Source organism: Thermofilaceae archaeon (genome assembly GCA_038731975.1).
Classification (GTDB): Archaea; Thermoproteota; Thermoprotei; order Thermofilales; family Thermofilaceae; genus JANXEW01.
This window is the reverse complement of sequence record JAVYQJ010000005.1, coordinates 1-57671: the sequence shown is the minus strand read 5'-3', so window position 1 is coordinate 57671 and position 57671 is coordinate 1. Positions and strand designations below refer to the sequence as shown.

The 57671-nt window shown below is 60.8% G+C and carries 52 protein-coding genes and 1 CRISPR repeat array (1 of these 53 running past the window's edge); of the genes, 28 read left to right on the top strand and 24 right to left on the bottom strand.

The features are described 5' to 3' along the window. On the bottom strand, nucleotides 1-670 hold the 5' portion of the coding sequence (gene fen, locus QXF46_04190; GenBank protein ID MEM0226052.1) for a flap endonuclease-1. It extends 356 nt beyond the left edge of the window; only the first 670 of its 1026 coding nucleotides appear in the window; its start codon is at nucleotides 668-670; its stop codon lies beyond the left edge, outside the window. A gap of 3 nt (nucleotides 671-673) precedes the next feature. Then, entirely contained in the window at nucleotides 674-1846 is a 1173-nt protein-coding gene (locus QXF46_04185) for a DUF72 domain-containing protein (GenBank protein ID MEM0226051.1), read from the bottom strand. 84 nt (nucleotides 1847-1930) lie between these two features. Here QXF46_04185 and QXF46_04180 point away from each other — a divergent pair, with 84 nt between their 5' ends. The 3 genes from QXF46_04180 (at nucleotide 1931) to QXF46_04170 (ending at nucleotide 3635) form a co-directional block, all read left to right on the top strand. Further along, complete coding sequence (locus tag QXF46_04180) at nucleotides 1931-2146, top strand: AbrB/MazE/SpoVT family DNA-binding domain-containing protein (GenBank protein MEM0226050.1); 216 nt, start codon at nucleotides 1931-1933, stop codon at nucleotides 2144-2146. A 3-nt stretch (nucleotides 2147-2149) separates the two neighbouring features. Further along, complete coding sequence (locus QXF46_04175; GenBank protein ID MEM0226049.1) at nucleotides 2150-2539, top strand: PIN domain-containing protein; 390 nt, start codon at nucleotides 2150-2152, stop codon at nucleotides 2537-2539. 91 nt (nucleotides 2540-2630) lie between these two features. After that, entirely contained in the window at nucleotides 2631-3635 is a 1005-nt protein-coding gene (locus QXF46_04170; protein ID MEM0226048.1) for a Gfo/Idh/MocA family oxidoreductase, read from the top strand. Between the two features lie 171 nt (nucleotides 3636-3806). Here QXF46_04170 and QXF46_04165 read toward each other — a convergent pair whose 3' ends face one another. Together QXF46_04165 and QXF46_04160 are read right to left on the bottom strand one after the other, a co-directional pair. Beyond that, nucleotides 3807-4769, bottom strand: coding sequence for a biotin--[acetyl-CoA-carboxylase] ligase (locus tag QXF46_04165; GenBank protein ID MEM0226047.1), 963 nt, complete (start codon nucleotides 4767-4769; stop codon nucleotides 3807-3809). 11 nt (nucleotides 4770-4780) lie between these two features. Continuing rightward, nucleotides 4781-5443: a biotin transporter BioY gene (locus QXF46_04160; protein ID MEM0226046.1), complete on the bottom strand. Its 663-nt coding sequence runs from the start codon at nucleotides 5441-5443 to the stop codon at nucleotides 4781-4783. A gap of 105 nt (nucleotides 5444-5548) precedes the next feature. Between QXF46_04160 and QXF46_04155 the strand changes: the two genes are divergently transcribed. Further along, nucleotides 5549-6529 (top strand): hypothetical protein, encoded by a 981-nt coding sequence (locus tag QXF46_04155; GenBank protein ID MEM0226045.1) that lies wholly within the window; start codon nucleotides 5549-5551, stop codon nucleotides 6527-6529. Nucleotides 6530-6550: 21 nt separating this feature from the next. Further along, a complete protein-coding gene (guaA, locus tag QXF46_04150) occupies nucleotides 6551-7486 on the top strand; it encodes a glutamine-hydrolyzing GMP synthase (GenBank protein MEM0226044.1) in 936 nt (311 codons plus the stop codon). Between the two features lie 68 nt (nucleotides 7487-7554). On the opposite strand, the gene QXF46_04145 is transcribed toward guaA, so the two are convergent. Beyond that, nucleotides 7555-9678 (bottom strand): hypothetical protein, encoded by a 2124-nt coding sequence (locus QXF46_04145; GenBank protein MEM0226043.1) that lies wholly within the window; start codon nucleotides 9676-9678, stop codon nucleotides 7555-7557. Here QXF46_04145 and QXF46_04140 point away from each other — a divergent pair. The 3 genes from QXF46_04140 to QXF46_04130 all read left to right on the top strand — a co-directional run bounded on the left by QXF46_04140 (nucleotide 9644) and on the right by QXF46_04130 (nucleotide 14002). Beyond that, the gene (locus tag QXF46_04140) at nucleotides 9644-10174 is read left to right on the top strand and encodes a TOBE domain-containing protein (GenBank protein ID MEM0226042.1); all 531 of its coding nucleotides are present in this window, start codon (nucleotides 9644-9646) and stop codon (nucleotides 10172-10174) included. The two genes, QXF46_04145 and QXF46_04140, sit on opposite strands and share 35 nt — an antisense overlap. A 269-nt stretch (nucleotides 10175-10443) precedes the next feature. Next, on the top strand, nucleotides 10444-12423 hold the full coding sequence (locus QXF46_04135) for a hydantoinase/oxoprolinase family protein (GenBank protein MEM0226041.1): 1980 nt from the start codon (nucleotides 10444-10446) through the stop codon (nucleotides 12421-12423). Between the two features lies 1 nt (nucleotide 12424). Beyond that, nucleotides 12425-14002, top strand: coding sequence for a hydantoinase B/oxoprolinase family protein (locus QXF46_04130; protein ID MEM0226040.1), 1578 nt, complete (start codon nucleotides 12425-12427; stop codon nucleotides 14000-14002). A 166-nt stretch (nucleotides 14003-14168) separates the two neighbouring features. On the opposite strand, the gene QXF46_04125 is transcribed toward QXF46_04130, so the two are convergent. Both QXF46_04125 and QXF46_04120 read right to left on the bottom strand, forming a co-directional pair. Continuing rightward, nucleotides 14169-15107: a prenyltransferase/squalene oxidase repeat-containing protein gene (locus tag QXF46_04125; protein MEM0226039.1), complete on the bottom strand. Its 939-nt coding sequence runs from the start codon at nucleotides 15105-15107 to the stop codon at nucleotides 14169-14171. A gap of 1 nt (nucleotide 15108) precedes the next feature. Continuing rightward, nucleotides 15109-15822: a hypothetical protein gene (locus tag QXF46_04120; protein ID MEM0226038.1), complete on the bottom strand. Its 714-nt coding sequence runs from the start codon at nucleotides 15820-15822 to the stop codon at nucleotides 15109-15111. Nucleotides 15823-15907: 85 nt separating this feature from the next. Between QXF46_04120 and QXF46_04115 the strand changes: the two genes are divergently transcribed. Beyond that, nucleotides 15908-16441, top strand: a complete 534-nt coding sequence (locus tag QXF46_04115; protein MEM0226037.1) for a hypothetical protein — start codon at nucleotides 15908-15910, stop codon at nucleotides 16439-16441. Nucleotides 16442-16510: 69 nt separating this feature from the next. Here the strand turns inward: QXF46_04115 and QXF46_04110 are convergent, their stop codons facing one another. The 3 genes from QXF46_04110 to QXF46_04100 form a co-directional block, all read right to left on the bottom strand. Continuing rightward, nucleotides 16511-16723 (bottom strand): hypothetical protein, encoded by a 213-nt coding sequence (locus QXF46_04110; GenBank protein MEM0226036.1) that lies wholly within the window; start codon nucleotides 16721-16723, stop codon nucleotides 16511-16513. 1422 nt (nucleotides 16724-18145) lie between these two features. After that, nucleotides 18146-19573 (bottom strand): alpha/beta hydrolase, encoded by a 1428-nt coding sequence (locus QXF46_04105; protein ID MEM0226035.1) that lies wholly within the window; start codon nucleotides 19571-19573, stop codon nucleotides 18146-18148. Between the two features lie 85 nt (nucleotides 19574-19658). Further along, complete coding sequence (locus QXF46_04100) at nucleotides 19659-20930, bottom strand: DUF4010 domain-containing protein (GenBank protein ID MEM0226034.1); 1272 nt, start codon at nucleotides 20928-20930, stop codon at nucleotides 19659-19661. A 236-nt stretch (nucleotides 20931-21166) separates the two neighbouring features. Here QXF46_04100 and QXF46_04095 point away from each other — a divergent pair, with 236 nt between their 5' ends. From QXF46_04095 to QXF46_04075, 5 genes are all read left to right on the top strand, one after another. Next, the gene (locus QXF46_04095; GenBank protein MEM0226033.1) at nucleotides 21167-21817 is read left to right on the top strand and encodes a hypothetical protein; all 651 of its coding nucleotides are present in this window, start codon (nucleotides 21167-21169) and stop codon (nucleotides 21815-21817) included. A gap of 20 nt (nucleotides 21818-21837) precedes the next feature. Further along, nucleotides 21838-23289, top strand: a complete 1452-nt coding sequence (gene bgaS / locus QXF46_04090) for a beta-galactosidase BgaS (protein MEM0226032.1) — start codon at nucleotides 21838-21840, stop codon at nucleotides 23287-23289. A 123-nt stretch (nucleotides 23290-23412) separates the two neighbouring features. Beyond that, on the top strand, nucleotides 23413-23877 hold the full coding sequence (locus QXF46_04085; protein MEM0226031.1) for a hypothetical protein: 465 nt from the start codon (nucleotides 23413-23415) through the stop codon (nucleotides 23875-23877). 11 nt (nucleotides 23878-23888) lie between these two features. After that, on the top strand, nucleotides 23889-24026 hold the full coding sequence (locus tag QXF46_04080; protein MEM0226030.1) for a hypothetical protein: 138 nt from the start codon (nucleotides 23889-23891) through the stop codon (nucleotides 24024-24026). Nucleotides 24027-24170: 144 nt separating this feature from the next. Beyond that, nucleotides 24171-25534: a CRISPR direct-repeat array (repeat unit 25 nt; unit sequence CTTTCAATTCTTTCCTAGCTGCTTC). Nucleotides 25535-26166: 632 nt separating this feature from the next. After that, complete coding sequence (locus QXF46_04075) at nucleotides 26167-27075, top strand: CPBP family intramembrane glutamic endopeptidase (protein ID MEM0226029.1); 909 nt, start codon at nucleotides 26167-26169, stop codon at nucleotides 27073-27075. A gap of 97 nt (nucleotides 27076-27172) precedes the next feature. Here QXF46_04075 and QXF46_04070 read toward each other — a convergent pair whose 3' ends face one another. The 4 genes from QXF46_04070 to QXF46_04055 form a co-directional block, all read right to left on the bottom strand. After that, a complete protein-coding gene (locus QXF46_04070) occupies nucleotides 27173-28549 on the bottom strand; it encodes a hypothetical protein (GenBank protein ID MEM0226028.1) in 1377 nt (458 codons plus the stop codon). 91 nt (nucleotides 28550-28640) lie between these two features. Then, nucleotides 28641-29378: an ABC transporter ATP-binding protein gene (locus QXF46_04065; GenBank protein MEM0226027.1), complete on the bottom strand. Its 738-nt coding sequence runs from the start codon at nucleotides 29376-29378 to the stop codon at nucleotides 28641-28643. A 32-nt stretch (nucleotides 29379-29410) separates the two neighbouring features. Then, nucleotides 29411-30592 carry a CDP-alcohol phosphatidyltransferase family protein gene (locus QXF46_04060; protein MEM0226026.1) on the bottom strand — a complete coding sequence of 394 codons (1182 nt, stop codon included), beginning with the start codon at nucleotides 30590-30592 and terminating at the stop codon, nucleotides 29411-29413. After that, nucleotides 30582-32441, bottom strand: coding sequence for an NTP transferase domain-containing protein (locus tag QXF46_04055; GenBank protein ID MEM0226025.1), 1860 nt, complete (start codon nucleotides 32439-32441; stop codon nucleotides 30582-30584). The genes QXF46_04060 and QXF46_04055 overlap by 11 nt, the downstream gene beginning before the upstream one ends. Before the next feature lie 163 nt (nucleotides 32442-32604). Here QXF46_04055 and QXF46_04050 point away from each other — a divergent pair, with 163 nt between their 5' ends. The 3 genes from QXF46_04050 to QXF46_04040 are packed head-to-tail and all read left to right on the top strand — an operon-like array spanning nucleotide 32605 to nucleotide 36341. Continuing rightward, entirely contained in the window at nucleotides 32605-34044 is a 1440-nt protein-coding gene (locus tag QXF46_04050) for a DUF2192 domain-containing protein (protein MEM0226024.1), read from the top strand. Between the two features lie 49 nt (nucleotides 34045-34093). Continuing rightward, the gene (locus QXF46_04045; GenBank protein MEM0226023.1) at nucleotides 34094-35383 is read left to right on the top strand and encodes an MATE family efflux transporter; all 1290 of its coding nucleotides are present in this window, start codon (nucleotides 34094-34096) and stop codon (nucleotides 35381-35383) included. A 37-nt stretch (nucleotides 35384-35420) separates the two neighbouring features. Beyond that, nucleotides 35421-36341: an acetamidase/formamidase family protein gene (locus tag QXF46_04040; protein ID MEM0226022.1), complete on the top strand. Its 921-nt coding sequence runs from the start codon at nucleotides 35421-35423 to the stop codon at nucleotides 36339-36341. On the opposite strand, the gene QXF46_04035 is transcribed toward QXF46_04040, so the two are convergent. After that, nucleotides 36338-36766 (bottom strand): type II toxin-antitoxin system VapC family toxin, encoded by a 429-nt coding sequence (locus tag QXF46_04035; protein ID MEM0226021.1) that lies wholly within the window; start codon nucleotides 36764-36766, stop codon nucleotides 36338-36340. The genes QXF46_04040 and QXF46_04035 overlap by 4 nt on opposite strands. Further along, nucleotides 36763-36990, bottom strand: coding sequence for a hypothetical protein (locus QXF46_04030; protein MEM0226020.1), 228 nt, complete (start codon nucleotides 36988-36990; stop codon nucleotides 36763-36765). The genes QXF46_04035 and QXF46_04030 overlap by 4 nt, the downstream gene beginning before the upstream one ends. 119 nt (nucleotides 36991-37109) lie before the next feature. Between QXF46_04030 and QXF46_04025 the strand changes: the two genes are divergently transcribed. Further along, a complete protein-coding gene (locus QXF46_04025; protein ID MEM0226019.1) occupies nucleotides 37110-38465 on the top strand; it encodes a serine hydrolase in 1356 nt (451 codons plus the stop codon). A gap of 6 nt (nucleotides 38466-38471) precedes the next feature. On the opposite strand, the gene QXF46_04020 is transcribed toward QXF46_04025, so the two are convergent. Next, nucleotides 38472-39383, bottom strand: a complete 912-nt coding sequence (locus tag QXF46_04020) for a zinc ABC transporter substrate-binding protein (GenBank protein ID MEM0226018.1) — start codon at nucleotides 39381-39383, stop codon at nucleotides 38472-38474. Between the two features lie 144 nt (nucleotides 39384-39527). On the opposite strand from QXF46_04020, the gene QXF46_04015 reads away from it, so the two are divergent. The 3 genes from QXF46_04015 to QXF46_04005 are packed head-to-tail and all read left to right on the top strand — an operon-like array spanning nucleotide 39528 to nucleotide 41453. Beyond that, nucleotides 39528-40259: a metal ABC transporter ATP-binding protein gene (locus tag QXF46_04015; GenBank protein ID MEM0226017.1), complete on the top strand. Its 732-nt coding sequence runs from the start codon at nucleotides 39528-39530 to the stop codon at nucleotides 40257-40259. A gap of 10 nt (nucleotides 40260-40269) precedes the next feature. After that, a complete protein-coding gene (locus QXF46_04010) occupies nucleotides 40270-41070 on the top strand; it encodes a metal ABC transporter permease (GenBank protein MEM0226016.1) in 801 nt (266 codons plus the stop codon). Next, nucleotides 41067-41453, top strand: a complete 387-nt coding sequence (locus tag QXF46_04005; GenBank protein ID MEM0226015.1) for a CopG family ribbon-helix-helix protein — start codon at nucleotides 41067-41069, stop codon at nucleotides 41451-41453. The genes QXF46_04010 and QXF46_04005 overlap by 4 nt, the downstream gene beginning before the upstream one ends. On the opposite strand, the gene QXF46_04000 is transcribed toward QXF46_04005, so the two are convergent. The 3 genes from QXF46_04000 to QXF46_03990 form a co-directional block, all read right to left on the bottom strand. After that, a complete protein-coding gene (locus tag QXF46_04000; GenBank protein MEM0226014.1) occupies nucleotides 41450-42475 on the bottom strand; it encodes a hypothetical protein in 1026 nt (341 codons plus the stop codon). The two genes, QXF46_04005 and QXF46_04000, sit on opposite strands and share 4 nt — an antisense overlap. A gap of 91 nt (nucleotides 42476-42566) precedes the next feature. Continuing rightward, nucleotides 42567-43595, bottom strand: coding sequence for a hypothetical protein (locus QXF46_03995; GenBank protein MEM0226013.1), 1029 nt, complete (start codon nucleotides 43593-43595; stop codon nucleotides 42567-42569). Between the two features lie 42 nt (nucleotides 43596-43637). Then, nucleotides 43638-44783 carry a radical SAM protein gene (locus QXF46_03990; GenBank protein MEM0226012.1) on the bottom strand — a complete coding sequence of 382 codons (1146 nt, stop codon included), beginning with the start codon at nucleotides 44781-44783 and terminating at the stop codon, nucleotides 43638-43640. A gap of 55 nt (nucleotides 44784-44838) precedes the next feature. Between QXF46_03990 and QXF46_03985 the strand changes: the two genes are divergently transcribed. After that, nucleotides 44839-45447, top strand: coding sequence for a MarC family protein (locus QXF46_03985; GenBank protein ID MEM0226011.1), 609 nt, complete (start codon nucleotides 44839-44841; stop codon nucleotides 45445-45447). On the opposite strand, the gene QXF46_03980 is transcribed toward QXF46_03985, so the two are convergent. Beyond that, nucleotides 45430-45753 (bottom strand): hypothetical protein, encoded by a 324-nt coding sequence (locus tag QXF46_03980; GenBank protein MEM0226010.1) that lies wholly within the window; start codon nucleotides 45751-45753, stop codon nucleotides 45430-45432. The genes QXF46_03985 and QXF46_03980 overlap by 18 nt on opposite strands. A gap of 38 nt (nucleotides 45754-45791) precedes the next feature. Beyond that, a complete protein-coding gene (locus QXF46_03975) occupies nucleotides 45792-47696 on the bottom strand; it encodes a phosphoenolpyruvate carboxykinase (GTP) (GenBank protein ID MEM0226009.1) in 1905 nt (634 codons plus the stop codon). A gap of 72 nt (nucleotides 47697-47768) precedes the next feature. On the opposite strand from QXF46_03975, the gene QXF46_03970 reads away from it, so the two are divergent. Beyond that, entirely contained in the window at nucleotides 47769-48788 is a 1020-nt protein-coding gene (locus tag QXF46_03970; GenBank protein MEM0226008.1) for an HD domain-containing protein, read from the top strand. A gap of 34 nt (nucleotides 48789-48822) precedes the next feature. Next, nucleotides 48823-49380, top strand: coding sequence for a class I SAM-dependent methyltransferase (locus QXF46_03965; protein MEM0226007.1), 558 nt, complete (start codon nucleotides 48823-48825; stop codon nucleotides 49378-49380). Nucleotides 49381-49394: 14 nt separating this feature from the next. Here the strand turns inward: QXF46_03965 and QXF46_03960 are convergent, their stop codons facing one another. Continuing rightward, nucleotides 49395-51134, bottom strand: coding sequence for a hypothetical protein (locus tag QXF46_03960; GenBank protein MEM0226006.1), 1740 nt, complete (start codon nucleotides 51132-51134; stop codon nucleotides 49395-49397). 207 nt (nucleotides 51135-51341) lie between these two features. Here QXF46_03960 and QXF46_03955 point away from each other — a divergent pair, with 207 nt between their 5' ends. Both QXF46_03955 and QXF46_03950 read left to right on the top strand, forming a co-directional pair. Further along, a complete protein-coding gene (locus QXF46_03955) occupies nucleotides 51342-52241 on the top strand; it encodes a DUF4349 domain-containing protein (protein MEM0226005.1) in 900 nt (299 codons plus the stop codon). Between the two features lie 287 nt (nucleotides 52242-52528). Continuing rightward, nucleotides 52529-54583, top strand: coding sequence for a hypothetical protein (locus QXF46_03950; protein MEM0226004.1), 2055 nt, complete (start codon nucleotides 52529-52531; stop codon nucleotides 54581-54583). Nucleotides 54584-54588: 5 nt separating this feature from the next. Here QXF46_03950 and QXF46_03945 read toward each other — a convergent pair whose 3' ends face one another. Then, nucleotides 54589-55395 carry an HD domain-containing protein gene (locus tag QXF46_03945; GenBank protein ID MEM0226003.1) on the bottom strand — a complete coding sequence of 269 codons (807 nt, stop codon included), beginning with the start codon at nucleotides 55393-55395 and terminating at the stop codon, nucleotides 54589-54591. 334 nt (nucleotides 55396-55729) lie between these two features. Here QXF46_03945 and glpK point away from each other — a divergent pair, with 334 nt between their 5' ends. Together glpK and QXF46_03935 are read left to right on the top strand one after the other, a co-directional pair. Continuing rightward, nucleotides 55730-57307, top strand: coding sequence for a glycerol kinase GlpK (glpK, locus tag QXF46_03940; GenBank protein MEM0226002.1), 1578 nt, complete (start codon nucleotides 55730-55732; stop codon nucleotides 57305-57307). Nucleotides 57308-57315: 8 nt separating this feature from the next. After that, the coding region (locus QXF46_03935; protein MEM0226001.1) for an FAD-dependent oxidoreductase at nucleotides 57316-57671 on the top strand (356 nt) is incomplete at its 3' end.

The window sequence follows — 57671 nt, the reverse complement described above, 5'->3', positions numbered from 1 at the left end:
GTGTCAGCTGGAGGGAGCCGAGGAGCCTGTCGAGCTCGACCAGCTCGGGCTCTAGCTTTCTCGCCGCCATCTTGCTGGGAAGCCACTCGAAACCCGTCAGCGTCACGTACCTCACGAGCCGGGGGGCGCCGTACAGCAGCGAGTCCCAATCCTGGCTGGCCACCGCCCAAGCCTCCCCCCTCGAGACGATGAGCGCGGCCTGGGCTTCAGCGTCGTGGGGAGCGTCGACGATGGGGAAGCCCATGAGCTTGAGCAGCTTCCTGCTGCTTCCGAGGATCCACTCGTCCACGGTCGCCGATACCACGGCCTTGGAGAAGGCCTTCTCGTACTCGCCCGCTTCGATCAGCCTCCTGTACTCCTCCAGCGCCCTCTCCCTCAGCTCCCTCCTCCTCGCGATCTCCGCCCGCTTCAGGGGGTGCGGGGGGCCGTCGAAGACGAAAATGAACTTGCAGTTGTGCTCGAAGGCGAGCCTGGAGAAGCGGGTCGCCAAGCCCACAAGGTGCGAAGTGACTTGGCCCCTGCTGTTCCTCAACGGCTCGCCCCTCGCATCCCTGACCAGCGCGAGGAACTGGTAGATAGCGTTCAGCGCGTCGACGGCCAGCACTCTGCCCTCCAAGCCCTCCAGCCCGATCCTCTCCGGCTTGATCAGGGGGGTGAGTTTCGAGCCCATCCTTCAGCCGGCGAATTCCCACTCCTCCAGGTTGGCTGCGATGTCCTGAAGCAGCTCTCTCGAAGCGTCTCTCGGCAGAGCGAGGAAGAGCTTCACCAGGTGCTTGCAGAACCTCTTCGACTCCAGCGACTTCCTCCAATCCTCGCAGTCGTGGTAGAGCCTCCGACCCACTCGGTCCACCTCGACGCGGTAGCTCTTCACGCGGGCTGTAACCCCCTCGCTCGTCAGCGTGTACTGGACCTCCGCGTCGCCGATCTCGAGAGCCCGCTGGAACCTCCGATCACCGGCCAAAGCCTTCAGGAACTCCTCGATCCTACCTTCCTCCAGCTCGCGGACCACGCTTTTAGCGACTGGAGGGGCTGAGGAGAAGTACCTGTCCATCCGAGACAGCATCTCCAGCTGCCGGCTGTCCGCGAGGCCCAGCAGCGCGAGCATCTGGAGGGCGTTGTGGGGGGCGAAGCCCCTGAAGTGGTTGTTGAAGTAGCCGAGGAGCAGCTCAACCTGCTCCGCCAGTTGCCTCACCTTTTCGGCCCACGGCTTCAGCTCCTCGAGGCTGTAGTGGTAGTAGTACCATGGTCGCTCCCCCCTCCCGTGCCACCTCACGTACGCGAACCCGGCGGTCACTTCAGTTATGGGAGGGAGAAGGGGTTCGTCGACGATGACGTAGGCCACCCCGTACCTCCTGAGCAGGTTGAAGACCTCGCTGTTGATCCAGCTCGGGTCGCGGAACTCCACTGCGAACCTCACGCCCTGGGGGAGTAGGGCGAGGAACTCCTCGAACCAAGGCAGCTCCCACCTCTCCTTCGGTGGGAGCTGGATGAGCACCGCACCCAGCTTCTTCTGCCTGGCGAGGGGATGGATGGACTTTAGGAAGGCGTTGAGCTCGGCTTCGACGAACTTCGGGTTCAGCAGCCTCTTGTGCGTGACCCCCCTGTACATCTTCACTGAGAAGTAGAAGCCCGGTGGGGCTGACCTGGCGAGCCCCTCGTAGAACCTCTCACTCAGCAGGGTGTAGAACGAGGAGTTGACCTCAACAGTGTCGAACAGCTTCGCGTAGCTGGTGAACATGCCCCTGTCGCTATCGTAGAAGGGGCCGACCCAGTCGTCGTAGTCCCAGCCCGAAGTACCGATCCGGATCCTCGACCGCGGCAGCCCCAGGAACTCGTCCAGCGACATCACCGGCAAGATCACGGCCCGCGTAAATATGCAGCGCGCAATCCTAGTAGTCATCTTTATATTCTAGTTTTCATTATCAATCTCGTGAGGGTTAAGGTCACCAGGAACTACCAAGTCACCATACCGGTGGAGGTGAGAGAGGCTTTGGGGATTAGGGAGGGGGACTACGTGGAGTTCGAGCTGCGGGATGGTGTAGCCCTGCTGAAGCCTGTGAGGAGGAAGTGGTCGACGATCAAGCTCGGTAGAGCGCTGAGCGTCGAGGAGATCGAGGAGATCGCCGATAGAGCGTTCTCGCCCTAGGGCATGCTCGTCCTTGACACCAATGTGCTCGTCTACGCGAGCGTGGAGGACAGCGAGTTCCACGAGGAGAGCTTGAAGCTGCTCAACGAGAGGGACTCTGTGATACCGCAGATCGTGGTTTACGAGTACATCAGGGTTATTGCGGAACTTACTCGGGACCCCCTGTTTGTCTTAACGAAGATCCGGGAGCTGGCGGAGTACAACGTTCTATGCGAGCCGCTTCACGTCGTGCAGAGGGGTGTGCAGCTCTGGGCGGAGCGCAACGCCCCCATCAGGGAGCTGAACGATTGTGTTATCCTCGCTTTAGCCCTCACGCTCAACGCTGAGCTCGCAACGTACGACAGGAAGCTTAGGCGGCTAGCTGAAGAGCTGGGAGTGCCAACGCGCCCCTAGAGCCCCGCGAGTGAACCCCGCGCTGCGGAGAACCGCTCCACCGCGCCGGCGGGCGCGATACCGTTAATTCCGAGCGGTCGGAGTGCCCCCCGTGGCGAAGCTTAAGGTCGGCATCATCGGTTTAGCACACGTCCATGCTCCCGGCCACATCGAGCAGTTGAAGGCTCGCCCCGACGTGGAGATCGTGGGGGCTTACGATCACGACGAGCAGAGGGGGCTTCAGCTGTCCTCGAGGTACGGTATCAAGTTCTACAGCAGGCTTGAGGCCCTGCTCGCGGAGGGGCTGGACCTCGCCGTCATCGATAGCGAGAACAGCATGCACGGGGAGCACGTGAAGGCTGCCGCTGAGAGGGGTATCAACGTGTTCTGCGAGAAACCCATCGGCTCCGACCTCCGGATGGCCCTGGAGATCCGCAGCATCGTGAGGAGGCACGGCATCCTCTTCACGACAGGGTTCAACTCCCGCTTCAACCCCGAGATCCTCAAGCTGAGGGAGCTGGTGCAGAGCGGCGAACTGGGCCGCGTGTGCATGGCTAGGGTGAGGGTTGCGCACTCAGCGGCAATCGACCGCTGGTTCAGCGGCTGGTCAGCCTGGTTTGCGTCGCGCGAGCTCGCGGGTGGCGGGGGTTTCCTCGACCTGGGCATCCACGGCGCTGATCTACTCCGGTTCGTGCTCGGGGAGGAGGCTGTCGAAGTGCAGGGCCTCACGGGCAACGTGACGGGAGCCTACAGCATCGACGATCAGGGGGTGGGCGTCATCCGGTTCTCCGGGGGCGCGCTGGGGATCCTCGACGCTGGCTGGACCCAGCTAGTCGAGCACATGCCCTGGTCCCCTCTGGAGGTTTACGGCAGCAGAGGATCGGCGCTGAGGACTTGGATCGGCCTCATGTACTACACGAGGGAGAAGGGGTGGGTCAAGCCGGTTCCACCGCAGCCACCCGCGCGCAACGCCCTCGACGACATCATCGATGCTGTCAAGACCGGCAGGAACCCCTTCATCACGGTTGAGGACGCTGTAAAGGCGCAGGAGATCATCGAGGCCGTCTACATCAGCGGAAGGGAGGGGAGGAGCGTGAAACTCCCCCTCCTCAGCTAAGCTTAAAAGCCGGCAGCCGCACCTGCACGGCAGATGATGTATTTGCCGAGTGCTGAGCGGTGATTGCCCATTCATGTGCTGATGCCTCCTGCACGCCTTGAGCGCGCCGAACGGGGGTACGGGTTGGAGATGTGAGCAGTTGGGTGGAAGCGTGAGCTTCAGAGCAGGCTTTCACCTGAGGTGGACGATATCCCCCGCATAGAAGACCCTTTGTCCTCCGTCTCGGCTCTCCACTAGGAGGCCACCCCACTCATCGATGTCCAAGGCCACCCCCTCGAACACTCCGTCGCTTGACAGCACTTTCACGCGCTTCCCGAGCGTTACGGACAGGCGCCTCCACTCGCCTAGCACGCTCTCCACCGCACCCGAGCGCAGCGAGCTGTAGGCTCTGTCGAGCTCCTTGAGGACTTTAAGCAGTAGGGGGACCCGCGGCAGGGGGCGCCCCGTGAACTCCTTCAGCGATGAAGCCGAGCCCCTGAGCTCGGGTGGTAGATCGTTGTTGACGTTGATCCCGACGCCCAGCAGCGCGTAGTGTATCCTGTCCGCTTCCACGCTACCCTCGACGAGGATCCCGGCAACCTTCCTCCCCTCAACTAGCACGTCGTTCGGCCACTTCAACCCTGCGTCGACGCCGAAAAGCTCCCGAAGCGACCTGGCCACCGCGACGCCCGCCGTCAAGCTCAGCAGGTGCGATAGACGGAGGCTCTCGGGCCTCAGCAGAACTGTGAACCAGAGGCCCCCCCTGGGGGAGACCCAGCTCCTACCGAGCCTCCCCCTGCCCGCCGTCTGCTCCTCCGCCACAACCACGGTACCCTCACCCGCTCCAGCCTCAGCGAGAGCAGCCGCAACCTCCTGGGTTGAGGAGCAGGATTCGAGGTAGCAGAGGGTGAAGGGTAGGGACGCCTTTAGCGCGCCAACGTAGCGGGCCGCCGCGCTCAGGTCGTCGCTCGCGACGAGCCTGTAACCCAGCTTAGGGTGGGCCTCAACCGGGTACCCCTCCTCGACCAGCCTCCTCGCCAGCCTGCTCACAGTCGCACGGGAGACGCGGAGGGCTCGCGCCAGCTTCTCCCCCGAGACAAAACCGGGGCTCAGCGCCAGCTCCCCCAGTAGGGCGGCCTCCAGCTCGCCGCTCACGCCCCCACGCATCACCCCCGAGTTAAAAGGCTGTACTCGCGGCTAAGCGACCTAGCAACTCGCCAAGCGGCTAACACGGCGAGCGCGTGATCCATCGCGAAGTCCTGCGGGATGAAGATGAGTACTGAAACCAGGGGGATCGCCAGCGCCGCATCCCGCACCCCAAAGAGCCGGGAAGCGCCCATAACCCACGCCGCGAGCCTAGGGTCTGCGGAAACCCACCGTGCAAACACCAGGTAACCCAGCAGGTAGATCGGCACTGCAGCGGCGCACGAAAGGAGCCACAGCGCGACTAGGTCCCGCCTACCCGCCTCGCGCAGAGTTCTTCCGCAGCCCCTCTCGTAGAGCTCCCTCAGCACGGCCGTCAGTAGAGCTGCAAGGGGGAAGGCGGCCAGGTAGCCTCCGGTCGGCCCGAGGAGGATCCCCACTCCGCCTCTGAGGCCCGCGGCTAGAGGCAAGCCCGTCGCGATGAGCGCTAGGTACAGGAGCTGGGACAGCAGAGCCCAGCGAGGTGGTAGCAGCAACCCCGAGAGGACGACGCCCGCGTTCTGCATCGTGTAGGGCACGGGCCCTAGCCTGAAGGTTACCTGTGCGAGCAGGCCGGTAACAACCGCCAACGCTGTTGAAACCGTCAACCTGAAAACGGTCACCCCCACGGGGGAGCCCTGCTCCACGCCGGCTATTAAGGACTCCACTGTGAAACCGTTTCACGTAAACGCACTCCATATCCGCGACAACGGGGAAACAATCGTTTTTTACGTGCCCTGAAATAGGAAGACGTGTGGCAGGGCCTCCTGCCTCCCCAAGCCTTACTGGCTTGGAGGAGGTTCAAGAAGGTGCTTCTCGATCCACCGCGGTTCGAGCCGGGCTCTTGGGCTGGCGCTGGGAAGCTCTGGCTGGACCCTCTCGACCGCGAGTTCCTGCTCACCAGTAGGCCTAGGAGCTGGCCGGAGAGGGGGTTCGCAATCGAAGTTTACCGCTCTAGCGATGGGGAGAACTTCACGCTCGCTTGCAGGTTAAGCAAGGAGGAGTTAAGCGATATGTGCGGCTTAAAGGTGCTCAGCATCGAGGGGACGCAAATCCTCCGCGACCCGCTGACGGGGAGGTACATGCTCTACGCCTCCCTTGACGTGGGCGGAAGATGGGAGACCTACCTGCTGTCCTCAGACGACCCGGCGGGGCCCTGGCGCGGTGAAGGGTTTGTGCTCCGCTGCGATAGGGACTACGATGCGGTGGAGGCTAGGGACCCGACGATCGACATCGTCGATGGGCGCTACATCTGCCTCTACAAGGCCAACGCGGGTGGGCTTTCGGTCAGGACGGCGCTGGCAGTCAGCGAGGATGGGCGCCGGTGGGTGAAGCTGGGGATTCCCCGGTTGGATGGCGAGGAGCAGAAGCCCTACTTCCTCCTCTACGGCTCCATTTTCGCCGGCTGCACAGGCCCCGTGATCATCGGTGTTGCCACGAGAGAGGTGGTGAAAGGCGCCCACCTGACCGATACCTTCGCCGCCTACGTCATAGATTACCGGGGGTTGAACCTCGAGCGGATCTTCGAGGCGAAGTGGGCGCCGGGCTCGATCTACGAGCACCCCCGCTACCCCATCCACGGTTACGCTGGCGTGGCTCAAGACGTGGAGCGCGGCCGCTGGTTGATCTGGATCGAGGCTGTCGACCCGAGCTGGAGCAGGGAGCCCGGATTAAACGAGGAGGTTGATAGGGTGCTACTCTACGAGAGCAAGCCGCCATCGAAAAGTTTTTAATGGCAAACGCCCGTGGGCCGCGTGGAGTTCGATCCGAAAGCCTTCCTCGAGAAGGCAGTGGAGGAAGTAAGGTCGAGGGTGGGCGGTGAGCGTGCGATTGCCGCCTGCTCGGGCGGTGTTGACAGCACCGTCTCAGCGCTGATAGCGAGGATTGCGCTCGGCGACCGGCTGAAGGCAGTGTACATCGATGACGGCTTCAGGAGGTTGGGCGAGCCAGAGGCGACGGTCCAGCTCCTAAGGAGCCTCGGGCTAGATGTGGAGTTGATCGACGCGAAGAATGAGTTCTACAACGCCGTTAGGGGGTTGAGGGACGCTGAGGAGAAGAGGAAGGCGTTCAGGCACACCTTCTACACCGTGCTAGGGAGAGCCGCGAAGAGCTGGGGGGCTAGGTTCCTGGTGCAGGGCACGATCGCGCCCGACATCATCGAGACCGTGGGCGGGGTGAAGACGCAGCACAACGTGCTGGTGCAGCTGGGTTTGGACCCCAGGGCTTACGGCTTCGAAGTGGTTGAACCCCTCAGGGAGCTGTACAAGCCGCAGGTGAGGCAGCTGGCCAGGTACCTGGGCCTCCCGAAGGAGATCTCGGAGAAGATGCCCTTCCCCGGTCCCGGGCTCCTCATCAGGGTTGTGGGCGAGGCGACGCCGGAGAAGGTGGACATCGTGAGGAGGGCCACGAGGATCGTTGAGGAGGAGACTCGGGGCTTGGGCGCCTTCCAGGCCTTCGCCGTCCTCCTCGAGGGTAGGGCAACGGGAGTCAAAGGGGGTAAGAGGGTCTACGGCTACATAGTAGCTGTGAGGGTGGTGGAGAGCGAGGACGCGGTTACGGCTAGGGCCAGCGAGCTCCCCTACCTGCTGCTCAAGCGGATCGCCAACCGCATCATCAACGAAGTGCCGGAGGTGGCTCGCGTGCTCTACGACGTCACTGACAAGCCCCCGGCTACCATAGAGTTCGAGTAGAGACCTTCAAATGAGCGTAGGGACGACCGACCTCCGACGTCGCGCCGCAGTAACGCTGCGTTACGCTCCTACAAGTCGATGATTACCATCTCGTACTCATCGAGTTTCAAGGAGAGCCTACCATCGACTAGATCAAGCGCGCGGCCCGTAAGAGCTGATCTTGCCTTACGAGGTTCGAAACCCTTGATTTCAATCGTAACGTCCACGGGCACGGTTTCTCTCGGCGGCATGACGGTTTCAACTGTGGAATGCCACATCGTGGGATCATCAGTGTTCCCCCTCAGGATGATCCTTCTATCGAACGTTAGATTGACGAGGTGGATCAGGAGCTGGCCGCTCCTCACATAAGGCTCGAAGAGCACGAGCCCCCTACTGAAAGCCCTCAGCGGCGGTTCGCCAGCCACCCACTTAACAGCCCCCTCGATCAGAGCCTCATAATGGGGGAGCCCAAGCCTCCAGTAGAGTCTCCCCAGCTGCCCGCTGAAGTAAACCGTTCTGCGCTGCTCTCCTACTACGATAGCTGGAGTGCTCGTTTCCGGTCCGAGGAGCGGTGGGGATCTCCCGTTTTCGTACTCGTACCCGTACTCCCCAGCCGCTAGCGCAACCCTACCTAGCACTCGCGAGCCTTCTATAGGCTCCACTATAGCATGCCAAGCGAGTGAGGGCGGCACCCTCCTATCCCTGAACACCCTGTCAAAGTCCCCCCACACTATGATTGGGTCGGGAACCCCTCTGACAACCGGATGATCGCCCGTGATAACCACGTAGCTCCAGTTAGCCTTTAGCGTACCCCTGTAGGAGACTCCGAGAAGCCTTGAAAGCCGAAACTCCTCGAGGCTCCTCCCCATCTCATCCAGCTTCGACGTTAGGAAGGAGGCCACTAAGCCCCCACCCCTTCCGACGAACGCCTCAAGCTGCGCTGCCGCGCGCTCAGAGAGGGAAGCCGTGTTACCTAGGAGGATGCCAGCGAAGCCCGCGAGGCGGCCTTCATCCAACCGAGAGTCAGAGATGAAGTCCACCGGGAAGCCGTTGTAGGCAAGGGCGTAGTAGAGCCCCCTCACCTCATCCGTAACGTGTCTCGGATCCCCTCGACCAGCCCAGTCTCTGCTCCGATTCGAATAGACCACGCCAGCGTACCTCACCCTTTCAACGCCCTCCATAAACTCCTCAAGCCTTTCAACCTCCGCCATCACCTCGGATACGGGTCTGCGGTACGAGCTGGTTTGCGCAAAAGCGGAGCTGAACACGAGGATCATCGGATCGCCGCCGGCCGCGAAAATCTCCCTGACTCCCTGCTTGATCACGATCGGCGTCGTCGGCGTGGTTGTAAGCGCCATGTGGAACACGTTCCTGGTAGCCCAGACCCTCTTACCCCCGCTGAGCGCCTGCGTTAGCTTCACCATTTCCGCTAGGAAACCGGGGGGCTGGTAGTCCGCTTCAGAGCACTCGGCGAAGACTACATCCAGGTGGTCCCTAGCCATCTCAACAATCGTGTTTGCCCTACCCTTCCACCCGGCTGGGTGGCTGTTGTAAACGGGTAGAGCATTCCTGCTTAGAGATTTGACTAGGTTGTAAATGCGCTCGATCGCTTTGACGTTGACCTTGTACCTCCACAGGAAGCTCTCCCTGTAGGCCAGGGAATCCCAGTCCTCGGTCGCAGGTAGATCCCGCCCCGTTTCATCCCTATGGAGCTTCCTGCACCTCTCGCAGAAGCAAGCTCTCTCCAGGTCCGGCATGTACCTGAAGGAGTCGAGGAAAACGCCGTCAACACCGTAGGCAAGCACTTCACTCACTTCCTTCAAAACCCTCTCGAGGAATGGGGAGTTCAAGCACATCAACGGCCATCTCAGTTCCGGGTTAGCCTCCTGGGAGGGGTTTGTATCCATGTGGATGACCGAGCCGTCTAGCCTCCTCTGGGCCCAATCCGGGTTTGCGCTGTAAAGCTCAGGGTCAGTCGTGTGGCCAACCATTACAACTACCTTAAGGTTTGACTTTCTGGCGGCTTCAACTAACTCACGTATGAAATCCCTCGAGCCGAGAGCTGCGGCTTTCCTTGTAGCCCCACTATTGTAGTAGGCCCTCCCCCAAGCATCCCTGGCGAAAACCGCGATTACGTTGCAGTGGAGCTCCCTCGCTAGCCTTGCTACATCTTCGCCCGTGATTCCGCTGAGGATCACGACGCTGTACGTCACGCACGACCAGGTCGAGGCGATGGTTCTAGCGGATAGAATCGCGGTGATGAACAAGGGTAGGCTGGTGCAAGTGGGGACACCCGACGAAATCTATCGAGAGCCGGTCCACCGGTTCGTTGCGCACTTCATCGGGTCTCCACCAATCAACTTCTTCGATGGAGTGGTGCAGGAGGCTTGTATAGATGCCGGTTTCGCCAGGATCCCCGTCAACAACGTCCCAGAGGAATACGTTGGCAAGCAGGTTATCGTAGGAGTCAGGCCTGAGGACCTCAGCCTGCAGCCAGTCCCGAGGGGGTTGGAACTGAAGGGTGAACTCCTATTGATCGAAAACTTGGGGAACGAGTACATCCTCCACGTCGATGTTGGAGGTACCACCCTCCGAGTTTTGGCCAGGGAGAAGCCAACAAGGAGGGACGTTACGCTGTACCTCGATCCCGCGAACCTACACATATTCGACAAAAGCACTGAGCTTAGAATACCCCTTCGATACAAGTGAATCTACAGGTCTAGGTTTTTTGATAGGCGGATTAGGCGCAACTGGTAAAACCCGAAACTTTGTTTCCGCATTGGGCAAGTGGGTCCTGCACCCCCTGAAGCTTCAGCCGCGCTCAGGCCTACCCGGATGTAGCGACCAAGGTCGCCTCTTAGTTGCGGCGCAGGGTTTTGGCGCAGGCTCGTCGACGGGTCAGGTATAACCTTCGCAGCGCGGTGCTCACCCTCTTGATCCTGCACTCAGCTTTTATAGGCTGGGTTAGCGAACCCTCGATGCTTGCCGCCGTCGATGTCGGCGGGACCTTCACCGACCTCCTGTACCTATCGCGCGACGGGCAGTTGGGTTTCCTCAAGGTCCTCTCCACGCCGCGTGAGCCTGAGAGAGCGGTTGTCGAGGGGTTGAGAAGGATCGCCGCAAGAAGCCCGGTGAGGGAGGTCGTCCACGCCACGACGCTCGCCACGAACGCGCTGAGGGGGCAGAGGGGGTTGGAGCCCCCCCGTACCGCCTTCGTCACAACGAAGGGTTTCAGGGATATCATCGAGATTGGGAGGCAGAATCGGCCCCGCCTCTACGACCTCTTCTTCGAGAAGCCTAGGCCGCTAGCCCCGAGGGAGCTGCGCTTCGAGCTCGACGAAAGGGTTGACGCGAGCGGCAGAGTTCTGAAGCCTTTGAATCAGGCCGAGGTCGAGGAGCTGGGCCTGAAGCTGAGGGAGCTGGGCGTCGAGAGCGCAGCCGTCTGCCTCCTCCACTCCTACCTGCGCCCCGAGCATGAGGAGCTGACTGGTAGGATCCTGTCGAAGCACGTTCGGTACGTCTCGCTGTCCCACCGCGTCGCCCCGGAGCCGCGGGAGTACGAGAGGGCTTCAACGACCCTCGTCAACGCGGTGCTGCAACCTCTAGTCTCGAGGTACCTCACCAGCCTGGCGGGTGAGCTGGAGGGGATAGGAGTCAGGGGGCTCTACCTGATGTCGAGCAGCGGCGGGCTTGTGGACTCGAGGGAGGCGGCAGAGAGGCCGGTGCAGATCATCGAGAGCGGGCCCGCGGCCGGTGCCGTAGCCGCGGCGGAGCTGGCCAGGATGCTGGGCCTCGGCAGGGTCATCAGCTTCGACATGGGCGGCACGACGGCGAAGGCGGCCGTCGTGGCGAACGGCGAGGTGGAGGTGACGACGGAGTACGAGGTGGGAGGCGAGTCACACCACGGCCGCGTAGTCAAGGGCTCCGGCCACCCGGTCAGGTTCCCGTTCATCGACTTGGCCGAGGTGTCCGCTGGGGGAGGAACCATCATCTGGAGGGATGAGGCGGGAGCCTTAGCGGTGGGCCCCGTAAGCGCGGGTTCGGAGCCCGGGCCGGCCTGCTACGGTAGGGGCGGCCGCGAGCCGACGGTCACGGACGCGAACCTCGTGCTGGGTAGGCTCGGTGAAAGCCTGCTCGACGGCAGCCTGCGCTTGGACAGGAGAGCCGCGGAGACAGCCCTCTCCAGGCTCGGCGACCCGGCGGATGTGGCTGCCAGGGCCTTGGAGCTGATCAACCTGGAGATGGCGAGGGGTGTGAGGCTCGTCACCGTGGAGAGGGGCTTCGACCCGGCGGACCACGTCCTCGTAGCCTTCGGGGGCGCTGGACCGCAGTTCGCAGCCTTTCTGGCGGAGGAGCTGGGGATCAGAGAGGTGCTTGTGCCACCCCACCCCGGCCTGTTCAGCGCGTGGGGTTTGCTCGCCGCGGACTGGAGGTTTGAGGCGAGAAGCGCCTACCCCGACCCTGAGGCGCTGGAGGAGACGTACAGGAGGATGGAGGAGTCGTTGACGGAGAGGCTCGGCCACGCCGATTACTTCGTTAGGAGCGCCGACGTCAGGTACAGGGGTCAGGGATGGGAGCTCACGGTACCCGTGGGAAGGCCCGCAAGCCTCGAATCCGTGAAGCGAGCCTTCGAGGAGAGGCATGAGGCAACCTTCGGCTTTACGCTCGGGTTGGACGTGGAGATCGTCGTGGCCAGGGTCTTCGCAGTGAAGCTGAGGCCCAAGCCCGGGCTACCGCGGCCCCCGGCGGGCGAGCCGGTGAAGCCGGGTTCGAGGAGGGTCTTCTTTGAAGACGGGTGGGTTGAGACACCCGTTTACAGGAGGGAGAGCCTTCCGGTCGGCTTCGTGGGCGAGGGGCCGGCGATCGTTGAGGAGTACTCCTCCACGACCGTGGTGCCACCAGGGTGGGAGTTCAGCGTGGGTAACCTCGGCGAGCTGAGGCTCGTTCGGGTGGGCTAGCATGCCGTCGTGGGAGCTCATCCACAAGGCCACGGTCTTCATCGCGGAGGAGATGGGGGTCGCGCTGAAGCGGTCGGCGCTTTCCCCGAACATCAGGGAGCGGGTTGATCTGAGCTGCGCCGTGGCCGACGGGGAGGGGAGGATCGTCGCTCAAGCGGAGCACATCCCGGTCCACCTCGGCTCCTTCAGGGTCTGCGTACGAAACGTGCTGGAGTGGCTCAGGGGGAGCGGCGTCGAGCTGGAGGAGGGTGACGCTCTGGTACTCAACGACCCGTACATTTCGGGTACCCACCTGAACGATGTTACGGTCGTCGCCCCCGTCGTCAGCGGAGGCGAGGTCGTGGCGTACGTGGCCTGCAAGGCGCACCACGTCGACGTCGGCGGCCCCGCCCCGGGCAGCATCAACCCAGCGGCTAGGACGCTCTACGAGGAGGGCTTCATCGTGCCGCCCGTGAAGCTGGTCAGAAGGGGGTCGATCGACCGCGACCTGCTGGAGATGATAGCGGCCAACAGCAAGACGCCCCGGATCGTCGCGTGCGACCTCCGAGCGCAAGCCGCTGTGGTGCAGCTGGGGGTGAAGAGGGTGCTGGAGCTCATGGGGAGGTACGGCTCGAGCCGAGTCCTCGAAGCCTGGTCCGAGTCGATCGAGTACGCGAGGGCCCTTGCCGCGAAGCGCATCTCCGGTTGGAGGGGCGGGGTGTACGAGGCCGAGGATTTTGTCGAGCTGGGTGAGGAGGACCTAGCGATAAGGGCGCGAGTCGAGATCCGCGGGGGCGGGGTCAGCGTGGACTTCACAGGCACCTCCAGCCAGGTGGAAGCCCCCCTCAACGCTGTGTTCGGGGTTACGTACGCCGCAGTGAGCTTCGCGGTTAGAGCGGTGATGGGCGGTGAGATCCCGACGAACGAGGGCTTCTACAGCCTCGTCGAGGTGTACGCGCCGGAGGGCTCCCTGCTCAACCCGCGCAAGCCAGCCCCCGTTTCGGGCGGGAACCTCGAGACGAGCCAGAGGGTGGCCGACGTGGTTCTCCGGGCCCTGGCGGAGGCTGTGCCCGAGAGGGTGCCGGCCGCGGGCTCGGGGACGATGATGAACGTAATGCTCGGCGGTGTGAGCGAGGGCGGCTACTGGGCCTACTACGAGACCGTCGGCGGCGGCACCGGAGCCAGGCCCTGCAGGGACGGGGTGAGCGGGGTCCACGTCAACATGACCAACACGCTGAACACGCCGATAGAGGTCGCCGAGAGGAGCTACCCGATCCTCTACACCGCCTACAGGATTAGAGAGGGGAGCGGAGGGAGGGGTAGGTACAGGGGCGGGGACGGCATCGTGAGATCCTTCATCGCCCTGAAACCCTGCAGGCTCTCGATACTGGCCGACCGCTTCAGAAGAGGCCCCTACGGGCTCCAGGGAGGGGAACCGGGGGCGCCAGGCAGAGTCACGATCAAGAAACGGGACGGAAGGGTGCTGGAGATGCCGAGCAAGTTCACAACCGACCTGGAGGCCGGCGATGAAGTCATCGTAGAAACCCCCGGAGGCGGAGGGTGGGGGGTACCCGAAGGCTCCGAGATCCAGCACAAATAGTCTCCAAGCCGAGATCGAATTCCTTACGATAAAATTGCGATGATCTCCTGTGGAGTGCCATTTTATTCGTTGATCACGGTAAACGGTGATAAACGGTGGCGCTCACCGTTACTGCAGACTGCGCACCGCTTTTTCGAGCAAGACGGGAAATGCAAGCTAGAGGCTGCTACAGGTGGCCTAGAAGCTTCAGCGATTGCACAGCGTAGAACGTGTATTCGAGGCTCGATACGCCGTGCGTGGTTGTGCGGCGGAAGCCTCCGTTAGCGTTCTGCAAGCTTGAAACGTACCTCAAGTGGCTGCGCACGTACCTCGGGGATGACCCCAGCTTCTGCAGCGTTTTCAATCCGTAGTACAGGTTTTCGACAAAGTAGTTCCTGGAGTAGGGGGTTGCGCTGAAGCCGCCGCTCTCGTTCTCGCACGCTAGAACCCACTTCACAGTCTCGGCCGGCGTGTCGAATCGGTGCAGCGCGCTCAAGCCCTCGACAGCCCAGTAGGTGTACTCAAGCTGGGGCACGGGGTGGCCGAACCCTCCACCGTTCCGGCTCTTGAGCATCGCGGCTGCGGCAGCTTCAGCGTAGCGATCCGCCATGCCGCCGAGCTTGTCGAGCGCGAGGACGATCATTGAAACCCTGTTCAACCAGGGGGTGACGTCAGCCGGCGTAATGATGTAGGTGGCATCCTTCGATCGGAGGACGCCCTTCTCATCGATCAGCGGCTTCTCGTCGAGGAGGAGCCACGCGTGACCGTTCTGCTCCGCGAGGGTCGCCTCCAGGGCCCCGAGGAGGAAGCGGGCAGCCCCCTCCGGGTCAGCCGGCTTAGCGCCCAGTAGATCGAGAGCCAGCAGCGAGTAGTACGCTACTTCAACGCTCCTGTAGCCACCCGACGGATCCTGCAGGCGCCTCAGGAATCCGATTGTAGCGTCGGCTTGCGGAGGGTCAACCTTCAGCGTGGAGAGGATTGAGAGGGCGTAGAAAGTGTCCTCAGCCGACGACTCGAACATGTCCATGTACTGGAAGGAGAGGTAGCCGCCGTCGCTCCCCCGCTTCGATAGCACGTACTCGACCACCCTGTCGAGGTCGACCAGCGCGTACAAGCCCCCCGCCATTTCAAACACCCAGGCTCGACAGAAGCTCCCTCAGATCCTCGTCCCCCAGCACGCGCAGGATGCTCAACCGACCCCCAAACCTCCGCCAGGAGGAGACAACAGCCAGCTGAGGGTATCCACCGCGCACGAGCTCCCGAACATCCACTTCAACGCCCACCACCTCCCCCTCGTACACCCTCCCGTAGACGGGGTGGACGGCTCTCGCCCTCTCCCTGAGGAAGCTCTTCGGCAGAACGAAGCACAGCTCCCGGCGCTCACCCAGCCTAACCCTATTGAACCTGTAGGGGAGGATCACCGTATCGTCGCGCGGCAGGTAGAGGAGATCCACCACCCCGCCCACCGGCAGCACGCCCCGCGGCAGATCACCCACCCTCTCCTCCTCAACGAAGCGCAACCCCTTCACGCGCAGACGCTCAACCTCTCCCACGGGAACCTCCTCCCGCATCCCGCTCACAACCCTCCCGTACTCCCCGAAAGCCTCGATCTCGAAGTCGCTCATCACGCCGTCCCCGCACCCGACCCGAACCTCCCCCTCACCCACCTGGAAGTTCACGGCGAGAGGCCTAGCCTCGAGCAGCCGCAGAACCTCCAGCCCGCCGGACTCCCGGGTTGGAGGGGCGCCCCTAGCCAGCCCCCCATCACCGACCAGCACCTCAACTGTCAACGCGGTCTTCAAAGCCTCAAAGACGCGGGGCGTGAGCAGCCTCACGGACACCGGTGTAACGGCTGTTACAAAACACTACTTAAAGCTTTCGTCAAGCCGCCAAACCCTTAACCCGGGCGGCCGCAGAGCACACGCCATGAGGGAGGGAAGGCTGCTCATCATCCTGTACGAAGTCCCCGAAGAGCCGTCAAGATTCAAAGTCCGAATCTGGAGGAAGCTGAGAGGGTTGGGGGGAGTCTACCCGCGCCTCTCCCTCTGCCTGCTACCCGACACCAGGGAGGTACGGGAAGCCCTAGAGGGAGTGGTAAGGGAAATCAGGGAGCACGGTACCGCCATCGTATTGGAGGGTAGAGCAGCAGGCGGAGAAGACGCCCTCCAGCTCCGGAGCGTGCTCGCAGCATTGAAGGAGAGAGAGTACAGGGAAATCCTCGAGGAGTGCGACGAGTTCCTCAACGAGATAAGGGAGAACATCGAGAAGGGGAACGTGACGCAGGAGGAGGCGGAAGAGCTGGAGGAAATCCTCGAAGCGCTGGAGAAGTGGTACCAGCAGGTGCGCAGCACCGACTGGATCGGAGTACAAGCGGGGAGCGAAGTAGAAAAGAAGCTCAAGGAGTGCGAGAAAGCCCTCGAAGAGTTCACCTCCCTATGCCTAAGAAACCTGAAAACATAAAATTTAAAACATGAGAGGAATGGAATATTTCAAATTAAACAATGCTTCAGAACTCATAGTGAAACCTCTTCAAATCCCGCTCGACGCTTCGAAAACTACTTCTAATTCTTCAATTACAGCTGCTAAGGGAGAATCTATGCGGTTAACCGCCGGCCCCTGTATCGGCCGACTGTGAACGTTGCGGTTCCCTTTTTGAATTGGATGTGCCGCTACCCCCAGCAGTTTCAGTCGCTTCTCCTTCAACCCCACTTGAACCTCTACAACCCTCTCCCCACCCTCCAAGCGCAGTACAGAGCAAGCTTATCATCGCGTAGCTGAACCACGCTCTGCCGACGAGCGGGGAAACGCAACGCCAGCTAACGCCTATGTGATTCCGCATCCTCAGCGGTGCTTTGCACTCTGCAAGCAGCCTCTTAGCAGCTGTCGGCGGGCGCCCGGTATCAACAGCTGCCGAGGCCCTCTCGATCCCCACCCTCACGGCCACGCCCGCTCAACGCCCGAATCCCACCCACCTCCGTCCTACGGCCGCGGGCCAGACCAGCCAAAAGCCTCCAACCGCTGCGCATGCCGGCTCAAAGCGTTACCCCTGAAAAGCGCGCGAAAACGGAAACCAACTAGGCCACTCGAGCGCGCCACAGAATCCAGACACTGCATACCGGAAGCAGAGTCCACCCTCTTTCCAGCGGGAACCTCGTTTCCCGTTTTTTGAATTTGGATTTAAGGTGAACGGTTTTTCCGCGGAAAGTTTCTCTATTCCCCGATTAACCCGGGGAACTAGATTCCCTTTCCCCGAATCCACAGATGCGCGCTGAACGCCGCACCCCGCGGAAAACAATGCTCAAAGGTTCAAGAAGACAAACCTTAAAAACCACCACACGAAAAACCCCCACGGAAGCAGCTAGGAAAGAATTGAAAGCTGCTGTTCTGCAGTCTGCCTCAACTGCTGTGCCCTCTCTTTCAAGAAGCAGCTAGGAAAGAATTGAAAGTTTATACGTTAGCTGTGTGCCGCACTTTCTACAACATATCTCGAGGCAGCTAGGAAAGAATTGAAAGTCACCCTCATCGTCGCCGCCGCAGAGCTGCTCCCCATCATCCGAGGCAGCTAGGAAAGAATTGAAAGAAGCTGCTCGTGGAACTAGACCCTCCAAGCGTAAACATGAAGGAAGCAGCTGGGAAAGAATTGAAAGGCAAAGGCGATCCCGTGCCCCCCGTCGGGGGGCCTCTCGAGATTGGAGACTAGGAGCAGCTAGGAAAGAATTGAAAGCGAAGAGATCTTCGGGGGGCAGCTGGTGCGAGATCCGCACGAGGCAGCTAGGGAAAGAATTGAAAGCGAGCCACATTGATCACACTGTCCACCCAGTGTGTGGAATACGGGAGAAGCAGCTAGGAAAGAATTGAAAGTCTCCTCTCTAGCTCATACGCTACTACTTTATAATCACTATAACCGGGACAGCTAGGAAAGAATTGAAAGGGGCAGCGGGATCTTGTAAGCCCTGGTTAGCACCATCTCCCGGGGGCCAGGGGTCTTATTCCCGTGGAGCAGCTAGGAAAGAATTGAAAGGTCCGCGCTTTCAGCCTCTATCTCCCGCCAGCGCGCTATCTCCCGGTGAGGCAGTTAGAAGAGAAGAAAGTGTACTCACCCCCACGTTGTCCGCTAAGCTGACTGTCAGCTCGAAGTATCTTGGAAGGGATTGGAAGGCGCTTCTATGTTAGGGGGGTTACGGCTGCGAGGAGTGCGCTGTGGACGGCTGCGAGCCAGGCTGCGTTCTCGGTCCAGGATTTGGTGCGGTGGAGCCACACTTGGGCTGCAGCGTCGAGGGGTAGTAGTAGGGTGAGGCTCACGAAGGTTACGATCAGCAGGTATCCGGAGAGGCCGTGCGGCCCCAGTAGCAGCCTCGCGGTGGCGTAGGCGGAGAGGAAGCTGGCCGCCCGGAGGGCGATGACGACCGCTAGCCCGCGCAGCGGTGGTAGGTTGGCCAGCTTGAGCCTCGCGAGCGGCTCGAAGGTGGTGCACGGTAGAAGCGAGAGGGCTAGGATCGCGGCCATGAGGGGGGCTCTCTGCGGGCTCGGCTCCACGTTGAAGAAGGGTTGGAGGGCCTCGTGCAGGCCGGCGTAGACGATCAGCGCCAGCGCGGAGCTTGAGGCTGCCAGCCTCGGCAGGCCCCTTACCAGCGCTGGGCTGAAGCGTGGCTGGGGCCGCTGGACCAGGGTTAAGGCGAGAGCCTGAGTGTAGAGCACGGCGAGGACATAGGCGGCGATCAGCGATACGGCTGGAGCCATGAGTAGGTAGAGCGGGAAGGCTAGCGGCGCGGCCAGGGCGAAGGCTGCGGCTAGCTTGGCCAGCGGCAGGCTGCCCGGGGGCTGCGCCTGAGGCTTCCTCAAGCGGGGGGCGAGCAGGCTGACGGCCGCGAGCGTAGCGGCTAGGGCGGAGGCGCTTCTCGCCAGCGTTAGGGTCAAGCGCTGCGGGGCGCGGTTCTCGTAGCCGTCCCCCTCGAGCCTCGACAGCACTATGTCCGCCAGCGCCGGGTTGTAGAGCACGGTCAAGTGGTCGTCGTGGGGCAGGATTACCACCGTCCAGCCTTCGGCGCTGGTCACGGTGAAGATCTCGTCGAGGGCGGCGAAGACCGCGACCCGCTCGATGGGTTTGTCGAGGTACGGCCTGGACGCTACGACGATGACCCTCACCACCCTCGGATCCCTCTCCGCGAACTCCTGCGCGAAGAAGCCGCCCATGCTGTGGCCGACCAGCGTGACCTCCTCGTCCCGCACCCCGAGCGACTCCAGCAGCCTTTGGTAGACGGGGAAAGCCGCGGTGCCGTTGAAGGCAGCGATCCTCGAGCCGCTCCTCCCGTGGCCCAGGTTGTCGTAGGCGATGGCCCTGTAGCCGTTCCTGGCCAGCTCCACGCCGAGCCACTTCATCATCTCGAGGCTCCCGCCGAGCCCGTGGAGCAGCACTGCAACGCCTTTGGTGGAGCCGCTCTTCGGGCTCCACTCCGCGTAGTAGACGGGGACTCCGTCGACGAAGATGTAGCCCCTCCGCTCTTCGACCCCCGACTCGAGCTGCAGCAGGCCGAGCGACAGCCCCGCGTACGCGGCGATGAAGGCGGAGAGCAGGATGACCGCCCTACCCACGGTGCCCCGTCCGAGCGATCGTATTAAGCTGTTTTCCCGCGCCCGGCCTCAGGCCAGGTTCACCGCCTCGATCGGGGAGGGGCTTCTACAGCTGCAGCAGGATGGCGGTGGCCAGGAGGGGTGTGGCTACGGCGAGGTTGACTGGGATGAGCTTCACGGCCCTCCTCTTGCTGATGGGTGCCACGTAGAAGGCCTTGTTGATCGAGGCGGCCGCTGAGGCGATCAGCGCCGATACGATCGCCGTCGATGGTGAGACGTAGTTCCCAGCGAGCAAGCTCATCGAGGTGAAGATCACTGCCGCTGAGCTGGCGAAGCCGCTGAGAGCCGATGCGAGCAGCGCGCCGGGAGCGCCTAGCACGAGCGTGGCCGCCGCGCTGATCATCGATGAGAGCGCGAAGAGGGCTGTAGCCCTCGCCGCCAGGCTGAAGCTCAATGGGGGAACCTCGATGCTGAGCTCCCCCGGGCTCGGCAGGAGCTTTGACAGCGTGTAGGCCAGGAGGATCGAGAGGGAGTAGCCGAGCAGCCCGATTGCGAGGAGGTTGAGCTCCACCCTCCGCGACAAGTGCGATAGCAGGGTTGCGAGAGCCGCGTTTCTCGCCAGCATTGCCGCGTTCGCCAGCAGGGAGGACCTGACAGCTGCCCCCTCACCGCCCAGCCTGCAGGCGCTCACGACCGTTGCCTCGCTGTTGGCGAGCCCGCCGAAGAAGGAGACGAAGTCGATGGACCGAGAGCCGCCCAGCCTGACCGCAACGTAGCCTATGTAGGAGATCACCAGCACCGTGACGAAGAATATGTAGAGGGAGCCGACGCTGACGGCGTTGAGGAACGGGTCGGTCAGCTCGAAGGGCAGGAGGGGGCCGATCAGGAAGGCTATCACGCCCAGCTCGAAGAGGGGGAGGAGCTCCCTGTAGGTGACGCCCCTGACGACCCTCTCAATGCTCAGCTTCGCGGCCAGCGCCAGGCTCGCCATGAAGCAGAGGGCCACCCCTTCGACGAGCATCCCGGAGCCGATCAGCAGGCCGGAGGAGTAGGCGACAGCCAGCGCGAGGGGGGTTGTGATCCCGCTCTCCCCGCTGATCACCAGCTTCCGGTAAGTGTAGACGCCAACGACTGAGACAACCATGGCCGCGAGAGAGGCTGAAGCCAGCAGCGGGAGCCACGGTTCGGTTGCCACGCTACCGGGGAGAGCTGCGGACAGGCAGCCGAGCACGGAGAGGAAGCCGACGCTTCTGACTCCCGGCGCCTCGTGGGATTTCGCTCTCTCCCTCTCCAACCCTATCAGCGCTCCCGATAGGAAGCTGAGAGCGACCTTGAACACGAACTGGATGTCGACCGACACTGGGACTAGGGGCAGCATGCTTAAACCTATGTTTACTACAATCAGGTATATAAGAACTATTCTCTATTTACATCTATATACTCTATAAACTTCACCGTTAAGCGAGAGCAGCGCTCCGGGGTTCACCAGCTCCAAGCCGCGCGGCACAGCTGTCCCGGCTGAACCGCCGCAGCTCGGCGCACTCGACGCGGATGGAGGGTTCGAGGTTAAAGAGCTGGGATACCAATTTTAGGCTAGAAATGGCCCGCTACGCCGTGGAGTCTGACCCAGCGCAGCTGAGGAGGAGGTTGGCTGAGCTGGACTCGAAGATGAGGAAGGCCGTGGGGGAGGTTGGGGAGCTGAAGGCGAAGATAGATGCCTTGAGCGAGGAGAGGAGGAAGCTCCGCGAGGATATCGCGAGGCTTGAGGCGGAGCTGCGCGAGCTTAAGGGGAGGATGGCCGCTGTGCGGGAGGAGGGGGGAGTTGACGTGAAAAAGCTCTGGGAGGAGAGGAGAAGCCTTCAGGAGAGGGTTACCAGCCTGCGCCGAGAGATCAGGGAGCTGCTCGATAGGATCGATAGGGGTGAGCCGAGGCAGGAGGAGCTCAGGTCGAAGATGAGGGAGTACGCTGCGCTGGAGAGCCGGCTCAAGGCCGTTGAGGCGAGCATAAGCGAGGCTAGCAGGAGGAGGCTGGAGGAGAGGACTGAGAGGGAGAAGCTGAAGCTGCGCATCGCGGAGCTGCAGGAGGAGCTTGTGAGGTTGAGGAGGCGGAGGGCTGCGTTGAAGAAGCAGCTGGAGCAGCTGAAGTCCACGTACGCTGCTAAAGCCTCGGAGCTCCAAGACTTACGGCAGGAGATCGAGAGGATCAGGCTTTTCATCAGGGCGGCTGAGATCGCGGAGCGCCTGAGGGGCGGTAAGCAGAAATAACCGCAGTAGCGAGGGCCCACATGGGCTGCAAGTTCGATAGGGGCTTCAGGTTCGGGTTCAGCACGGTCGGCGTCCAGCACGAGATGGGCCTCCCCGGCCCCGAGTTCGTCAGCGACTGGGTCCTCTGGCTTCACGACCCGGAGAACATCGCCGCGGGCATCGTGAGCGGGGACCGGCCGGAGGACGGCCCCGGCTACTGGCACCTCTTCAGGGAGGATAACGAGAGGGCTGTCTGGCTGGGGATGGACGCTGCGTGGTTCACGATTGAGTGGGCGCGGATCTTCCCCAAACCGACTTTCGAGGTCGAGGTTCCCGTCGAGCGGAGCAGGGATGGCTTGGTGGCCGTCAACGTAGATCAGGAGCACGTGAGGAGGCTCGAGAAGCTGGCGGACATGGGTGCTGTGAAGCGGTACAGGGAGATCTTTGAGGACTGGAAGGGGCGCGGAGGGTTCCTGATAGCCAACCTCTTCCACTGGTCGATCCCCGTCTGGCTTCACGACCCCGTGAAGGTCAGGAAGTTGGGGCCCGACCGGGCTCCCTCCGGTTGGCTCGACGAGAGGACGGTGGTCGAGTTCGCGAAGTTCGCCGCGTTCGCTGCGAGCGTGTTCGACGACCTCGTGGACGCGTGGTACACGATGAACGAGCCGGAGGTGGTGGCGATGCTGGGCTACGTGAGCGTGAGGAGCGGCTTCCCGCCCGGCTACCTCGACTTGAAGTGCTACGAGGTTGCGAGGAAGCACTTGGCCGAGGCTCACGCCCGGGCCTACGACGCCGTAAAGACCTTCTCGAAGAAGCCCGTAGGGATCGTCGAGTCCGTCGCCGCTTGGACCCCGCTGACGGAGGAGGATAGGGAGGCAGCCGACGCCGGGTTCGAGCGCAACATCTGGCCGTACGAGGCTGCCGTCAAGGGGGTTCTCGCGGGGGGCGTGAGGGACGACTTGAGGGGCCGGCTCGACTGGGTGGGGTTGAACTACTACACGAGGAGCGTCGTTAGGAAGGTTCCAGGCGGCTACACCGTGCTTTCCGGCTACGGCTACTCCTGCCCGCCGGGCGGTTCATCGAAGGCTGGGCGCCCGGCGAGCGACTTCGGCTGGGAGGTTTACCCGGAGGGCCTCTACGAGGTGCTCATCAGGCTCTGGAAGAGGTACCGGCTCCCCATTTACGTCACCGAGAACGGCATCGCCGACGCGAGCGACAGGTTAAGGTCGCACTTCATCGTCTCCCACCTGTACCAGGTCCACCGCGCCGCGTCAGAGGGGGTTGACGTTAGAGGCTACTTCCACTGGAACCTCTTCGACAACCTCGAGTGGGCGCAGGGCTACAGGATGAGGTTCGGCCTCTTCCACGTCGACTTCGCGACCAAGCGCAGGTACGCGAGACCTAGCGCCCTCGTGTTCCGGGAGATCGCGAGGGGCAAGGAGATACCGGACTACCTGATGCACCTCACCGAGCCCCCACGCGTTAGCGGTTGAGGAAGTTGACGGGTGTGACCCCCTCAGTAAGGCCGGGAACCCTCACTGATCGGCAGGTAGCTGAGCTCATCACCGTGCTCGCTTAACGCGCGCGCATAAAAACCCTAGGTTCTACTGGGTCGCGTGAACACGACCCTCCTCTCCAAGCTATCAGCTGCGCTGGGACCGTCGGGCTTCGAGAGCCAGGTGAGGAAGCTCATCGCCGAGGAGCTGGGTAAGCTGGGGCTTGAGCCAGCTACCGACCCCCGGGGTAACCCCTACGTTACGTTCGGGGAGGGTAGGCCGCTGATGGTTGTGGCAGCCCACATGGACGAAGTCGGCTTCCTAGTGAGGCACGTCGAGGACACCGGCTTCCTGCGGGTGACCGCTCTCGGCGGTGTGAGCGCGAGCGCCTCGCAAGGCCATGAGGTCGTCGTCATGGGGCGGAAGGGGGAAGTTGAAGGAGTGGTGGGCTCGACCCCGCCCCACCTGCAGGCTGGGGCCCAGCCGAGGGAGATCACTGTGGAGGACCTCTTCATCGACGTTGGCGCCTCTACGAGGGAGGAGGCGCTTGCCATGGGTGTGGGAATAGGTTCTCCAGCCACCTGATCGTAATCTTCGTGAGCATCACCCTACTACTACCCCTCGATGCTGCAGCCCAAGTGTGGCTCCACCGCACCAAATCCTGGACTGAGAACGCAGCCTGGCTCGCAGCCGTCCACAGCGCACTCCTCGCAGCCGTAACCCCGTTAACCTAGAAACACCTTCCAACCCCTTCCAAGACACTCCGAGCCGACAGTCGGCTTAGCGGACAACGTTGGGAGCGAGTACACCTCCCTCTTTCCTAACTGCCCCACCGGGAGATACCGCGCTAACTGGAGACAGAAGCTGAGAGCGCGAACCTTTCAATTCTTTCTCAGTTGCTTCTGACAGTGGAATAATGCTCATCATCTATCATCATCTCCATCATCTCTTTCAATTCTTTCCTAGCTGCTTCGAAATCTACTGCAAGAAGTGCGGAGCTCAGCTAACTCACAACTTTCAATTCTTTCCTAGATGCTTCTAGTGGCAATCGATCCAGCCACACGTAATTTGTCTTCTACTCCTATAACTTTCAATTCTTTCCTAGCTGCTTCCAACATTGAAGGAAGTCGCTGATAATATACACAACCTAATACTCTTTCAATTCTTTCCTAGCTGCTTCGTCGAGCGGGACGGGACTGTGACCGCCTTCTCTTCCATCTTTCAATTCTTTCCTAGCTGCTTCGGGAGGTGAGGGGCGGGGAGGGGGTGGGGCGCGGTGGCTAGCCTTTCAATTCTTTCCTAGCTGCTTCCTCAGCCTCCTCGTCCTGATGGTCTCGCTCTACACCACTTTCAATTCTTTCCTAGCTGCTTCAGGTTCTAAACGTCTTCTGGGCCAGAGAGGTTTTAGCCCTGGCCCCTTTCAATTCTTTCCTAGCTGCTTCCGGGGATCCCGGTCCCTTGTGGGACCGGTGGTCCCGGCTGCTCTTTCAATTCTTTCCTAGCTGCTTCCTGCTCAACTGGCTCGGCGACGCCGCTGCTGCGGCAGTCCTCTCTTTCAATTCTTTCCTAGCTGCTTCCGAGGCCATCAACAACCAGAAGGTGGTGGTCGCGAGGAAGGCTCACTTTCAATTCTTTCCTAGCTGCTTCACCGGTAGAACCCTAGCCCTCACCTCCCGCTTCACTTCCTCCTTCACTTTCAATTCTTTCCTAGCTGCTTCCACGTCTGGTTCGCCGGCACCCTGGCAGCCCCGTTGTACTTTCAATTCTTTCCTAGCTGCTTCAAAGGGGTTGATATTTTGATCGCGGCCCCCGCGGCCCTACCTCCTCTTTCAATTCTTTCCTAGCTGCTTCAAGAGGATGTTACTCTTATCATCGAGGAAGGAGGAATCTTTCAATTCTTTCCTAGCTGCTTCAGCGTCTGGAACACGGTTAGCGGCTCGCTACCATTGATCTTTCAATTCTTTCCTAGCTGCTTCCCACCTTAGTTTCTAACCTGGAGAGGCCCCCTGATGGCTTTCAATTCTTTCCTAGCTGCTTCACAACCTGACGAATATCACGCTCCGCAACCCAGCGTTTATACACTCTTTCAATTCTTTCCTAGCTGCTTCCTGCTCAGAGGGTTGGAATCCCTGCTAAGGTACATGCTCGTCACTTTCAATTCTTTCCTAGCTGCTTCAGTCGATCGACCCCTGGCCGGATCCCGCCGCGATCGTGAAGCTTTCAATTCTTTCCTAGCTGCTTCCGTGGGGTTTTGTGTGTGGTGGTTTTTAAGGTTTGTCTTCTTGAATTTTGAGCATTGTTTTCCGCGGGGTGCGGCGTTCAACGCGCATCTGTGGATTCGGGGAAAGGGAATCTAGTTCCCCGGGTTAATCGGGGAATAGAAGTACTTTCCGCGGAAAAACCGTTCATCTTAAATCCAAATTCAAAAAACGGGAAACGATATTCCCGCTGAAAAGAGGGTAGGCTTTGCTTCGGGTATGCAGTGTTTGGATTCAGTGGCGCAGCTTGAGTGGCTTAACGTTTTCCGCTTTCGCGCTTTGTCTAAGGGTTGCGTTTTAAGCCGGCGTGCGGAGCGGTTGCGAGGCTTTAGTCGGCCTGGTTCGAGACCGTTGGATGGGGTGGGCGGGTATCGGGCGTTGAGCGGGTGGTTATTAGGGTTGGGGTCGAGAGGGCCTTGGAAGCAGTTGAAACTGGTGGCGATTGCTAACGGCAGCTGCGAGGCTGCTTGCAGAGCGTATGTCACCGCTGAGGATGCGGAATCACACGGGCGTTAACGGGCGTTGAGTTTCCCCGCTCGTCGGCGGAGCGTGGTTCAGCGACGCGACGATCAGCTTCTCCGTACCTTACTTGAAGAGTAAGAGGGAGTGCCCATCCGTGTCTGAAGCCCGGAGAAGGCTCTTCGCTTTCCTGGTGTTCGCCTACCTCTTCGCCCTGACGATCGATCTGGCGGCCTTCGTGACGCTTGAGAGGGGTGGTGCGGGCTCCTCTGATCCCCGGACAGCCTTGGTAACCATGGTGTGGGGCTTCGCGAGGATGTGGTCTGTGACGGCTGCCGCGCTACTCTCTGCGGTGATCGGCCGTGAAAGCCTACTAGGTTGCCTGAAGCGGTGGCTTAGGGTTTCGAAACGTTCCCTGCTGTGCTACCTCTCAGCCCCCCTTCTAATCTACCTCGCTTTGGGAGTCTACGTGCTGATCGCCGCGCCCTTCGGGCTCTTCGATTTTAACGCCTACGTGGAGCTCATTGCGAGCCAACTGCGAGCCGCAGGGCTGGCGGAGGAACTGGCCCCCCTCGTTGCGTTCCAGCAGCTCCTGCTGGGCTACTTCGCGGCTATCTCGGTGAACGCCGCTTTCGCGCTCGGCGAGGAGCTCGGGTGGAGGGGCTACATGTTCGACCTGCTCGAAAGGAGGCTCACGGCCAGGGGCGTTGTAGCGATTGGCGTCGCGTGGGGCTTGTGGCACGCGTCAGCCACAATGCTGCTCGGCCACAACTACGGCTCCAACCGGCTCCTCGGTGGGTTCATCCTCTTCCCCGTTTTCACCACGCTCCTATCAATCCCACACATGCTCCTAGTTGAAGCAGCGGACAGCGTGCTCCCCGCCGCCTCGCTCCACGGGGCCGTGAACGCGCTGTGGGGCCTCACGGTCGTCGCCACGGGGCTGCCGCTAGAGGCGAGAGAGCTCTACACCGGTCTGGGTTTAGCGGGCTTTGCCGCCTGGGCGATCCTCGATGCTCTCATCATCAAGCTGAGGCTGAAGAGGGCTAGAGGCGACGGTAGAGCGTAACCTCCGAGCGCTTCAGGCAGGCCAGCCTTTCCGACTTTCTCGATCCCTGCCACGTACCGGTCCGCGGTGCTGGGCTGCTGCGCGTCTGATCGAGCTGCTACTTCGTTGACGGCTGGCGACGAGCGCCGGGTCGGTGCTGCAGGGCGAGCTCGCAGAGGATCGCGGCCAGCTGTATCAAGGCGAAGTGCGATTCGCCCTCGCTAGCCGGTCGGAACATGCCGTCATCCATCAGCTTAACGTTCGTGTACCTGCTGATGGCCAGCTTCCTCCAGAGCGCGTAGGCCCGCTTATCGGCGGTGAGCACGGTCAGATCCTTTATGAGCTCCGGATCGATCGAGGGTATCGAGATGTCGCACTTGTACTGCGTGCTGGGCACCTTGCTCGCGAAAGCTTCGACCACCTCGTAGGCCATGAGGAGGGCTTCGGCGAGCAGTCTCTCGCAGGCCTTCCTGCTCTCGGCCACCCTGTTGAGCACCTCAGCGTGGACGCAGTAGGGGACGTGGATCCGGGGTCCCAGCAGCCGTACGACGTTGTGGACACCAGAGTAAATCACATTCGTGTCTATTAAGTACCGCTCATCCTGCCCCAAGTCGAGAATCTCGAAGCCAACCAACCTGTACAACCACCCAACCTCCCTGCAGCGGGGCTCGCCCCAGGCTATGGCGGATAGGGCCTCCGCTGCGAAATCCTCGAAGAGCCTCCGGTCGGGCGGCGGGTGGACGCTGATGCTCTTCCTAACCCTTGCCGTCGGCGCCTCGCCTTTGACCGGCAGCCTGGCCAGCTCGCAGACCGGTACCAATCCAGCGGTCGTACTTAGGTAGAGGGTCTTCGACAGCTCGTCCCCCTCGACGGCTTCAACGAGCTCGAGCGCGAGCTTCGGGGTGGAGTAGTCGTTAACCCACGTTTGGGGGAGTGAGAGGTTCAAGTCGACGCAGAGGCTGGCGATCCTCTTGAGGAGCCGGGTGGGAAAGGGGGCTTCCTCCTCCAGGTACTCCACAGCCCCGTCCCTGCTGAAGGCGCGTCTCGCGGGCTCTGGTGGATCCCCTAGCACCCGCATCGGCTGCAGGTACCGGGGGACGTAGGGGTAGAAGAAGCCGGTCCATGGGCCGAAGGGGAAGAGGACGTGCCCAACGTCCGCCCCCGTTCTCGCGGAGGCCAGCGTGAGAGCGACTGCCCCCACGAGGGAGCCGGAGGTTGGCACAGCTAGAGCTTTACCGCGCGAGAGGAAGCTTTGAAACGTGTTCAGCGCTTCCCCCAGGTCCCGGGACATCTGGCGGAGCTCCAGATCGACGTCGAAGAGCTTTTTGACGAACCGGGAAACCCTCTCCGCATCCCGCTTCGCGAAAGCGCTGTAGAAGGCCACGCACTCGCCGATAGGGAACGCCTCTAGAGCCCTCGCGAGGGAGGAGGCCGCGGATTGGAAGGTGAAGCTGGGAGAGCCGACGAGGAAGACTGCAAGCTCGTAGCCAGCCACGGTATAGACGGCTCACACCCACTAAAATGCCTTCAGGGGTGTGGGTGGCCGACAGCTGGAGGCCCCTTGAATGACTTGAGCCGGAGCACCTTCACCAACCCCTCACTAGCCTGAGGAAGACTTCCTCCAGCGTTGCATCGCTCCCCGCTTCAGAGAGCCTCCTAACCTCCTCTAGGGTGCCCTCTGCGAGCAGCTTACCCCTGTTTATGATGCCGACCCTGGTAGCGAACTTCTCTACGGCGTGTAGCTGGTGGCTCGATATCAGCACTGCAGCCCCCTTCCTCGCGAACTCCTCCACGACCTTCCTGAACGTGTGCTGCGCCTCCGGATCCATGCCGGAGGTGGGCTCGTCCATCACCAGCACGCTGGGCTCTGAGAGCAGGGCTGCAACTACGAGCACCTTTTGCACGGTCCCGCGCGAGAGCTTACCCATCCGCTTCCCAACGTGCTCCTCCAGCTGGAAGAGCTGGATGTACCGTTGCACTCTCTCCTCGAACACCTCCCTCTCCACCTCCCTGAGCGAGGCTACTAGCGCGAAGAAGTCCCGCACTGTCAAGCTCTCGAAGACCACGGGGTTCTCGGGCACGTAACCCACGTGCTTCAAAGCCTCCTCCCGATTCAAGGTGACGTCTACGCCGCAGACCTTAACCACCCCCCTGTCCGGCCTCAACAGGCCGACAACAATCTTGAGAAGAGTGGTTTTACCGGCACCGTTGGGCCCTAGAAGCCCGTATATCTCGCCCGCCCTGACTGCCAGCGATACCCCATCGAGCGCTCTCACGCGATGGTAGGTCTTCGATACGTCTACAACCTCGATGCAGCAGGCCACGCGGGGCGCAACCACCACACTATATTATCTTTTCAATGTCCTATGAACGATCTAAACAGCAGTGCCGATGCTCTCTTTACGCCGCTTCCGCGATCCAGCTCGGATAAGTGCTGGTAGGCTCTGACCGCGTAGACGATCGCTGTGAGCGCTGAGTGGAACAGCGCTGCTGCGAGAGCGAAGAATGGCACTTGTAGGGCGCTGAAGGCTATGAAGTACAGGAGGTACACGTTCCTCCTTCCGTCAACCTTGGCGAAAAGCCTGTCGAACTCCGCGTACCGCTTCAGCGGGACCCCTGCGACCAGCGTGAACTGGTTGTAGATGTGCCGCACGAAGCAGTCGACGACGAGCAGGGCTAAGCCCATCTGAAGCGCCGCAGCGCTCCAACCGTGCAGCGCTAAGCCGGCGGCGAAGGACGCGTAGAGGGCCTGCTCGTACAGCGCGTCGAACGAGTGCTCAAGGTGCCCCAGCTTCGTTAGCACACCCCGAACCCTAGCGAGCTTGCCGTCAACGCCGTCGAGGACCCCGATCAGGTAGGAGAAGATGGAAGCCTCCAGGAACCTCCCCGAGAGGAAGAGCAGGATCGCCGGTATCGCTAGCAGGTTCACCAGCACGGTGACCCTGTTGGGTGTCACGTAGCGGCACCCTCCAACGAGGCGCACGATGAGGTTCTCCAGGGGGGCGTTGAGCGCAGAGGTGAAGTGGACGCCCTTCTGAGCCCAGCGGAGCAGCGCCCTTTCAGCCTCACGTGAAGCCGCGGGCACGCAGGCCGGTCTATGCCTCTTTTCAACCAGCTCATCCAGCTCTACGGGGGCGGCTTGGCTGCCCAGAGCGTTGAGGTCCGTTAAGCGCAGCGGGCTCTGCCCGTCCAACGTCACCCGTGCGATGACTACGCGCCCCCTGTGCGTTCCCGCGATATCGCGCCCAGCCTTTAAGATGCGCTGCACGGCGTCGGGCGATACGAGGTAGGAGGCGTCTATGAGCAAGGCCGTGTGGAGCTCCGCGGGGGCCTCCTCGAGGCTTTCAACAGCTCTCACCGACGAGTCGCCGAGCTCTGAGAGGAGCTCCTCCACGCCTCTGCGGGCGCCGTGCTGGGGTACGACCAGTACCTCGCTGACGCTCTCCTTCAGGAGGAGGATCCAGCGTAGGAGCGCGGGCGTACCGTAGTGCGATGAGAGCGCCTGGGGGTCGGCTAGGATGTAAGCTTTAACCTTCACGCTCGATCACCGAGGCCGCCCGGCTGGCGAGGAGGGTGATGAAGCCCTTGAACGTCCTGCGCAGCTCCTTCACGAGGTTGTAGAAGAGGAGGAGGGCGAGGAGGAGCAGGGTTAGAGCGGCCGCCGTTGAAATGTAGCTGCCGAGGGTGGGGGCCTCGCGGAGCAGCTGCGGCACATAGATGAGCGCTAGCACAACGATTGAGAGGTAGAGGGCGTTCATGGCCAACCCCTTCGCGGAGCTCTCAGTTATGCCCAGCAGTGAGGATAGCTTCACCGCGTAGATGTCCACGAGCCCACGAAGCCCGGTGAGGATGCGGTAGCCGTAGTAGATGGTCACGACGAGCCCGGCGATCGAGAGCGCGTCCTCAGCGGTCAACACTGCGGCGCCGAGGTTCAGCTTAACCCCCCTCACAGCGGCCTGCGCCAGCCACAGTACCGCTAGGGCCGCGAACAGCTTCAAGCCGTTTATCACGATCAATTCCACGCAGCGCTCCGTGGGCCTCACACGCTTCTCAATCTGCGGGTGAGGCGCTACTCTGGTACCTGGCCTGGAGGTTGGCCGGAGTGAACCGGCGAGAGCCGCGAGGCCGGAGGCGAGCCAGAGGAGGAGGATTGGCTGGATCCAGCCGGTGGGCTGCGCGAAAACCAGCGCGAGCAGCAGTAGAGAGCGGTCTGCCAGAACCCACGCGAGGCTTCCGCCTGCGGCTAGGCGCCGGGAAGCTTCAGCTCCTGCTGCGCTGGCCAACCCTAGAAGCGCCAGAGGTAGGAGGGGGGCCGACAGCGCTTCCGGTAGCTGCAAGAGCACTGTGGACAGGAGCGAGGCGTCGTAGAAGATCGAGGCTGCGGTTGAGAGGGCGCTTAGCGCTGCTGTTCTACCTTGCAGCTCCACTAGGAGCTCGCGAGCATCGGATAGCAGGAGGGATGCGTAGGAGAAGGCCAGTAGTACGAGGAAGGCGGCGAGGTTGAAGGCGGCTAGGGCGACCGTGAGGGCTGCTAAGGTTAGCTCGGCTAGAGCCATCTTGACGACAGCCTCGCCTCTCGAGTGCGCGGGCTCCCCGAGGGCTAGGATGCGGCTCACCGGTCTGACAAGCAGCTTCGTCACGGGCTCTGGGAGCGCCTTGTCGCGCTCCCTCAGGATGATCCGGGGGTAGAGCCTCCTGGCCTCGAGTAGGTCTTCCGGGGTATCAACGTCCTTCCACAGAAGGCCGGTCACATCGACGAAGTCCACGTCCCCGGCCTCGGCGGCTAGATTCAGAGCGTCGCCGATCGCTGCTTGAGGCCCCCTCCTCGCAACGGCTTCCTCGATGTATCCTACGGCTCTCTCCCTGACGATGATGAGGCCCGTGTCTATCCCGTACCTCGACTCCAGCCCTTTCCCCACGGCGACGATCCTCCCCTCCTCGATCCTGACTTTAAGCCCCTCTCTCGCCTCCAGTGCGGAGGGGGTCCTGTCCAGGCAGATTGTGAAAGCCTTGTCCGAGCTGTGAGCTAGGAGCCGCTCCAGCAGCTCGTACTCGAAGATGTGGTCGGACATCGCGATGAGGAAGGGCGGTTCCACGTGCTTCAGGGCGGTGTACACCGTGTAGAGGTTCCCGAACTCCTCCCTATCCACGGTGAGCACGCGAGCCCCAAGCTCGCGGCCCAGCTTCTCCGCGTGCTCCCTCCTCGTGACCACGTAGATCGGCCCCAGCCCGGCTTTGCGCAGCCTCTCGAGGATGAACCTGATCAGCGGGAGCCCGGGCTCGAGCTCCATCAAGGTCTTCGGTAGGTCTCGCGAGTAGGGGTGTAGCCTGCTGGCTACGCCAGCTGCAACGATGACAGCGGGCATTGACTGCAAGACAGCCCCCACTCCTACGCGTGGACCGCATATAAATGCTCAATTCAGTCTCGATTCAGTACTAATTCCCCCACAACGGACCTAATTTAAGTGAATTTAAGTGAAGGAAATGCAACTCTCCATCCGACTCTCATAAGTATTTTTAAGTTCAGGAGCAGTAAGAGCGTGAGGCGGCTTGCGCAGCCTGCTCAAGGAGAGGATCAGAGCCGCCGTTGACCTCGTCGGAGACGCCCTGCGGGGAGAGATCAGCGATAGGCGCGATTTCATCGAGAGTTTGAGGCGGGAGTACGAATCGAAGGCTTTGAAACCCCTCTGGTGCTTCTCGGACGACCCGTACGACGAGGAGCTAGCGTTCATCTATGCTGTGGGAAAGCAGGTTGCCGCGGAAGAAGTCTCAGAGCTCAGGGAGGTCTTCGCCCTCGAGGTAGGGGCTGACGCCGTTATATCTGCGATCCTCTCCGGGCGGGATGCGAGGGATGCTCTGAGGGAGTGTATGGGTGCAAGCGGTGCTCGCGAAGTTCTCGCTGTATCCAGGCTCGCAGCATCCTACGATTTGATCGAGCAGGGGGGAGAGACCCTGCCCCAAGTATTGAGAAGCTTAAGCGCGTCCATCCCCGAGCTCGACGATCTCCTGCTCAGGTTTAAGCGCTACTACGCGTCGATATGGCTGGCAGCGATGTACGCTTTAGGGAGCGCTGACGAGAAAAACCTGGAAGCTCTTGCTGAATCGCTTGCGCTGAGGTTGGGTGACGTGAGGGCAAAAGCCATCGGAGTAATCGCGAGCAGGATCGCCACCGAGATCTTTGGGGTGAAGAAGGTCCCCGCAACCCCGTCGACTGGCGTGTTTGACGAGGTGCTTTCGCAGCTCGATAAAGGGGTGGCGGAGGCGTGGAGGTCCGTGTACAGCCAGCTCGTAACGCGCCTCACCGAGGCGGGGAGACCCGACGCCGAGCGACTGGCCGAAGTGCTGGTACGTGAGGCCATCAACAGGGGTGTGGATCCGGCTTCGATCGATGCGGCGTCCGTCGACCCTCAGAACCCTCTCGAGGCTTGGAGAAGGTACCTTAACCTCGACTGGAGGCTTAGCTACGCCTACCTTAACATTCGGAGCGAGTATGAAGTCAGGCTCGAGAGAGCACACGACTTCACGGTGCTTGGTAGGTTGCACCTGGTTGCGCTACGCTCGATCCACCGGGAGAAGCTGAGCGAGATGGTGTACCAATGGCTGATCGGTAGCGGCACGAAGCCCAAGGGTGTGAGCGACGATTACCTACGAGCCGAGATCGACCAGCTCGCTGAGGGCATCGTGCGCCACGCGCGCTCGCTAACGGTAAGGCAGGCGCACCTCACCCTGGCCTCGAAAAGGGTGGAGGTGTCGGGCGTTCCAGTCGAGCTCGGCCTCCACGCGAAGCGGCACAGACTCTACCTGCAGTTGAAAGTCGCGAACCGAACGAAGATCGTTGTGCGGGTCGATAGCCGGAGCGTCGAGAGGACTCTCGACCGGCTGAGGAACGCGTTGAGGAACGCCCTGCCACCGAAGGTGAGAGGGATAGCTGAACCCTTGGAGAGGGAGATCGGCGAGTTCTTGAGGACCAACCTTTGGGGTGGGCATTAAACAGCTGTAGCGCGATAAGCGTTTAAAGCGTGGTGCTGCGCGGGCAGCCGTGCGCTCGCGAGTTGCCAAGCTCGCCTTCCCACTGACGCTCGGCGTGCTGGCAGACTCCCTGCTCAGTCTCGCGGGCCTAGCGGTGGTCTCCCGCATCTCAACAGAGGCTGTAGCAGCCGTGGGCTTGTCCTCCTACCTGTTCTTCGTAATAAACGCGGTTCTAGCGATCTTCATGGGGGGCGTGATGGTGGTCGCATCGCAGGCGTTGGGGGGCGAGCGCGTAGACGTGGCTTCCGAAGCGACGGGGGAGGCGCTGGGCGCTGCAGTCGTCTTCTCCGCCCTCCTGGCTTCCACGGCCCCCTTCTGGCTGAACAGGTACCTTCTCCTCGTCTCGGGGGGCAACGAGGTTGTAGCAGCGTGGGGGTACGAGTACGCGCTGATGAGGATGCTCTCCCTCCCCGCGCTCGCGCTAAACGCCGTCGTCTCCTCGCTCTACCGGAGCGCTAGGATGCCCTGGCCGACAGCTCTCTACTCCATCATCTCGTCGGCCGTGGGTGCCGTTCTGCTGCCCGCCTTCACCTTCCAATTAAACATGGGTTTGGCTGGGGCAGGCTTAGCAACGGCGATTTCGAGTTACGCCGGCTTCTCAGCTTACGCTTTCGCTCGACTACCGCTCCCCCTACGCCTAAAGCTCCCGCGTAGAAGCGGCGTCAAGGTCCTCCTGCTAGGCCTCCCCTCCGCCGCGGAGAGGATCGTTGCGAGCGTGGCGCAGAACGTCTACTTGAATGCGGTGGCTAGAGGGGGGACGGCTGCTCTGGCCGCCCATAACATCGGGATTACCGTGGAGAGCCTCGTGTTCCAACCATCCTTCGCGCTCAGCATGGCAGCGCTCGTTGAAGCCGGCAGAAGCGTGGGGGCGAGCGACTCCGAGTCCACGTCAACGATCGTCGCGGAGAGCGTTAAGGTGAGCGCGGTTTGGATGGGTTTAGCTGCAGCCGCTCTAGCGCTAGCGTCGCCCTTCGTAGGCCGGGTTTTCACGAGCGATGAGAGTGTAGCGCAGCTCGTTATGGCGTACCTGCTGCTCGCTGCAGCCAGCGAAGTGGGGCTTGGCGTGAGCCAAGCGCTCTTCGGCGCTATTCGAGGGATGGGGAGCGTCTGGCTGCCCTTCGCGATCAGCAGCTTCACAGTCGTCTTTCTCAGGGCTCTGCCGGCTCAGCTGCTCTCGCTCCGCTACGGTGCTATCGGAGCATGGGTCACCCAGAACACAGACATGTACGGCCGAGCCCTCCTCGCTTACCTGGCGTGGAAGCTGCTGGGGGAGAAGAGGTTGGCGAGGAAAGTCGTGTAGGGAGCAGGTTTTTAGCTAGAGAGGGTTAGAGCGACCCGTGGGGCTGGTTAGACTCGACGCGAGCAGGGTCTTCTACAGGTTCGACCCCGACATCCCGCCCGCTGCTCGTGCTAGGCCGGGAGACTTGGTAGAGTTCGAGTGCCTGGACGCGCTAGGAGGCCAGATCGTGAGCGAGGAGCAAACGGTGGCAAGCATCGACTGGAACCGTGTGAACCCTGCGACGGGCCCTCTATACGTGGAGGGCACCACACCGGGGGACGCGTTGGCCGTCAAGATCCTGAGCATCGAGCTGGGCGGGAAGGGGGTCGTCGTGACGGCACCCGGCGAAGGGGCCCTCCCCCACTTGACTAGGGAGGCCAGGACGAGGATCTGCAGGGTCTACGAAGACAGGGTAGAATTCTTGGGCCTAACCCTCAAGGCGAGGAAGATGATCGGTGTGATAGGCACTGCCTCCAGCGAGAGAGCACCGACGGGTGTGCCGGGGAGGCACGGCGGAAACCTGGATACCCGCCTGATCGGTGAGGGCTCGACGGTCTACCTGCCCGTGGAGTACGAGGGAGGGTTGCTTGGCATCGGCGACCTTCACGCCGTGATGGGCGACGGTGAAGTTTGCGTGGCGGCCTGCGAAGTCAGCGGCAAGGTTCTAGCTAGAATCGGTGTTCTGCGCGGGCTAGCCCCGAAGTGGCCCATGGTTGAAACTCGGGATGCCACCTACCTGATAATCTCGGCGGAGGGCTTGGAGAACGCTCTCAAGCTGGCGGTCGAGGAGGCCGTGGGCGCGCTCTCAAGGGCTTTGAACTTGGACTGGTACGACGCGTACATGCTCGCGAGCATGGCGCTCGACTTCGAGATCAGCCAGGTCGTGGATCCGCGCAAGACAGTGAGGGTCAGAGTCCCGAAGGAGGTGGTACCCGCGACGAGGCTCCTCGAGAGCTTCGCGCGTTCCAGCGGGCACTAGAGGATCTCCACGATCCTGACTCCGAAACCCTCCAGCCTCTTTTTGAGCTCTTCATCAAAGCTCGCCAGCTTGCACCCCAGCTTTTGGGCGAGCGCGACGTAAAGAGCGTCGTAAACTGTGATCGAGAAGTCGGAGGCGATGCGTACGGCGCTCTCGAGCAAGTCGAGGGACGCGTATAGCCGCGCTGAGCCGTACACCAGCGGTTTCAAGTATCGGGCTAGAGCCTCGTACCTGTCTAAAGGGATTCGCCTGAGGAGGCAGGTGTGCCGCCATAGCGCGTTCGCAGCCTCCAGGACCGCCAAATCGAGAGTTGCGAGGCGCCCCGCGTACTCCCGAACGAAATTTACCGCTCTCTCGTAGAACTCGTCCTTAACCAGAATGCTAGCGTAAACACTGGCGTCGACAACGTAGAGAGTCTCGCTCAAGCCTCCTCCCTCAACGCCCTGACGCTCCTCCAGGCTGGTTCACCGGCTGGCGAAACCCCCTCCAGGGCCTCCTCGATGGCTTTGAGCGCTCTATTAAGCTCCAGCTCCGCCAGCCGACGCTCGAGAAAGCTCTCGATCTCCCTCCTCCAGTCGACCTCCTTGAATTCTCTCATCCTCCTCTTGATATCGCTCCTCACCCTCACGCTGAGAACCTCGCTGGTCACGCTCTACCGGATGAAAGCCGTATATAAATATTGTATGCAATTCTCAGCGATCAATGTATACATTGCATGAATACAGCGGGCACAGCTAAGCTTTTTGCACCCCTCTATGCTTTGCTGCCGTGACCGATTGGAGCCGGCTGGAGTCGTTCATCGTCGAGAAGATGTCTAAGACGAGGATCCCCGGCCTCAGCATCGCCCTCTTCAAGGGAAGCGCTATCGCCTACGCGCGGGGTTTCGGGTTCAGGGACGTGGAGAGAGGCTTGCCGGCGACGCCCGGGACGGTGTACGGGGTCGGCTCGATCACGAAGTCCTTCACCGCGCTCGCCATCATGATGCTGGTTGAGGAGGGTAAGCTCTCGCTGGACGACCCGGTGTCCAAGTACTTGCCCCTCGACCTCAGAGTGAAAGGGAAGCCCGTAACCGTCCACCATCTACTGACGCACACGAGCGGGCTTCCAGCTCTAGCTTACGCGGAAGGCTTGATCAGGGGAACCCTCGATCTCGACGCGACGTGGACACCGGTCGCATCAGCGGAGGACGTTGTGAGCTACATGACGGGCTGCAGCGAGTGGGCGGTGGCTGAGCCTGGCCAGCGCTTCTTCTACCTCAACGAGGGGTACGTTCTGCTCGGCCTGCTGGTCTCGAGGGTCAGTGGGCAGGCGTACGAGGAGTTCATCAGGAAGAGGGTACTCGAGCCGCTGGGTATGTCGCGGAGCTACTTCCGCGAAGCTGAGGTGGCGCGCGACCCTGATGTAGCGGAAGCCTATGTGGTGGACCGGGAAGGGCGGCACGTGAAGCTGAGGTTCCCCTACGGCCCTACAGCCGACGGGGGTCTGCTGAGCAACTGCCTCGACATGGCGAGGTACGCCGCGATGCTGGCCAACAGGGGCGAGCTCGATGGAGTGCGAATCGTTCCGCGCGAAACTATCGAAAAGATGGAGGAGGGTTACGCGAGCTTCCCTGGGATCTTCGGCGACGAATCCTACGGCTACGGACTGATAAAAACGGATAAGTTCTGGGGCAGGAAGCTAGTCTACCACGGCGGGTCTGTGCTTGTTCACACAGCTTTCATGGGCTACGCGCCCGGTGAGCGGGCGGGTGTCATCGTACTGGCGAACGCCTCAGGTTACCCCCTGTCGATTATCGGCTCGTACGCCCTCTCCCTCCTGCTCGGCGAAGAGCCGGAGAAGCTGCCCTTCGTTAGGAGGGATAGGATCCTCAGCAAGCTTGAGGGTACGTACGAGTCCTTCAGGGGATCCTACAGGCTGAACGTTAGGAGAGCTGGTGACTTCCTGATCCTCGAGTACCGGGACAGGCTGACGGAGGTCGTTACGCCGCTTGCTCCAATCGAGGTTAGGGACGATTACGCCCGCTTCTTCACCGAGAGTTACGGGAGGAGGGTGGAGGCCGAGTTCTTCGTTGACGGGGAGAAGGTTGTGATGATTTACGAGCGGTATAAGATGGTGAAGAAGTAGCTGGGTTCACCCGCTCCCTAGAGCCGCCCTCAACCTTTCAGCTTCCTCGACTACTTCCGCTATCTTCGATAGAAAACTGCCCGGCTCGAGCTCGGTCGGAACGTAGATCACAGGCTTCCCGTACTTCTCCGCCAGTTCCAGTGCTTTAGCGCCCGCGGGAGTATCCTCGGCCCCTTTCACCACGATGACTAAAGCCGCCTCCCCCGTCTCGAGGGCTCTCTCGGCGGCCGCCAGATCCTCCGGCATAGCGGGTAGATCGTGCTCCCTGACCAGGAGGTACTTCACGCGAACCCCCATCCACTCTACGGCGTACTGCGCGAGCGGCCCTACAGCCACCGCGGCAACGTTCAAGCGTGGGGCTTTGGAAACCAGCTCATCAAGCCTGGACAGTATGGCTGAAGCCTTCTCACTGTACACGGCCGCGCAAGTGGGCCGCAGATTGGAAAGCGTTCCTGACAGGTTCCTGACGAAGGAGGCGTAGTTGCGAGGGTCGAGAAGGATGCCGTGGTAGTTCGGCTGGCCCGTCGCCGGGTTTTCGAGGATAATTAAGCCGGCTACTTCGCTCAGCTCCAGGAGCCTCGCGCTAATCTCACCCGACTTCACGAGCTCATGGATACGCAGCTCAAACGGGGCATGGGCTGTCGATACGATCAAATCGCTACCCTTGAGTTTTTCAACATCCTGTGGTGTTAGCGAGTACTCGTGGGGGTCAATCCCAGAGGGGACCAGCGCGAGTACCTCGTCACCTTCGCACAGCAGTGCTTTGACGTCCTCAACGAGGGATGAGAAGGTCACGACGATTCTCAACCCCTCCCTCTCCTCCTCCCTCTGCATAGAGTACAGGGTAGTGTAGAGGACCCATGCGGCTACAGCAGCGGCTACGACGGCTACTGCTATTATGTACCTCCGGTCACTCACATCGTAATCGGTGCTATCCCAGTTATAAAACTTGTGCACACTATCGCTGAATATCGCCCTATAATGTGCACAGACGAAGGAGAAAGTTTATTAGGTGTGCACGTTCAACGTTAAACTTGAGGCTGCAGTATGCACGGGAAGCCGATGGTAGAGGTTAGAGACCTCGAGTTCGCGTACGGCGATGAAGTCGTGATCTCCAGCTCGAGCTTAAGCGTGGAGGGGCCGGGTCTCGTGACGCTGCTCGGACCCAACGGTGCGGGGAAGACAACGTTCTTCAAGCTGCTGCTCGGAATCCTTAAGCCTCTGAGAGGCAGCGTGCTACTCAACGGGGAGGACGTTACCGGTGATCCGGTCAGAGCGGGTGTGCATGCCAGCTACGTTCCCCAGCTCTCAGCGGTGAGGAGGGATCTGCCAATGACCGCCCTGGAGGCCATAGAGGCAGCTCTTACGGGCAGGCTTGACGGGCGGGAGAGGAGGGAGCGTGCACTGAAGGCCTTAAGCCTGGTGGGGGCTGAGCAGCTGGCGAAACGCAAGCTGAGCGAATTGAGTGGCGGCCAGCTGCAGAGGGTCATGATCGCCAGGGCTCTGGCTAGGGGTACGCCGATACTGCTCATGGACGAGCCCTTCTCCGGCATCGACCCGAGAGGGCGTGAGGATCTGGCCGACCTTATCTCCGATCTCGCGGGGGAAAGGCTGATCCTGCTTTCCTCACATGACCCTATCTTCACGCTCAACAAGAGCAAGCTGGTGGTGGTCTTCAATAGGGGTGTGCGAGCGATTGGAAGCCCTCGGGACGTCTACAGGCTGGAACTGCTCAGGGAGGCCTACGGGCCGGGGGTCCTCCTGATAGAGAAGTGCCTCCACGTGTTGAGCTGAGGTGGTACCGGTGAGCCTCGACCCCCGTTGGGTCATCGTGATGCTCGGCAGCTCAGCTGCATTCGGATCGCTCAGCCCGCTTACGTACGCGAGGAGGCTCAACTACTTCGCTGCTTCACTCCCGCACTCCGCTCTCCTATCCGTCGCGCTCGGCGTTGCAGCCTCGGCCCACCTCGGCGGACACCCGGCCGCGTGGGCTGTTGTTATCAGCCTCCCCCTCTCCTACCTCCTCATCCACCTGATCCACCGGGGCGTTAGCGAGGATAGCGCCACGTCGGTGTTCGTCGCGTTCACCGCGGCGGGCAGCGTCGCAGCTATATACTACGTGCTCACCAGCGTCCCCGTGAGGGTCAGCCTCTGGTCCTACATCCTCGGCGACCCTCTCCTGACCACGTGGGATGACGCGCTCTTGACGGCTGCCATCGGCGCGGCGACTTTCATCGCGTCGAGGCTCCTCTTGATGCAGGAGATGCTCATCGGGCTTGACAGCGAGTTCGCCGCAGCATCGGGCTTGAGAGTAAAGCTGCACAACTACCTCCTCGCGACTCTGCTGACCGTCACGTCGGTTAGCCTCTTAAGATCCGTCGGCTTCGTCGTGGAGCACGTGGCTCTTCTCCTGCCCAGCGCGTTGGCCGCGCAGGTCGCCAGGAGCGCGAGGGAGTTCTTCACTGTCAGCGTGGCCAGCTCGGTAGCGGCCGGGTTGATCGGCCTCCTCCTCTCTCGGATCCTCAACGCTGCTCCAGCAGCGATGATGGGCTTCACCCTACTCGCCATGTACGTGCTATCTCTCCTCCTCAGTGAGCGGCGATGACGAGGAAGAGGAGGTTCGGTATCTCGCTTGACAAGGACCTCTTCGAGGAACTCGATAGAGCTGCCAAAGCTATCGGAGCGGACAGATCCCGCCTGATCTCGCTGGCTACGAGAGAGTACCTGATGGAGAGGATCCACTTCGAGAGGGAGCACGAGTGCGAGGGAGTACTCGTTGCCAGCTACCCGGCTGAGGCCAAGGAAGAAGTCGACAAGCTCCTAGAAAGCAGTGGCTCGCTCGTGCTCAGTCGATCCCACTTCCACTCGAGGGGCGGCTGCTGCGTCGAAGTGATCTACCTGAGAGGCTCCTCCGACTCCGTTTGGAACCTTCACATGGCGATTGGTAGGATCTGCAGAGCCTGTCGCTACATTCCAACCTGCCTCTAAAGCCTCCTCCCTTGAGAGCAGTACTCCCCACTGAGGATCGCCGCTAGAAGGCCCTTGCGGCGCTTCTCGTAGACCCCTTCGAGTTCCTCCCGGTACCACGGGAACGCACGCACGGCCTCGTGGAGCTCATCGAGCGCTCTCAAGCTCCTTTCCAGGTGCTCCCCTATCCTCCCCTCCTCGAAGCCACCACCGTTGAAGAGGAGGCACTGCCGCTCGCTCCAGTCTCCCGGCTGGTCCATCCCGGGGAAGTAGTGGGGCAGCATCCTCTCCAGCGTTTCCTCCGCCACTATGCCGCCGAGCGATACGAGCTTGCCGGACTTGTAGGCGGGAATATCGGGACCGTACAGCAACATATCGTACTTGTTCGATGCTAGAGCCGCCAAATCCTGCAGCGCGTAGAAGAAAATCCGTTCCACCCCCAACTCCTCCAGCTCGGCGCTCACCCTCCTTACACCTTCCTCCGCGAGGAAGCCGTAGACGTGAACTTCTCTAACGCGCGCCCCTTTCGCCTCGACCGCCGGGAGGAAGTACGCTAAGGCTCTTGCGAGGGACTCGCCCGTAGCCACGGTGTCGGCCACCACCAAAACCCTCTCTCGCGAAACTCCCCCCAGATCCGCGTAAACCACCTCAGCTTTCCTGCCCTCGTGGCACCCCGTCGAATACCCGGGGTAGCGGACTCTCACATAGGCCTCGGCGAGGCGAAAGCCACCCTCCTTCAACGCTTCGTGGAGCCTGTACCCCATTGACGCCCTCAAAACGTGTAGGAATGCGACTTCCCTGCTGCCAGCCGTTTTAGCGATGATCGCTGCCGCCGCTCTAGCCGCCTGAAGCGCTTCCCTTTCCAGCCTAGTTCCGACGATTTCGGGTTCGCAGGCCATCCTCAGCCCGCTGTCGGTGTCAAGGATAATCACTGTAGCCCGCGAGTCCACGTCAGCTCTGTAGGCCCTCCCCCCTTCCACACGAGCGAGAGGAGCAACCTCGGTCCTAACGCCAGCATCGAGAGCTGCTCTCTTCAAGCTCAAGAACGCCCTAGGGGCCGGTTGGCAAACCCCTATAAACTTGGTCCCCTTCTTCGAGAGGGAAGGAAAAGAAAAAGAGGAAAAAGAGCGCTATTTACTTTTTCTTCCGACGGAGTAAGAATAGAGCCGCCACTACTACTGCTATGACGACTACTGCAACCGCTGCAGCAATCAGCTCCATGGGTGGGCCTGGGGGCGCGGGTGGCGCGGGCGGAGCCGGGGGAGCCGGTGGCGATAGATCGACTTCGATCAACGGTCCCCTCACCGTTCCCGTCCTAACGTCCAGAGAGTCATCCGGCATGTAGTCGGCGAAGTCGCTGCCTCCTACACCCTCGCCGGGGCCGCCGGGATCATCGGGGTCGAAGGTATGAGCCCACTCGCCCCAAGCCCCTATCGGTTCGCCCGGCTTCGCGGAAGCTACGAACACGTAGACTTTACCGAGCTTCGTCCCTAGCTTATCCTCGAGGAACTTTCTGCTGATCCTCATCTCGAATGCGCTCCTCTTCAAATCGACGGCGAAAGACCCTACGTCGCCCGAAACGGAGACGCCGGACCAGTCGGGCCACTGCAGGAAGGGAGCCGCGTAGGTTCCATCAGGATAGCATGCTGCATCGAACTGGATATTGAAGTGCCAAGCGTAGTCGCCAAAGCTGGTATCGCTGGCTCCAGCGGCGGAGCTCTGCGGGGATATTACAGCGCCTGGAACCCTGAAGTAGATGTGGTAGGCGCTTACGTTGGGGTACGGGTAGGCCACGGGCCTCCCTTCGTGGTACTTCTGGCTCGGTACGCACCACCCCTCGTACAGCTCGTTGACGTCAAGGCGGATGTAGATCCAATCTTCGTCAGCGTAGAAGTATATCGCCTTCAGATCCCTGCACTTATCGTTCGCCTCCACCTTCTCGGGGGGCTCAGCTGTTGATCCAACACCGACGATCTTCGGGTCCTTCGACCATGGTTGCGTGTCACCCAGCTTGTCGACGTAGGCCGGCTGAATTCCTGCGGCGTCCCAATCGCTAACATCTCCATCTATGTTGATCTCCGGTGCCGCCAGCACTGGCAGCAGGAGAGAGGCGCTAAGGATTGCTAGCAAAGCAACTGCGAAATAAACGCTTCTTCCCGCCATCGAAGCTATGGTAAACTATTCTTTAAAAGTATTGCGGAGAGTTTAATAGTAGTTAGCGAGAAGCCACGGGTTTCCGATCCTCACGTTCACGAGCCCCTCCTCCTTAGCGACCTTGAGAGCTCTCTCCGCGTGAGCTCTACTGGTGGGCGGTAAATCCAGCATTCTGTGATCGGGGTGGAAGGCGAGCAGACTATAGGGGATTTCGGGAGAGAGGGAGGCTAGGAAGCGCGAAATCCCGCGTACCTCCTCCTCATCAATGTAGCCCGGCACGAGGAGAGTGCTTGCTGTGAACAGCGGCACTTCAGGCCTCTCGGCAGCCGCTTTAGCCACGGTTCGCGCGTTCTCGTACACTGAGCCCAAATCGACGCCGGTGAGGGCTTTGTAGACGCTGGGGGTCCAAGCCTTTAAATCGAACTTTACGATTCCGCCGGATTTCAGCGAAACTTCGATGACCCTCGGTAGCACCCTGGGGCTGAAGTGCCCGTTCGACTCCCAGCAGATCCTCATGACTCTGCCCCCCGCCCTCTGGCTGAGGAGGCTGGAGAAGTGGAGAGCGTGGAGAACCTGCGGCGCAGGGTCGCCGCCGAAGAAGCAGACGCACGTCACCCTCCTGTCAAGCGCGGCTGCGAGCAGGGTTTCCACGCCTACCTTTGGGCTCGCGGATAGAGTGCAGCTGCGGTAGAACCAGTTCTGGCAGAAGGCGCAGTTGTGGTTGCAAGCCCCGTAGAAGACGGCTAGGTTCACGTAGCCTTTCTCGCAGCCCGGCTTAACGGCGTACTTCGGGTAGCCGCTGCCCGTAGCCCCCGGGCAGAACCAGAAGGCAACGCAGTTGGTGGGGTGCGGGTCGTAGTAGTACTCGAGGACCGCGGACTTCGGCTGCCCCGACAGGTAAATCAGCCTGCCCCCCTCGTTCCTGACAAGCCCGCAGAACCCCACTCCACCCTCGGGGATGCAGCAGTTCAAATCGCAGATGCCGCATGGACGCCCCTTTGTGTCGCGGGGCGGTTTGGGCGGCAAACCCAGTTCAATGCGCTCGCGCGCGTGCTTCTCCAGCGGAACTTCGACGGCCTTCGGGTCGCTCCTGAGGCACTCGAGGCAGACGCCGATGGCCTCCGATATCAACCTAGACCGCCTGCCGCAGACCTCGCACTCCTTCTCGCTGTACCAGAGCTTCCGGGACAGGAACATACCCTGAGAAAGCGGGAAGGCACAGATATTAACCCTCCGTGTTGGCTGCTGCTCCATGATTGACCTGAAGCAGCTCTGGGACTCTTTCGCGATGCTATTCATCGTGCTCGACTCCGTCGGGAACGTGCCGATCTTCTACGCTTTGACCTCAACGCTAAGCGAGGCAGAGCGGAACCGGATCTTCACGAAATCGATAGTAATCGCGTCGATAATGCTCCTCACCTTCGCCCTGACTGGCGGTGCTATCCTGGACTACTACGGCGTCAGCATGGCCGATTTCCGGATCGCTGGAGGCCTCGTCTTGCTCCTAATCGCTCTCTTCGGCATTTTTGGGAGGATCGAGGCGGAGACTCTCAGGAGCGAGCAGGTGGCCGTCGTGCCCATGGCTACGCCGCTCCTCGCGGGCCCCGGCAGCCTGTACACAGTCATTTACCTATCGAGAGTCTACGGCACGGCACCCACGCTGGCCAGCATTGTGTTGAACACTTTGGCAGCCTACGCCATACTGCGCGCGAGCGGCTTGATACTAGAAAAAGCTGGTAAAAACACCGTCCTAGCCCTTTCCCGAATCTTTTCGCTACTTCTGGCCGTGTTGGCCGTCTCCATCATCAGGTCGGGGTTCGCTGAGGCTCTCGCCGAGCTTAGCCTAAAGGATGGTCGGTAGGAAGAGGCCCAGAATCGCGTTAATGATGTAGATCAGCACCGCCAGCACAGCGGCACCGAGCCAGCCCACGTTCTGGATCTTCTTGAGCGCGTACAGCCAGACCACAATCGCAATGATGGTCCCGAAGGGTATCTTGAGCATCGCGAAGACTCCGAAGATTACAGCACCGACCAGCGCGGTCAGCAGAGCTCCACCAAAGCTCTCCCGCTTCTGCCTTCCGGGGAACAATTTCAGCGCCAGCCAGACTGCGACGCCCGATACCAGCCATCCGATCACAAGCCCGATTATTGTTGCGAGCTCCATCATCGCCGCTCTTTTAAAGTACCTTTTTTAAATCCTTTAGTTCATGCTTTATCCAGCTTGAACGGGTCAATCCTTTCCCCGTAGCGGCTGCGGGCTTCCTTGAGCTTCAAGTACTGTTCCCTCATAAGCTCGAAAAACCGTGAGGGGGTGTCGGGGATCCGCCGGTAGATTGCCATGATCCTCTCGATCTTCGCCATGTACTGCGGAAGCCTGATGGCAAACATCTCGCTATACAGCTCCTCGCTGAAGCTCTTCCCCAGCTCCCTGTCGAAGAGTGCGCGGAGATCTTCGTAGATCGGGATGCGGCCTGTGGGCGCCTGGAGTGCATCGACCTGGGCGTTGCAGCGCATTTCCATCCACCTCAGCCAGACCCTATTGTCCCTCTTTTCCGCCAGGTACCGGCCGTCCCTCCCCCGAAGGAAGTAGTTGACAGCGAAAACCTTCGGCGTGGCCTTCAGCTTCGAGGCGAAGCGGAAGTGGAGCTCTAGGAAGGCTCCCGGCGATATCGAGAGGAAGTCGAGGATGGCGAAGGGGTTGAACTCGAGCTCACCAGTCTTCCCTAGAACGGCGGCAGTGCGCTCCGACTCGAGCGAAGCCCCCATCGTGACGATCCCGTGGAACCAGTTGAAGGCTTCCTGAACGGGCGGCCACGTATCGGGGTCCCTCCCGCCGAAGATGAAGCCCGAGACGGGCACTCCCATTGGGTCGTCGATCGCTGGGTCCAGCGTGCGGAGGTGGCGGATGCTTACAGTGAAGCGGGCATTGGGGTGCGAAGGCGGCACCTCCCTGCCGGTCTCGTCTCGCATGCCGGGCCACCAGGGGCCTGCGTAGTTTAAACCTCTTTTCGGTTCGCAGGGTTTCCCCCGCCACCACACCTCTCCATCATCTGTCAGGAGGACGTTAGCGAAGATTATCTCGGCGCTCGAGTCGGTGAGGATCGCGTAGAGATCCGGGTCGTCCACCGGGTTAACGTCGTCTATGATCCCAAACATCCCAACCTCAGGATTGATGGCCCGAGCGACGCCGTCGACGTCCCTGATAATCGCCAGGTCGTCGCCCACGACGGTGTCCGCAATCATGGCGGTCGCTGTCTTACCGCAGCCCGCTGGGAAGGCTCCGGTGAAGTAGGTTACTCCGCCGCTGCTGTTGCGCATCCCGATTATGAACATGTGTTCCGCGAGCCACCCCTCCCTGTACCCCTTGTAGACCGCGAGCCGGAGGGCGAGCTTCTTCAGTCCGACCGTGTTGCCCGCGTACTGGGTGTTGACGCTGTAGGTAGCGTTCCCCTCCAAGTCGATGTAGATCCTTCTGCGCTCAAAGTTCCTGCTCCAACCGTTCTCGTCCCTCTCCCCGGCGGCGTGGACGAAGAGCATGTACTCTAGCTCCCCTCCTCGCTCGATGAAATCCTCGTAGCAGCTGCGGTAGAGGATGTCCTCGCTGTGCACGACGTAGGCGGAGTCGGTGATCTGGACCCCGTACAGCGAGAAGGGCGAATTGCGGGGCCCGTAGAGGTAAAACGCTACGAACATCTCCCTCCCCCGCATCGCCCCCTTCACCAGCTCCGCTATCTCGCGCAGCCCCTCCTCACGTTCAAGCGAGTTGAGCAGCGGAACCCGCGCTCCACCGGTCGTCAAAATGCGAGTGTTGACCTTATCCCGAGCCAGGTCGTGCGGCCCATCGAAGTGCACGGTGTGGATCGGTACTCTCGATGGCAACTCCTCGCGGTTCTCAAGAGCCCTCCTTCTCACGTATGCCCTATCCTCAGGCGAGCCCGTGTGCACGAAGATTCGGCTCGGCTCAGCCAGCGCCGCTACGTATGCAACATCAGCGTGGAGCCTCCTGCTGGGTATCTTGAGGAGCCTCTCGACCTGATCCCTCGGCTCTAGTCTATTGAGAAGCTCGAGAGGGTCTATACTCGAGAACTCGCGCTCAGCGAGCGAGCTCACGGGCGAGTAGGCGCACGGTTGCTAAAATGCTTTAAGCAAAACTCTCTTTATCTTGATGGAGGAAGGGAGTGCATGGTTCGGCTTAGGGAGCTGGGAAACCTTTACTGGTCCTCATGCCCCGACACGGAGCTCATTGAAGCCCTCGCCAGAAGAGGGGTAGCCCTGGTGGTCGATCTAACGGAGGGCGAGTGCAGCTACGCCGTGCCGCCCGGCGTCGAGAGGCTTGAATACCCGATACCCGACTTCTCCTACACGGCGTTCGAAAGCGTGCTGGTGGACGTCGCCCTACCCGTCCTCGAGAGGTTGAAGCGCGGTGAGAAGGTTCTCGTCCACTGCCGGGGCGGCATCGGTCGGAGCGGCGTTACGGTCGCGATGATTTTGGGGTTGAGGGAGCGAATCTCGCGGAACGACGCTAGGCAGAGGCTGTCCAGACTCGGGTTCGTCGGCGAGACGCCGTCCCAGTCGCTCGCGTTCAGGTGGTTCTTCAGGGCGAGGGACGTCATCGGAGTTGATCTGGTGGCGAGGCTCGTCAACCACCTAAGGAGGGTTAAGAGGGGGGCTCTCAGCTACTGGAGCGCTTACGGGGTTCACGCCTCAACAGTCGCTGGAGTAGCTCTGGACGTCCTGGAGGCCGTAACCGACAGGTTCGGCGTTTCACGCGGAGACCTGCTCAACGCTTACGTGGCCGGCCTGGCTCACGATGTCGGCCGGGTCCTATCGGGGGGTGGGGAGCACCCGTCGGTTGGAGCAGAGTTCGCCCAGAGGCTCTGGGAGTCAGAGCGAGCGTGGGACCGCGAGATCGTTTCTAAGGCTATTTACCACCACGAGGATGAAACAGACCTCCTCGCCGACCCAAGCTTGAGTGAGCTGGGGTTCAACGCGCAACTAGTGGCCTCCGCTGTGAGGCTAGCCGATACTTTCGAAAACGCGTATAGGGGTGAGGGCTTCTACTACGGGGCTGAGCTGAGAGGTTCAGAGCTCGTCCTGCTCCTAAGCCCCGAGGCCTGGGCCCTGCCGCTCGAGAGGCTGGAGAGGAGAGCTGAAGCCTTCACCAGGCTCACGGGTTTGGAAGTGCGAGCAGAGACACCGTAACCTTTAAGCGTGCCTGCCTGCGCAGCCGCCCCTCATGCACGCGTGGAAGTCGCACGCCGATGCGCTGCAGAATAGGGGCGCCCCCTCCCCGAGACTGGGGCTCCTGGTGGGTGCGCTGGGTGGCTGGGGCAGGGTACTCGAGGTGGGCTGCGGGAGCGGCCGTAACACAATCCCCCTCGCGATGCAGGGAGTGGAGGTTGTAGCCCTCGACGTGGCTATCGAGCCGCTCCTCCTCCTGGGCGCTTGCTGCGAAAGGGTTAGAGCTACAGCGGAATTCCACCTCCCCTTCCCCGACTCCAGCTTCGATGGGATCCTCGACTCCTACGCCTTCACCTTCATCTCGAACCGGAAGCTGTACGCTAGAGAGCTGCACAGAGTTCTCAAGCCGAAAGGCCTCCTACTGCTCGAGTTCGACGAGGAGCCGCACGTTAAAAGCCACAAAGCTCTGGAAAGAGCCCTGCACGCAGCCTTCGGAGGCCTCTTCGAGCCCCTCGAGGTGCATAGAATACACCACGCATGGGGTATCGTACATGAGGAGGGGGTGAGAGAGGTGCCGGCAATCGCTGCTCTACTGCGCTCCTGCAAGGATTGAAGCAGCCCCTAGCCTCAATGGCCGTGCCTGCGAGAAGCCTGCCTACCTCTCCCTTTCTCCCTCCTTTCCAGGATGAGCAGGAAGAGTAGGAGTAGCGCGAGCAAAAGGACGGAAAGCAGGAGGACTATCAGTGCTAGATTGAGCTCCATTCTCCATCCGGCCTTAAGGACCGTGGGATTCATGACCACGAAGGAGAAGGTGGGAGTTGCCGAAACCTTCCTTCCGTTCTCGTACCATCCTTCAAAAACGTAGTTGACGAAGAAGCTCTCGGTAGCGATACTCGGCTCCACTGATACCGTTGCAATCGATCCTTCGGCGTACCACCCTTCACCCGAAGGCTTCCCGTACTCGCTCCTCACGGTCACGTAGTGCTCGACTCTATACGTGGCGTTTAGGACGGTATCCTTCACCACCTTCACTGGGCGTGGGTTATCACGCGCACCATCGCTCCATCCGTCGAAAACTAGCCGAGTCCCCCCATAATTAACGCGGGCCGTTACCTCAAGCCTACGTTCAACACTCGAAGTTTCAAAGCTTACGCTTCGCCCAGTCTTGTTTTCATTGTCTAGAGCCGCCCAGAAACCGTCGCCGGGGAAATTCACAGTCAGCACGTAGCGTGTCGCATAGCGTGCGTAGATTCCATTGACTAGGAAGGGGCTCTTCCCCAGGTTTCCAGCCAGGTGGATTGAACCGCCTGCGGGGTAGACACTCGTCCAAGTCGATTGGTTGCCCGCAGGAAGGGTCCAGGAGCCGAGCAGAGTCCCATCGAAGCTGTACTGGAGGTAAACTGGGAGCATGCTCCCATTTACGGTCGTGTGCCCAACGACATGGATCTCGCCCTCGTGAAGAGCGAGATCGATGAAAGAATCACCCCCAGCGTTCCCGAAAGTCCTCCACCAGATAACCTCCCCCCTCAGGTCGAGCTTAAGCAGTACTCCATCGAATCCCCCCTTTCCATAGGAATCCGTGAAACCGCACACGTACATTGCACCATCAAGCTCGATGCTCTTGAAGAAGTCATTCCCCTCTCCTCCCCAAACCCTGGTTTCGACTAGACCGCTACTCTCATCAATTACAACCACCAACCCGTCAACGTTCCCTCCCGAGATGTATGGCGATGTTGAACCTGCAACGTAAATCTTCCCGGTACTCACGACGAGGGATTCGGCTTCCTGATGACCACTCGCGACGAGTGTGTTCTCCCATAGGAGGGAGCCCTCCTTATCATACTTTTGGACTACTACATCGAAGCCTCGGTCGCCCGAGTAGTACGCCTCTCCGACAACGTAAACCCGATCCCCCCTCACGTAAACGCCCTTAAACTCACTGAATACAGGGGACCCCACCCACTCCCTCTCCCAGAGCCTCTCAAGGTTAAGAGTGAACGCAGCTAGGAAGCCTGTCGTCTTCGGAAGTGTATCATGTTCAAGGAAACCCGCAGCGTATATCCTCGAGCCATCAAAGGCGAGGCTGACGATCATGCCTCCCTCCTCCGATAAGTACGAGGATAAGCTCCCGCCTTCATCGAGCTTCAAAAGCGTCCAAACGTTGTTTCCGAACTTCCCGGTACACCCACCAATGTAGACGCTGCTGTTAACGACGAGGATGTCGTTGAAAACCGCATAGTCGCCCTCCCTACCGACCACCAGAAAGCCCTCCTGAACGATCCTCTCAGGAAGAGCTGATCCTGAGCCTACGGCCAAGCAGAGGAGTAGCAGGATGCACAGCACGTATCGGGCTACCCTATCCACCATCAATAACATCTGCAATACCTTCCTTTTAAACTTTTATCTTAAAAGAACTCTTAGGAAAACACCTATAATGTTTAGGAAAATAATTATTATTAACAAAAATTTTTCCTTATGCTTCTAATAGCCAATTTTCTAAAAGTTCACACGTCCAGCTTATTGAACAGCCCGTTTACATGCTTCGGTTTTTACTGGATACCGCAGCAGATAGGTTTGAAAAAGCCTAGATTGAGGTGGATTGCAGTTCTGCTCTCAGCCTTAGGCATCTTCATCCTGGGAGTTTGCGTCGGCCAGCTTCTCCCGGGAAGGTTCGGGGTTACCGCCCAAACTTCGGCGCCCATAGCACTGCCCACAGATAGCGAACGCTACAGTACGCTAGCATCGAAAGGGGCTAGTGAATCCTTGGGAAGCGGTGGCTCTGAAGTATCGTACTCGATCCCTGAGGGTAGGAAAGTGATCTTGGAGGGGTTTGTAAGGCTTCGAGTAGGCGAGGGAGCTGTTAAACGCGTGGCTGAGGAACTGGCTGGAGCAGCTCTCATGCTCGGCGGATACGTGGGTGAAACGAACGTGAGGGAGGACGGAGGTTATGCTGTCCTCAGAGTACCCAGTGAACGCTTCGATGAAGCCTTGGAGGAAGTTAAGAAGCTGGGTGAAGTAGTTGAGTTGAGAACGTTTGCTAGGGATGTGACCGAGGATTACGTGGATTTGAAAGCCAGGTTGAACGCTTCGCTAGCGCTGGAGCAGAGGCTCCTCCAAATGCTCGAGAGAGCGAAGAATGTGGAGGAGATGCCGAAGGTTGAGGAGTGCCTTTGGAGAGTGAGAGCGCAGATTGAGGTCTACGCTGCGCAACTCAAGAACTTGGAGAGGATGATCGAGTACTCCACGATCTACGTCTACATCGAGGCTCCACCAAAGGAAGTAAAACCCATCATCCAGTTCCCCACGTTTGATCCTACACCCGCGGTAGCGAACGCGCTAAGCCTGCTTTTCTCCATAGTTTACGCCATTATCACGGCTTTGATCGGTCTTTCACCGCTGGCGATCGTGGGTGCAGCCGGTTTCCTCGGTTACAAGAGGATGAGAAAGGGAAATGCTGAAAAGGAACGGGTGTAACCTTCGGGTTGATACTTTTTTCTCGATTTTTCAGAATAATTCTGCCCACAGGGATCTTGTCACTATTCAGGTTTAGCACTAGTCAGAAACGTCGAGGTCCGGTATGGTTGACCTTTTACTGTTGATAGGCCTGTAGACTTGATTGATTAAAACGATCGCTGCAACCGCGTAGCTACAACGTTCGAAAGCAGCCATTTTGCGCTTATTGTGCAAAGGGCTTCTGAGCTAAAAATACCAATATAAAGACTGATAGATAAACATAAATAAAACTACTTAGCGCTTTGGTTGTGGGAGAAAAGGTTGAAGTTAGAGCTGAACGCATTCTAACACCGCCCATCCTTGTAGCCGTTATCCTCCTGATTGTCGTATCCCAGCTAGTGTGCGCTGTCGTGGTATCGATCTCGGGTGTCATTAGAGGATGGTTCATAGGGCCCATCTACATCCTCCTGCTCCTCGAGGCGCTCGGCAGGATATCGCCCAGGTTTAGGCTCCGCCCCGCGCAGCTGCTCTTGCTGCTACTGCCTCTGTGGTACGCGGCTGGCAAAGCGTTCATGATCACCGGTGCCGGCGGGGAAGGTTGGGGCGACATCATCTCCCTCGTCGAGACGTTCAGGGTCAGAGCGTTAGCTGACCCAGCGGTCCGCGCCTGGTGCTGGGATCTTACACCGTCCCTCATCGCGCCGAAGGACCTAAGGCTGGTCGAGAGGGCTTGGAGGGGGCTCATCCCGGGGGAAGTCGTCGAGTGGAGTGCTTGGCTGCCGTCCACCGTCTACTGGGGCCTATGGCTTGTCGTAACCACAGCGATGATCATCACGCTCGTTTATGCGGTCATAGGCCCCCAGACGGTTGAGGTCGAGAGGCTCGTCTACCCGATGAGCGTCCCAGCCACCGTTCTGCTCACGAACGCCGGCACGTGGGTTGAGTCGAAGGGGAAGTACAAGTCGAAGCTCTTCGACCTCTCAGACGTCAGAGTGAAGGTCTTCTGGATCTCATTCGCCGTTGGAGCTGTCTTCCTCTCGGTAATCCCGATGGTGATGGAGGTTTTACCCATTGTCCCCATCCTGGGAGCAGCTTTGTGGGGCGAAATCCCCATCCCCCTCCACCAGTACACTGCGACCGTGCTGCCGGGTGCCTGCTTCTTCACGGTCTTCATAATCCACCAGGCGATCCTCATGACGCTGCTGCCGTACGACGTCCTGATCACACCGCTGATCGTGTGGTTCATCTTCTACGTGGTCTACACCACCGTGGGTGTGAGGCTCGGCCTCCTGCCGTACGCGCCCGACGTTGAGAGCCAGGCCCACATATGGTTCGGTATGAGACCTCCCTTCCCCATGGCCGAGTTCGGCTCAATAGGGTTAACGCTCGGGCTGGGGCTGCTGACGCTCTGGGAGGCGAGAAGGACGCTCCCACGGCTGCTGAAGGGCGAATCCGAGCTCCCGGTCAAGCAGCTGCTCTACTTGTTTGCTGGCCTCTTCATCGTTTGGCTGGCTTTGTGGACTGCGGCTGGCGCGAACCCCGTAATGATGGTCTACTTCTTCATCCTCTTCATCCTCTGGCAGATCTCCATCGTAAGGTACTACGCCGAAATCTGGTGGCATCCTCCCACGATGGAGACATACTACCTGCTGATCTGGCCGGTGGGGGCTTCTATAGGCGCGTGGGCCAGCGTGCCGGCTCAGAGCAACCAAGCCCTCTACATCCAGAACATGGCCCTCGTAGTGCACGGGAGCGGAGCCGCGTACAGGCAGATACCCTACAACATGGGCTGGGTCGCGCACACGTACAAGTGGGCTCGCGACCTCAACGCGAACCTGAACGATGTGCTCATCCTTCTGCTAGCCGTCGCGGTGGTTGGTTGGCCGCTCGGCATGTTCGTCAGCACATGGTGGATGCACCACGTCGGCGGCTACGCGAGATTGAACTACATCTACAACGCCTGGGCGGTTGACATGGCGCTGGATCAGGGGGTGAGAGGGTTAACCTACCACGCCACTCTACTCGAGATGCCCTTCTGGTACCACGCTCTGCTGGCCGTCCTCGGCATCGCTACCGTCTTTTCGATACAATTCCTCCGGATGCGCTTCGCCTGGTTCATCATTAACCCCACAGCGCTCGCCGCAACCCTCTGGCTGCCGCACTACATGTGGAGCGCATCCCTCGCGGCGCTCATCGCCAAGTACCTGGGCATCAGGATCTTCGGCGCTAGGAGGTACGAGGAGTACGCCTCCTACGTGGCTGCAGGCCTCTGCTGGGGGCTGGGATCCGGCTACCTCCTAGCCGGCATCTACGATCTGCTGGTGAACGTGATACCGAAGTTCAGAGCCTTCTATGTCCCCTGAAAGCGCTACATGATGCTCGTCACGAGCTTGCCGGTCTGATCGTAAGCCTCTATTTTTACTAGCCCCTTCAGCTTCCCTCCCTCCAGCTTGGGCAGCAGGACTCTTTCAACCTGGAAGAAGCCGGCCATGTCTTTGAAGTGTATGGATACAACGATGGGTACGCCGTCCCCGGGGGAAATCTCAACCCGCTTCACGTTCAGCGCGGATAGGGAGTGCATGTCCACCTTACCCATCTTGTAGGGGATGCGGGCCCGGCCCTCCGACATGTCCAAGCCGTCCGCGAGCTTGACGATGCTCGCCTCCAGCGTTAGAGCCGGCACGTCCATCGCCGTGGAGTGTATGGCGGAGAGGATCTCCTGCCTGATCAGGACGCGCTGGCGGAGCGGGCGCGGCAGCAGCTTCGCTAGCAGCCTGTCAACGATGTCCTTCGCCAGCGAGCTGCCGATGGCCTCGTGGAAGTGGCGGTGCACGGCGTTCCCGATGTCGTGGAGGTAGCTCGTTAGGAGCAGGATCAGCTTCACTTCGTCCAGGCTCCTCGCAGTCCCGTGCTCGATCGATGTGAAGCGTATGCCGCGCTGGTGGAGAATCTGCATGAGCTCGATCGAGGTCCCAGCGACGATCCGCGCGTGAACCGGCCCGTGGTCGTTGTAGCCGAGCCGCTTAACCGCGTTTATGTTGCTCATCTCGAGGAGCGCGGAAACCTCCTCATCGCCTTCAAGCTCCCTCACGACTAGCGCGACAAAGGGGTCTGTAGCGATCCACTTGTCCAGGATGTCCCTCGAAACGATAACCGTGGGCCGCTGTCCGCTCATGATCACTCTGGGTATGACTGGCCTATTTACCTTGCTGAAGGTTGAGAAGGCGGCCGGGCAGGGAAGATCGAGCTAGGAGGTTCCGGCGGTGCGTTGCCAGGCCTCCCAGCTCGAGTTAACCCCCGAGCCTTCGCCCGAGGGTTTACCCGGGCTAAGAGGCTTGGCAGCGCATCGTCGGGCCTCTTAGCTCGGTCTTCCCTGCCCGGCGTGGTATGCGGCGCGGCGGGCTTTAAAGTGGGTTACCACGAGGGGCGAAACTTTCGCGAAGCTTAAGCATGTTTAGCTGTGGCACACCTTTTATACCTACACTTTAGAGTTCCCGCTTGCGAGCCCTATGCGCGAAGGTAAGTACGTTCTCGCGATAGATCAGGGGACGACCGGTACTCGCGCCATGATCTTTAACGCTGATGGGCTGCCCGTGCCCGGTGGCTGGGCTTACCGCGAGCACGCGCAAATCTACCCGAGGCCGGGCTGGGTTGAGCATAACCCGCTCGAGATCTGGGAGAAGGTGAAGCTGGTTGTAAAGGAGGCTTTGGAGAGGGCCAGGATCGACGCTAGGGAGATCGCGGCTATCGGCGTCACAAACCAGCGGGAGACGACGGTCGTGTGGGACGCGAGGACGGGCCAGCCCGTCTACAACGCGATCGTGTGGCAGGATCGCAGGACGGCTCCGCAGGTCGACCGCTTGAGGGATTGCTGCTTTGAGTTGATCAGGGAGAAGAGCGGGCTCGTCCCCGACTGCTACTTCTCCAGCACGAAGCTCTGGTGGATCCTAGACAACGTCCCGGGGGCTCGGGAGAGGGCCGAGAAGGGGGAGCTCGTGTTCGGCACGATCGACACGTGGATCGTGTGGAACCTGACGCGCGGCTCCAGGGACGTCATGACCCCCGAGCGCGGTGGGGCGCACGTGACCGATTACAGCAACGCTTCGAGGACGATGCTCTTCAACATCAGGAAGCTCGACTGGGACAGCGAACTACTCGAGCTCCAGGGCCGCATACCGCAGGAGATGCTCCCACTGCCCAGACCCTCCAGCGATAGGGAGGTGTACGGGTACACGGGCCCCGAGGTTTCAGCGCTCCTGGGCGGGGCCTCAGTGCCTGTGACGGGGGACGCGGGCGACCAGCAGGCGGCTCTCTTCGGCCAGGCGGGCTTCGACGTGGGTGACGTGAAGTGCACCTACGGGACCGGGAACTTCCTCCTGATGAACACGGGCGCGAGCCCCGTGCCGTCGAGGCACGGGTTGCTCACAACCGTCTTCTACTCGATGGAGCCCCGCAGGGCCGTGTACGCGCTGGAGGGGAGCATCTTCATCACCGGCGCCGCGATACAGTGGCTGCGAGACGGCCTCAAGATCATCGAGGTTTCAGCCGAGATCAACCCGCTCGCAGAGGCGGCGGCCGATACGGGCGGAGTCTACTTCGTCCCGGCCTTCGTCGGGCTGGGCGCGCCCTACTGGGACCACTACGCGAGGGGTTTGATCATCGGGATCACGAGGGGGACGGAGCGGAAGCACATCGCCCGCGCGGCTCTGGAAGCCATCGCGTACCTCACCAGGGACGTTGTGGAGGCTATGAAGGCCGACACGGGCAGGGAGATCACCGTCCTCAAGGCCGACGGCGGGGCCGCGAGGAGCGACTTCCTCCTCCAGTTCCAAGCCGACATCCTGAACGTCAGGGTCGTGAGGCCGGTGGTCTTCGAGACCACTTCGCTCGGCGCAGCCTACCTGGCCGGCCTCGCGGTCGGCTTCTGGAGCAGCCTCGACGAGGTGCGGAGGAACTGGAGGGCTGAGCGCGTGTTTGAGCCGAGGATGGACCCTGAGACGCGAGAGCGCCTCTACAGGGGCTGGAGAGCGGCCGTCCAGAGGGCTCTCGGCTGGGCAAAGGAGGTGCCCTGGGCCTACGGCTACTAGGTGGTTGAGTGAAGGTCGCGATCGTTGGCGCGGGCGTAGTAGGTGCTTCCATCGCCAGGGTGCTCAGCGCGTACGAGGGCTTCGAAGTCACTCTGATCGAGAGGATGCCGGACGTCGGCTGGGGGGTTAGCAAGGCTAACACCTCGATCATCCACCCCGGACACGAGGAGGATCCGAGGGTCCACCCGCTCCGCGCGAAGCTCTGCGTAGAGGGTAACCGCCTTTGGAGGGAGTGGATTAAGGAGCTCGAAATCCCGGCTCGCTGGCCGGGAGAGCTGATGGTGTTCTCCACGCCCGAGGAGGAGCGGGAGGCGTTGAAGTACATCGAGCTTGCGAGGGTGAACGGAGTGCCCGGCGTAAGGCC

Bases quoted from the DNA above. Each gene is read 5' to 3' on its own strand.
- QXF46_04185 (MEM0226051.1), bottom strand. From the start codon at position 1,846: ATGTCGCTGGACGAGTTCCTGGGGCTGCCGCGGTCGAGGATCCGGATC.
- QXF46_04175 (MEM0226049.1), top strand. From the start codon at position 2,150: ATGCTCGTCCTTGACACCAATGTGCTCGTCTACGCGAGCGTGGAGGAC.
- QXF46_04135 (MEM0226041.1), top strand. From the start codon at position 10,444: ATGCTTGCCGCCGTCGATGTCGGCGGGACCTTCACCGACCTCCTGTAC.
- QXF46_04130 (MEM0226040.1), top strand. From the start codon at position 12,425: ATGCCGTCGTGGGAGCTCATCCACAAGGCCACGGTCTTCATCGCGGAG.
- QXF46_04125 (MEM0226039.1), bottom strand. From the start codon at position 15,107: ATGGCGGGGGGCTTGTACGCGCTGGTCGACCTCGACAGGGTGGTCGAG.
- QXF46_04115 (MEM0226037.1), top strand. From the start codon at position 15,908: ATGAGGGAGGGAAGGCTGCTCATCATCCTGTACGAAGTCCCCGAAGAG.
- QXF46_04100 (MEM0226034.1), bottom strand. From the start codon at position 20,930: ATGCTGCCCCTAGTCCCAGTGTCGGTCGACATCCAGTTCGTGTTCAAG.
- bgaS (MEM0226032.1), top strand. From the start codon at position 21,838: ATGGGCTGCAAGTTCGATAGGGGCTTCAGGTTCGGGTTCAGCACGGTC.
- QXF46_04015 (MEM0226017.1), top strand. From the start codon at position 39,528: ATGGTAGAGGTTAGAGACCTCGAGTTCGCGTACGGCGATGAAGTCGTG.
- QXF46_04005 (MEM0226015.1), top strand. From the start codon at position 41,067: ATGACGAGGAAGAGGAGGTTCGGTATCTCGCTTGACAAGGACCTCTTC.
- QXF46_03995 (MEM0226013.1), bottom strand. From the start codon at position 43,595: ATGGCGGGAAGAAGCGTTTATTTCGCAGTTGCTTTGCTAGCAATCCTT.
- QXF46_03990 (MEM0226012.1), bottom strand. From the start codon at position 44,783: ATGTTCCTGTCCCGGAAGCTCTGGTACAGCGAGAAGGAGTGCGAGGTC.
- QXF46_03985 (MEM0226011.1), top strand. From the start codon at position 44,839: ATGATTGACCTGAAGCAGCTCTGGGACTCTTTCGCGATGCTATTCATC.
- QXF46_03980 (MEM0226010.1), bottom strand. From the start codon at position 45,753: ATGATGGAGCTCGCAACAATAATCGGGCTTGTGATCGGATGGCTGGTA.
- QXF46_03970 (MEM0226008.1), top strand. From the start codon at position 47,769: ATGGTTCGGCTTAGGGAGCTGGGAAACCTTTACTGGTCCTCATGCCCC.
- QXF46_03965 (MEM0226007.1), top strand. From the start codon at position 48,823: ATGCACGCGTGGAAGTCGCACGCCGATGCGCTGCAGAATAGGGGCGCC.
- QXF46_03960 (MEM0226006.1), bottom strand. From the start codon at position 51,134: ATGGTGGATAGGGTAGCCCGATACGTGCTGTGCATCCTGCTACTCCTC.
- QXF46_03945 (MEM0226003.1), bottom strand. From the start codon at position 55,395: ATGAGCGGACAGCGGCCCACGGTTATCGTTTCGAGGGACATCCTGGAC.
- glpK (MEM0226002.1), top strand. From the start codon at position 55,730: ATGCGCGAAGGTAAGTACGTTCTCGCGATAGATCAGGGGACGACCGGT.